General features: G+C 59.5%; 53 protein-coding genes and 7 pseudogenes (1 of these 60 only partly in view). 33 read left to right on the forward strand and 27 right to left on the reverse strand.

Features of this window, described 5'->3' with window-relative positions; genetic code table 11:
• Positions 1–388: 388 nt before the first annotated feature.
• A complete protein-coding gene (locus tag BLV07_RS36400) occupies positions 389–781 on the reverse strand; it encodes a response regulator transcription factor (protein WP_091895731.1) in 393 nt (130 codons plus the stop codon).
• A 39-nt stretch (positions 782–820) separates the two neighbouring features.
• The gene (locus tag BLV07_RS36405) at positions 821–2,518 is read right to left on the reverse strand and encodes a sensor histidine kinase (protein WP_244551319.1); all 1,698 of its coding nucleotides are present in this window, start codon (positions 2,516–2,518) and stop codon (positions 821–823) included.
• 625 nt (positions 2,519–3,143) lie between these two features.
• Between BLV07_RS36405 and BLV07_RS36410 the strand changes: the two are divergent.
• The 4 genes and pseudogenes from BLV07_RS36410 to BLV07_RS36435 form a co-directional block, all read left to right on the forward strand.
• Positions 3,144–3,867 (forward strand): annotated as a pseudogene (locus BLV07_RS36410) (transposase); the annotation flags it as partial.
• A gap of 141 nt (positions 3,868–4,008) precedes the next feature.
• A complete protein-coding gene (locus BLV07_RS36415) occupies positions 4,009–4,263 on the forward strand; it encodes a hypothetical protein (RefSeq protein WP_143035598.1) in 255 nt (84 codons plus the stop codon).
• Between the two features lie 943 nt (positions 4,264–5,206).
• The gene (locus BLV07_RS36430) at positions 5,207–5,431 is read left to right on the forward strand and encodes a hypothetical protein (RefSeq protein ID WP_143035599.1); all 225 of its coding nucleotides are present in this window, start codon (positions 5,207–5,209) and stop codon (positions 5,429–5,431) included.
• Complete coding sequence (locus BLV07_RS36435; protein WP_091895593.1) at positions 5,428–5,637, forward strand: hypothetical protein; 210 nt, start codon at positions 5,428–5,430, stop codon at positions 5,635–5,637. Before BLV07_RS36430 ends, BLV07_RS36435 begins: the two co-directional genes overlap by 4 nt.
• Positions 5,638–5,672: 35 nt before the next feature.
• Here BLV07_RS36435 and BLV07_RS50160 read toward each other — a convergent pair whose 3' ends face one another.
• The 3 genes and pseudogenes from BLV07_RS50160 to BLV07_RS50165 all read right to left on the reverse strand — a co-directional run bounded on the left by BLV07_RS50160 (position 5,673) and on the right by BLV07_RS50165 (position 9,221).
• The gene (locus BLV07_RS50160; protein ID WP_349525508.1) at positions 5,673–6,251 is read right to left on the reverse strand and encodes a group II intron maturase-specific domain-containing protein; all 579 of its coding nucleotides are present in this window, start codon (positions 6,249–6,251) and stop codon (positions 5,673–5,675) included.
• A gap of 124 nt (positions 6,252–6,375) precedes the next feature.
• Positions 6,376–7,269 (reverse strand): annotated as a pseudogene (gene ltrA, locus BLV07_RS36440) (group II intron reverse transcriptase/maturase); the annotation flags it as partial.
• Positions 7,270–7,748: 479 nt separating this feature from the next.
• On the reverse strand, positions 7,749–9,221 hold the full coding sequence (locus BLV07_RS50165; protein ID WP_091895595.1) for an MEDS domain-containing protein: 1,473 nt from the start codon (positions 9,219–9,221) through the stop codon (positions 7,749–7,751).
• Positions 9,222–10,077: 856 nt separating this feature from the next.
• Between BLV07_RS50165 and BLV07_RS36450 the strand changes: the two genes are divergently transcribed.
• The gene (locus tag BLV07_RS36450; RefSeq protein ID WP_091895597.1) at positions 10,078–10,479 is read left to right on the forward strand and encodes a hypothetical protein; all 402 of its coding nucleotides are present in this window, start codon (positions 10,078–10,080) and stop codon (positions 10,477–10,479) included.
• Positions 10,480–10,972: 493 nt separating this feature from the next.
• Here BLV07_RS36450 and BLV07_RS36455 read toward each other — a convergent pair whose 3' ends face one another.
• Together BLV07_RS36455 and BLV07_RS36460 are read right to left on the reverse strand one after the other, a co-directional pair.
• Positions 10,973–11,254, reverse strand: coding sequence for a DUF427 domain-containing protein (locus BLV07_RS36455; protein WP_091895599.1), 282 nt, complete (start codon positions 11,252–11,254; stop codon positions 10,973–10,975).
• Between the two features lie 163 nt (positions 11,255–11,417).
• The gene (locus tag BLV07_RS36460; protein WP_091895601.1) at positions 11,418–12,335 is read right to left on the reverse strand and encodes an NADP-dependent oxidoreductase; all 918 of its coding nucleotides are present in this window, start codon (positions 12,333–12,335) and stop codon (positions 11,418–11,420) included.
• 574 nt (positions 12,336–12,909) lie between these two features.
• On the opposite strand from BLV07_RS36460, the gene BLV07_RS36465 reads away from it, so the two are divergent.
• Positions 12,910–13,590, forward strand: coding sequence for an antibiotic biosynthesis monooxygenase family protein (locus BLV07_RS36465; protein WP_091895603.1), 681 nt, complete (start codon positions 12,910–12,912; stop codon positions 13,588–13,590).
• A gap of 268 nt (positions 13,591–13,858) precedes the next feature.
• Here BLV07_RS36465 and BLV07_RS49180 read toward each other — a convergent pair whose 3' ends face one another.
• The 13 genes and pseudogenes from BLV07_RS49180 to BLV07_RS50460 form a co-directional block, all read right to left on the reverse strand.
• Positions 13,859–14,086: an OsmC family protein gene (locus tag BLV07_RS49180; RefSeq protein WP_349525516.1), complete on the reverse strand. Its 228-nt coding sequence runs from the start codon at positions 14,084–14,086 to the stop codon at positions 13,859–13,861.
• A 1,182-nt stretch (positions 14,087–15,268) separates the two neighbouring features.
• Positions 15,269–15,814 (reverse strand): carboxymuconolactone decarboxylase family protein, encoded by a 546-nt coding sequence (locus tag BLV07_RS36475; protein WP_091895606.1) that lies wholly within the window; start codon positions 15,812–15,814, stop codon positions 15,269–15,271.
• A gap of 21 nt (positions 15,815–15,835) precedes the next feature.
• Positions 15,836–16,489 (reverse strand): nitroreductase family protein, encoded by a 654-nt coding sequence (locus BLV07_RS36480; RefSeq protein WP_502690278.1) that lies wholly within the window; start codon positions 16,487–16,489, stop codon positions 15,836–15,838.
• 718 nt (positions 16,490–17,207) lie between these two features.
• Positions 17,208–17,903, reverse strand: a complete 696-nt coding sequence (locus BLV07_RS36485; RefSeq protein WP_244551328.1) for a peroxiredoxin-like family protein — start codon at positions 17,901–17,903, stop codon at positions 17,208–17,210.
• A gap of 16 nt (positions 17,904–17,919) precedes the next feature.
• Positions 17,920–18,894 (reverse strand): LysR family transcriptional regulator, encoded by a 975-nt coding sequence (locus BLV07_RS36490; protein WP_244551320.1) that lies wholly within the window; start codon positions 18,892–18,894, stop codon positions 17,920–17,922.
• A 151-nt stretch (positions 18,895–19,045) separates the two neighbouring features.
• A complete protein-coding gene (locus BLV07_RS36495; protein WP_091895739.1) occupies positions 19,046–19,708 on the reverse strand; it encodes a peroxiredoxin-like family protein in 663 nt (220 codons plus the stop codon).
• 230 nt (positions 19,709–19,938) lie between these two features.
• Complete coding sequence (locus BLV07_RS36500; protein WP_176945996.1) at positions 19,939–20,448, reverse strand: OsmC family protein; 510 nt, start codon at positions 20,446–20,448, stop codon at positions 19,939–19,941.
• Between the two features lie 46 nt (positions 20,449–20,494).
• Complete coding sequence (locus BLV07_RS36505) at positions 20,495–21,274, reverse strand: ferredoxin reductase (protein WP_502690274.1); 780 nt, start codon at positions 21,272–21,274, stop codon at positions 20,495–20,497.
• Positions 21,234–21,839, reverse strand: a complete 606-nt coding sequence (locus BLV07_RS36510; RefSeq protein WP_091895617.1) for a sulfite oxidase-like oxidoreductase — start codon at positions 21,837–21,839, stop codon at positions 21,234–21,236. Before BLV07_RS36510 ends, BLV07_RS36505 begins: the two co-directional genes overlap by 41 nt.
• Positions 21,840–22,344: 505 nt before the next feature.
• Positions 22,345–23,226: a LysR family transcriptional regulator gene (locus BLV07_RS36515; protein ID WP_091895619.1), complete on the reverse strand. Its 882-nt coding sequence runs from the start codon at positions 23,224–23,226 to the stop codon at positions 22,345–22,347.
• Positions 23,226–23,555 (reverse strand): annotated as a pseudogene (locus tag BLV07_RS36520) (carboxymuconolactone decarboxylase family protein); the annotation flags it as partial. The gene BLV07_RS36515 and the pseudogene BLV07_RS36520, both read right to left, overlap by 1 nt.
• A 24-nt stretch (positions 23,556–23,579) precedes the next feature.
• A complete protein-coding gene (locus BLV07_RS50455) occupies positions 23,580–23,729 on the reverse strand; it encodes a cupin domain-containing protein (protein WP_502690276.1) in 150 nt (49 codons plus the stop codon).
• A 33-nt stretch (positions 23,730–23,762) separates the two neighbouring features.
• A complete protein-coding gene (locus tag BLV07_RS50460; RefSeq protein WP_502690277.1) occupies positions 23,763–23,975 on the reverse strand; it encodes a hypothetical protein in 213 nt (70 codons plus the stop codon).
• Between the two features lie 88 nt (positions 23,976–24,063).
• Between BLV07_RS50460 and pdxR the strand changes: the two genes are divergently transcribed.
• From pdxR to BLV07_RS36590, 13 genes are all read left to right on the forward strand, one after another.
• On the forward strand, positions 24,064–25,476 hold the full coding sequence (pdxR, locus tag BLV07_RS36530) for a MocR-like pyridoxine biosynthesis transcription factor PdxR (protein ID WP_091895623.1): 1,413 nt from the start codon (positions 24,064–24,066) through the stop codon (positions 25,474–25,476).
• 561 nt (positions 25,477–26,037) lie between these two features.
• Positions 26,038–27,633 (forward strand): GMC family oxidoreductase, encoded by a 1,596-nt coding sequence (locus BLV07_RS36535; protein WP_091895625.1) that lies wholly within the window; start codon positions 26,038–26,040, stop codon positions 27,631–27,633.
• Between the two features lie 171 nt (positions 27,634–27,804).
• Positions 27,805–28,320, forward strand: a complete 516-nt coding sequence (locus BLV07_RS36540; protein ID WP_091895627.1) for a Dps family protein — start codon at positions 27,805–27,807, stop codon at positions 28,318–28,320.
• Positions 28,321–28,653: 333 nt separating this feature from the next.
• Complete coding sequence (locus tag BLV07_RS36545; protein ID WP_176945997.1) at positions 28,654–29,265, forward strand: peroxiredoxin-like family protein; 612 nt, start codon at positions 28,654–28,656, stop codon at positions 29,263–29,265.
• A gap of 347 nt (positions 29,266–29,612) precedes the next feature.
• Complete coding sequence (gene gorA, locus BLV07_RS36550; RefSeq protein ID WP_244551329.1) at positions 29,613–31,085, forward strand: glutathione-disulfide reductase; 1,473 nt, start codon at positions 29,613–29,615, stop codon at positions 31,083–31,085.
• Between the two features lie 229 nt (positions 31,086–31,314).
• Positions 31,315–32,022, forward strand: a complete 708-nt coding sequence (locus BLV07_RS36555) for a glutathione S-transferase family protein (protein WP_091895631.1) — start codon at positions 31,315–31,317, stop codon at positions 32,020–32,022.
• Positions 32,023–32,095: 73 nt separating this feature from the next.
• Positions 32,096–32,602: a LysR family transcriptional regulator substrate-binding protein gene (locus tag BLV07_RS36560; RefSeq protein WP_244551321.1), complete on the forward strand. Its 507-nt coding sequence runs from the start codon at positions 32,096–32,098 to the stop codon at positions 32,600–32,602.
• Positions 32,599–33,072, forward strand: coding sequence for a hypothetical protein (locus BLV07_RS36565; protein WP_143035602.1), 474 nt, complete (start codon positions 32,599–32,601; stop codon positions 33,070–33,072). Before BLV07_RS36560 ends, BLV07_RS36565 begins: the two co-directional genes overlap by 4 nt.
• A gap of 209 nt (positions 33,073–33,281) precedes the next feature.
• Positions 33,282–33,665: a hypothetical protein gene (locus BLV07_RS36570; protein ID WP_244551322.1), complete on the forward strand. Its 384-nt coding sequence runs from the start codon at positions 33,282–33,284 to the stop codon at positions 33,663–33,665.
• A 532-nt stretch (positions 33,666–34,197) separates the two neighbouring features.
• Positions 34,198–34,599, forward strand: a complete 402-nt coding sequence (locus BLV07_RS36575; RefSeq protein ID WP_091895635.1) for an SPW repeat domain-containing protein — start codon at positions 34,198–34,200, stop codon at positions 34,597–34,599.
• A 382-nt stretch (positions 34,600–34,981) separates the two neighbouring features.
• Entirely contained in the window at positions 34,982–35,191 is a 210-nt protein-coding gene (locus tag BLV07_RS50465; RefSeq protein ID WP_143035603.1) for a BrnA antitoxin family protein, read from the forward strand.
• 692 nt (positions 35,192–35,883) lie between these two features.
• Positions 35,884–36,255 (forward strand): hypothetical protein, encoded by a 372-nt coding sequence (locus tag BLV07_RS46845; protein ID WP_143035604.1) that lies wholly within the window; start codon positions 35,884–35,886, stop codon positions 36,253–36,255.
• A gap of 916 nt (positions 36,256–37,171) precedes the next feature.
• Positions 37,172–37,978: a YiiX/YebB-like N1pC/P60 family cysteine hydrolase gene (locus BLV07_RS36590; protein ID WP_091895642.1), complete on the forward strand. Its 807-nt coding sequence runs from the start codon at positions 37,172–37,174 to the stop codon at positions 37,976–37,978.
• A 237-nt stretch (positions 37,979–38,215) separates the two neighbouring features.
• Here the strand turns inward: BLV07_RS36590 and BLV07_RS50170 are convergent.
• The 3 genes and pseudogenes from BLV07_RS50170 to BLV07_RS36605 all read right to left on the reverse strand — a co-directional run.
• Positions 38,216–39,328: pseudogene (locus BLV07_RS50170) on the reverse strand (transposase); the annotation flags it as partial.
• 484 nt (positions 39,329–39,812) lie between these two features.
• Positions 39,813–40,106: pseudogene (locus tag BLV07_RS36600) on the reverse strand (helix-turn-helix domain-containing protein); the annotation flags it as partial.
• A gap of 617 nt (positions 40,107–40,723) precedes the next feature.
• Positions 40,724–41,197 carry a Rid family hydrolase gene (locus BLV07_RS36605; RefSeq protein WP_091895648.1) on the reverse strand — a complete coding sequence of 158 codons (474 nt, stop codon included), beginning with the start codon at positions 41,195–41,197 and terminating at the stop codon, positions 40,724–40,726.
• Positions 41,198–42,359: 1,162 nt separating this feature from the next.
• Here BLV07_RS36605 and BLV07_RS36610 point away from each other — a divergent pair.
• Positions 42,360–42,737: a c-type cytochrome gene (locus tag BLV07_RS36610; protein ID WP_091895651.1), complete on the forward strand. Its 378-nt coding sequence runs from the start codon at positions 42,360–42,362 to the stop codon at positions 42,735–42,737.
• Positions 42,738–42,899: 162 nt separating this feature from the next.
• Here the strand turns inward: BLV07_RS36610 and BLV07_RS47990 are convergent, their stop codons facing one another.
• Positions 42,900–43,073 (reverse strand): hypothetical protein, encoded by a 174-nt coding sequence (locus tag BLV07_RS47990; RefSeq protein WP_176945998.1) that lies wholly within the window; start codon positions 43,071–43,073, stop codon positions 42,900–42,902.
• Positions 43,074–43,404: 331 nt separating this feature from the next.
• Positions 43,405–43,668, reverse strand: a complete 264-nt coding sequence (locus BLV07_RS36620; RefSeq protein WP_091895657.1) for a hypothetical protein — start codon at positions 43,666–43,668, stop codon at positions 43,405–43,407.
• Between the two features lie 333 nt (positions 43,669–44,001).
• Between BLV07_RS36620 and ccoN the strand changes: the two genes are divergently transcribed.
• The 9 genes from ccoN to BLV07_RS36665 all read left to right on the forward strand — a co-directional run bounded on the left by ccoN (position 44,002) and on the right by BLV07_RS36665 (position 51,981).
• Positions 44,002–45,660, forward strand: a complete 1,659-nt coding sequence (gene ccoN, locus BLV07_RS36625) for a cytochrome-c oxidase, cbb3-type subunit I (protein WP_091895748.1) — start codon at positions 44,002–44,004, stop codon at positions 45,658–45,660.
• 5 nt (positions 45,661–45,665) lie between these two features.
• Positions 45,666–46,397, forward strand: a complete 732-nt coding sequence (gene ccoO, locus BLV07_RS36630) for a cytochrome-c oxidase, cbb3-type subunit II (RefSeq protein WP_091895660.1) — start codon at positions 45,666–45,668, stop codon at positions 46,395–46,397.
• Between the two features lie 2 nt (positions 46,398–46,399).
• Positions 46,400–46,570: a cbb3-type cytochrome oxidase subunit 3 gene (locus BLV07_RS36635; protein ID WP_091895663.1), complete on the forward strand. Its 171-nt coding sequence runs from the start codon at positions 46,400–46,402 to the stop codon at positions 46,568–46,570.
• Positions 46,561–47,442, forward strand: coding sequence for a cytochrome-c oxidase, cbb3-type subunit III (ccoP, locus tag BLV07_RS36640; RefSeq protein WP_091895666.1), 882 nt, complete (start codon positions 46,561–46,563; stop codon positions 47,440–47,442). Before BLV07_RS36635 ends, ccoP begins: the two co-directional genes overlap by 10 nt.
• The gene (locus BLV07_RS36645; RefSeq protein WP_091895669.1) at positions 47,439–47,684 is read left to right on the forward strand and encodes a hypothetical protein; all 246 of its coding nucleotides are present in this window, start codon (positions 47,439–47,441) and stop codon (positions 47,682–47,684) included. The genes ccoP and BLV07_RS36645 overlap by 4 nt, the downstream gene beginning before the upstream one ends.
• A 5-nt stretch (positions 47,685–47,689) precedes the next feature.
• A complete protein-coding gene (locus tag BLV07_RS36650; RefSeq protein WP_091895751.1) occupies positions 47,690–48,487 on the forward strand; it encodes a DUF2189 domain-containing protein in 798 nt (265 codons plus the stop codon).
• A gap of 48 nt (positions 48,488–48,535) precedes the next feature.
• Positions 48,536–50,809, forward strand: a complete 2,274-nt coding sequence (locus BLV07_RS36655) for a cation-translocating P-type ATPase (RefSeq protein ID WP_091895754.1) — start codon at positions 48,536–48,538, stop codon at positions 50,807–50,809.
• On the forward strand, positions 50,806–50,988 hold the full coding sequence (ccoS, locus tag BLV07_RS36660; protein ID WP_091895672.1) for a cbb3-type cytochrome oxidase assembly protein CcoS: 183 nt from the start codon (positions 50,806–50,808) through the stop codon (positions 50,986–50,988). Before BLV07_RS36655 ends, ccoS begins: the two co-directional genes overlap by 4 nt.
• A gap of 621 nt (positions 50,989–51,609) precedes the next feature.
• Complete coding sequence (locus BLV07_RS36665) at positions 51,610–51,981, forward strand: molybdopterin-dependent oxidoreductase (RefSeq protein ID WP_244551326.1); 372 nt, start codon at positions 51,610–51,612, stop codon at positions 51,979–51,981.
• 136 nt (positions 51,982–52,117) lie between these two features.
• On the opposite strand, the pseudogene BLV07_RS36670 reads toward BLV07_RS36665, so the two are convergent.
• Positions 52,118–52,369: pseudogene (locus BLV07_RS36670) on the reverse strand (glutathione S-transferase family protein); the annotation flags it as partial.
• 461 nt (positions 52,370–52,830) lie between these two features.
• Here BLV07_RS36670 and BLV07_RS49200 point away from each other — a divergent pair.
• The 3 genes from BLV07_RS49200 (at position 52,831) to BLV07_RS47995 (ending at position 53,993) form a co-directional block, all read left to right on the forward strand.
• Positions 52,831–52,971, forward strand: coding sequence for a DUF1003 domain-containing protein (locus tag BLV07_RS49200; protein WP_244551330.1), 141 nt, complete (start codon positions 52,831–52,833; stop codon positions 52,969–52,971).
• Positions 52,972–53,170: 199 nt separating this feature from the next.
• Positions 53,171–53,584: a cupin domain-containing protein gene (locus BLV07_RS36680; RefSeq protein ID WP_091895678.1), complete on the forward strand. Its 414-nt coding sequence runs from the start codon at positions 53,171–53,173 to the stop codon at positions 53,582–53,584.
• A 253-nt stretch (positions 53,585–53,837) separates the two neighbouring features.
• Positions 53,838–53,993: a hypothetical protein gene (locus BLV07_RS47995; RefSeq protein ID WP_176945999.1), complete on the forward strand. Its 156-nt coding sequence runs from the start codon at positions 53,838–53,840 to the stop codon at positions 53,991–53,993.
• 1,259 nt (positions 53,994–55,252) lie between these two features.
• On the opposite strand, the pseudogene BLV07_RS36685 reads toward BLV07_RS47995, so the two are convergent.
• Positions 55,253–55,429: pseudogene (locus BLV07_RS36685) on the reverse strand (4-hydroxylaminobenzoate lyase); the annotation flags it as partial.
• Positions 55,430–55,861: 432 nt separating this feature from the next.
• On the opposite strand from BLV07_RS36685, the gene BLV07_RS36690 reads away from it, so the two are divergent.
• Positions 55,862–56,280, forward strand: the 5' portion of a protein-coding gene (locus BLV07_RS36690; RefSeq protein WP_091895680.1) for a DUF3788 domain-containing protein. It continues 37 nt past the right edge of the window; the window shows 419 of its 456 coding nt (coding positions 1–419); the start codon lies at positions 55,862–55,864; its stop codon lies off the right edge, out of view.

A 56,280-nucleotide genomic window follows, 5' to 3' on the forward strand; every position in this document is an offset into this window, starting at 1 on the left:
ATTGGACGATTCGATACGCAAATACCGGCCGCGCGCAATACTTGGCGACCACGCCGCGTCAGGCCTATGCGTTTGCACACAACCAAGACCCATAGGCGACCTCGGTCAAGCTCATGAGCCAAGGTTGGATGCCTTGCCCACTGGAGAGTGCGACGACAATGTTCCTGCTTGGAGCGAGCGGCAGAACAGGAAATATGGCATTGAGCGGACTCTCGCGCGGTCACGAAATCACGGCAGTGGTCCGCTCCGCGCTAGTAAAGGAACCGCGCGATCACTTACGCATCGTCGTTCGGAATCCGTCGCGCGCCGATGATTTGGCACCGAACCCTCGCAGGCCATGACGTCGTGATTTCCTCCCTCGGTCAACGCTCCCACCTGACTGCGATCATCATGAACGATATTCATCTGGCTTGGCCCGCTCCAAAGCCGACGAGACGCATCCAAACAAAGCATCCTCATCACACGGCTTGGTCAGGTAGCAAATGATGCCATCAGCCAACGCACGAGCCCGAACGCTGTCGTCGAGGTAACCGCTGATCAGGATCGTTGGAATGGCATAGCCCGATTCCACCAACCGACGATGCAGCTCAATCCCGGTCATTCGCGGCATATGGGCGTCCACGATCAGGCAGGAGGTATTGCGAACATTCGGGCAGGACAAAAAAGCCAGCGCGGATGGGAAGGCCTCGACCGTGAACCCCCGCGATTTCATCAGACCCGCTATAGACTCGCGAAAGTCCTCATTATCATCGATGATCGAAATCAGGGTCTCCGCAGGCAATTCGGCCTCCTGCATCTTTCAAGAGTAGCAATGCACATGCTAGTACTCCCGGTGGGCGGGCAGCGTGAAGTGAAAAATGGCACCTCGGGGCAGATTGGCGGTCACCCACAACCGCCCCCCATGGGCCTCGATGATCGACCGGCAAATCGACAGCCCCATGCCCATCCCGTGCACTTTGGTCGTAAACTGCGGTTTGAATATCAGATCGATAGCGCTCGGCTCGACACCCTTCCCCACGTCTTCCACCGACACCATCAGACTGCCGGAGTCGTAGACTTTAGACCTCAAAGAAAGTACCCGGTCCCCATCTTCAGTGGCCATCGAATCGATGGCGTTCGTGATCAAGTTCACTAGCACCTGCTGCAGCTGAACCTCATTGCCCTCTATCGGTGGGAGCGATTGGTTGTAGTCGGTTTGAACCGCTACCCGATGCGTCTGCAGGTCGTCGCGCACGAGCGCCAGAGCTTCGCGGATCAGATTGTTGACGTCGAGCGAGGTCCGGGTTCGCGCATCGCTCTTGAAGAGCGTCCGAATATTCTCGATGACCTCGCCCGCACGGTGCCCGTTGTTCACGATTCGCTGTAATGCGGCTTTGGCCTCATCAATGTTGGGCGTCGCGCGATCAAGCCAGTGCAGGCTCGTACTGGCGTTCATAGTCATCGCCGACAATGGCTGCTTGATCTCGTGCGCAACGGTGGCTGCGACCGCGTCCCCCGTCAGCAGACGCACCTCGCGCTCGCGGCGTTGGGCAAGGACTGCGCGCAGCAGTTCACCGTATAGCATCGTCACTTCTTTCATCAGGATGAGCAGCACAAGGCTGCCGGAAAGCACGCCGTAAACTCGCCCGGCATACCAGCCGACGCTAAAGCGGTACGGGATAGGAAAGGCGGTGAGGGCGATCTCGATGATGTATGCGAACAAGACCAACATCAGCCAGAGATCGAGCACCGAGCGGTGCCGCAGCCATAGTAAGACAAGCGCGACGACGAACAATGCCGCCATCGGTCCGATCGCATAGTACCAGAGATAGGAAACCTCCGCCGTGTTGAGCATGATGCGCGGGAGGAGCGCATGGCCTGCTGTAACGAAAACTGTCGCGCAACAGACGAGCGCAGTCACTAATCCGACAGCCGTAAGGACCCTCGCGCGAATGGAGCGTGGCGACAGCCACTCCATCGGATCAGCATCCTTCAGCAGGGTATAGACGATCGCGAACACGGCGAAGCCCACGTGCGACAGGACATAGAGCCAAACCGTACTCTGGAGGCCGCCGCCAAGGCCGCCCTCCGGCGCCAATACGCCTGGAAAAGTAAGCGTCCAAGGAATTGCGATGAGCGCCGTCAGGGAATAGCCATTCGCCAATGCGAGGAGCGCATGCGAGCGTAGGACGGAAAACTGCGCGAAGAGCAGGGCTGCGGTGATAGAGTCGATGACGAAAATCGCAGTGCCGTAGGCGGGTATAAAGGCGTCAACCCGCCTCAGTGGCAGGTCCGAGAGCGGGCCTGCCACGATGACAAAGACACCGAGCAGCACTAGCACAACGCCAAGCGCGAATCGCCTTTGAGCGACGCTGGGCGAAAGATTCGAGAGTACAAACTCATGCGCCTGTAATCCGGCCGCTGACCTTTCCATGAACATCGCCTCACGTCGAAAGCCCGCGATGGGCGGCAATTTCGAGTTCGCCGCCTCTAATTCGAAATCAGACTTCCAGAATGTGGTGCCTTTCCTACCCGCCATCTGCCGGACGCGATCATCCGATCTCACTAGCCCGAAGTCGCAGGGCGCCTCGACCACAGTCTAATGCCAGCGATCACCTTCGCCAATCCCGGCACGACGCGAGGGCAATTGAGCGATATGGATGTCTCTCTGACCTGACCACGCCGAAAGATGCGCAGCCCGCTAATGAAGTTGACTGGAAGAGGCCCCGGGGAATGTGCACGGGGGAAAGGACACGAGAGCTTCACTCGGGGCCCGGTCGGAGGTGGGCTGACCAGGCGCGGTCGTTAGCTAGCTCAACCTCAGGACAGCGGTGCCGAGGTCGAAATCGTCGCGATGATCAGAGCCGCGGTAAGCGCGCTGCGAACGCAGCCTGCGTTGTAGGCCCCGGAGCGGCGACTTCCCTCGCTACCCTGGCCGACTGGTGAAAACATCACTCTGCGGCGGCGGACCGTAAGCCGTGTCCGGTCGAATTAGCACCGGGAGTCGACCCCGCGGACAAGCCGACAATAAGAGCCGCCTATGGGCGGCGCTACACGGGACTATTGGCCAATGTCCGGAATTGGCCGATTCCGTTGAAAAAGGCTGCAGTTGCGACGCAGAGGGATCAGTGATTCAGTCTGTCTAAGTGGCAGGACTGAAGATCATGATCGGCCATCGGCAAGTGGAACAGGCTGCGTTGTTCTACGAGTTTTCGCTCGAAAAGCATATTCCCGCCGACCATCTGCTGAGGTCGGTCGATAGGTTCTTCGATCTGCAAGAGATCAGGCGGAACCTGATGCCTTTCTACAGTAGCATCGGTCGGCCTTCGATCGATCCCGAGCTGATGATCCGGATGCTCCTAATCGGTTACTGCTTCGGCATCCGATCGGAGCGGCGCCTATGCGATGAGGTTCACCTCAATTTAGCCTACCCGCTGGTTTTGCCAGTTCGGCCTGGACGGTGCCGGATCACTCGACGTTCTCGAAGAACAGACATGACCGCTTCCGGGAGAGAGTGATCTGTTCCATCGTGTGTGAGAGCGTCTTGCGCCGCTGCTTCAGGGAGCGGCTGGTCGGAGGGAACGGATTTGCAGTTGATGCGAGCCTGATCAAAGCCGATGCCAATCGACCGAAGGGGATCGAAGGCGACAAGGGACGTCCCCGGAAGCCGCCGGCCGAGCCATCGATGAGTATCTGGCCATCCTCGACGATGCCGCTTTCGGAGCCGTGACCGAGCTCACGCCGATGTTCGTATCGCCCTCCGATCCGGCGGCGCGCTGGACAGGGGCGCATGGCGGCCAAGCCTTCTTCGCTTACTCGACGAACCGCCTGGTCGACATCGAGAACGCGATCATCGTCGACGTCGGAACTCTTTTCGCCTATCAGCAGTGCTGATCCCGGCGCATAGAAAAAGCAAGGGCCTCCGTTGAGATCAAACCTCTCCAAGAGGGGCAGAGCATTCGGGATGCCCACCTTCAGACAGGCCTTCGCGGTCCTGTGCTCCGCTCCGAGCATGCAATGGAGAGCACTATGTTCGACATTGGACATTTAGTTGCCGTATCAGATAGTATTGCTGAAGCGCCGCAGCGCATTGCGACGATGGCCACTAACGCTCAGGCCGCTCGGCACTTTCTGGATCATCGACCGCCGGACCTGGACGAGGTGCGACAAGCGTTCGATTGCATCGTGAGGCACGCGCATTTGGCCAGTGACGTGATTTGCCGGATCCGCGGGCTGCGGGCTCTTCAAGGAGGCGCCGCCGAGCCTCAATTCCGTGTTGTTTAAGCGCACCCATGCGACCGATGCGCGTCGCCGCGACAGTCGGGTCGGGTTGTCACCAGAGCGAATGGTGAGGCCATTACGCGAGTTGCAGTGGCGCGCTGGCCTGTTGAGCTCTTTGTCTTTGCGGACCCGGATGAGAACTGCTGCCGATCGGAACGGCACTCGCCCGTACGGCTACTTTTGGTCCGTAGCTGCCCCGCACTTAGACCGCCGCAACGTCTGCTTCCGGGAGATGAACCGACTAAGGTCAGGCCAGGCAGCATTGGGGTCAGCTTATGCCCTTGTGGAAGTGGCCGGCCTTAAGGGGAAGCGCCCTAAACCTTCGTATCGTTCGGTGACACCATTTAGATGACGGGACGACTAGACGTTCAATTGAGTTTCTGATCGAGATCGTCCTAGGCTGCATGTGTTGGAAAAGCGCACGGGCTCATGAAGTGCGATCGTGAAAAAGGATGATCGACGAACAGCTGCGATAAAGCCAAGAGGAGACTACAATGCCCAACTGCTCCGAACGTCTTAGATCTGGCAGTGCCGCGCGATGCGCAGTCTGTGATGGCAAGTTTGGTCTCGTCCGGCACTACTCGTGGCGAACGCCTCTTTGTTCCAAGAAGTGCGTCGACCGCCTCAGAGCTCGCAGGGAGAGTGACCGCAATTGGGTCGGCTGGCTCCAGATCACCTTCAACCAGCTGCCAGAGAACCGCGCGAGGGCTTTGTGATGGTCCAGATCTCACAACGAGGCAAGGCATATTTGGAGACAGCACGGACTTTGCTCCGCGCAGCCCAAACCATGGCCGACTCAGCGATTGCGGGTCAGCTTAAGGCCCTTGCCGACGACTACGAGCGGCGAGCTGAAAAAGCTTCGCATGTTGACGCGGCCAAAGCATTCGCCCGATCGGCTGAGAGCTGAAGGCAAATGGCGTGCATGACCGGGTGGGACGCTTCAAACATGTTCGTCGAATTCTGTACCATTGAAACGCTGAACCTGCGCTCCGGCTCCAAGGCGCTGGAGGCATTCAACGTCGAGCGTGTGCGCGGCTACCTCAAGCGCAATCTCGGCTGCAAGAAGAAGGAAGTGATTCACGCGCTAGGCCTAAATCCGCGCACGGTGGCCAAGGCTATCAAGATCATCCGGGCAAATTCCCATCGCAGCGATGGGGCTCTCCAGTCGTGATCAAGATCATCGCCGTGCTCTGCAATCTCTTCTCTCCGGCAAATTGCCGCGAGCAGACCGTCACCACCTCCGACTTCGCCGACGTCTCGATGCAGTCCTGCCTGATGGGCGCGCCGCAGCTCGCCGAGTGGATGAACCTGCATCCGGCAGAACGCCTGGCGGGCTCGCGCTGCGTGGTCGGCGAACAGGATAGCAGGGGAGCTTAGGATGGAAAGCCGCTTCCCCGGAAGCGTTGAACCGCTTAATCCAAAAGGCTGCGATTACTAACTGGGACCGTTCGATAGCCACCGGGCCTGCCGATCGAGTAAGTCCTTGTTTGCGGTGCATGAGTCCGGAAGTGGCGCGCTGAGCCGAACAACGCAAGAGCCGCCGCCATGTCGGCTGTTTGCTGGAAACCGGACGCCGCAGGATCGTTGGGCTGACCGCTGCTTTTTGTCGAGTCGCCCGGAGGAATTTCACCTCCGGGCGCTCCCAGAACCGTGCATGACCCTCTCGAGTCACACGGCTCCCGATGTTCGCCGTTGCCATGACATAGTGGCCAATGTGCGAAGAGCGTGGGGTTGGCACGGCGTAGCCGGTCAAACCAACCTCTTGCACCTTTGGTCTGGTGGCGCAGTCGCTTGAACTTTCGACGCGCCCACCGGATGACATAGGCATCGATCCGCTTCAGGGTCGGACGCAATTGCGTCTTGTAGAAGTGGCTGTAGTAGGTGATCCAGCCGCGAATGCACGGATTGTACATCTGGACCAGTTCGGTCGGAGATTTGTCGCTGCGGTGATGCAGCGCCCAGCTGCGTATCTCGCGACTGATGCGCGTCAAACGCCTTCGGACTAGCAGCGGGCTGGAAACTGTGCGAGAAAATGCGCCCGTCCGGCTTCACCCACATGATCTTTCGGGCTCGAAACTGGAAGCCAAGAAAGTCAAAGTGGATGTCGGGGAAGTCGCCACGCCGGTTCACATCGTTGCAGAAGACGATTGTCGTTTTCTGCGGATGTAGCACCAAGCAGGCCGCGAAGCGGTCCGCAATCGCACCCCAGAGTGCCCGCGCCTCCTCGGCGCTCTTGCAGTGACAAATGGCATCGTCCGCGTACCGTTCGAACGGGATATGAGGAAAGGTTCTCACCATCCACATGTCGAACGCATAGTGCAGGAACACGTTCGCCAGGAGCGGACTGATGACCCCTCCCTGCGGCGTCCCTGCCGTGCGCGGCATGATGCTGCCGTCCTCCATCTGCACAGGCGCCTTCAGCCAACGCTCGATGTAGAGGAGCACCCACGGACAGTCCGTATGATGGCGGATTGCCTTGAGCAAAAGCTCCCAATCGATGCTGTCGAAGAAGCCCTTGATGTCGAGATCGAGTACCCAGTCGTAGCGCCAACAGCGCTGACGCGCTTGGTGCACGGCATCGACCGCCGATTTGCCGGGCCTGTAGCCGTAAGAGTCGGCATGGAATACCGGCTCCAGAACGGGCTCCAGGTAGCGTCGGGCGACCTCCTGAGCGGTGCGGTCAGCGACCGTCGGAATCGGAATCCCCAACGGCCGCGTCCCGCCATTCGCTTTTGGAATCTCGACCCTCCGCACCGGCGGAGGAAAGTAGCTCCCTGACGACAGCCGATTCCAGAGCTTGTAGAGGTTGCCCGAAAGGTTGGCCTCGAACTCCGCAATCGGCTGTCCATCTACGCCAGCCGCTCCCTGGTTGGCCTTCACACGTTTGAAGGCTTCCCACACTTCCCGCTTCGGGATCTTGAACGGCTTTGCCTTGTCCACCAGCTCCTCCCGTTTCCAGTTGGCCGATGGCCAAGGCCGAACAACGCAGCCCCTTCGCTCCGGCCCCATTACAGGGCCTTCCACACCACTACGGGCTGCTCCGCCCCTGCGCTCCGCATCGGTACTCTCGCCCTCGCGGTTGGAGCCGCTTGCGGCTTCTCCCTTCGCGCCGTCAGCGCGACAGAGCGCAGGTTCTCACGTTCCATACGAAAGCCTGGTCGAGCTTCGCGCCGCCTACATGCCGGATGTCGCTCGGGCAGTCTCAGGCATCCCCCGAACTGATCCCAGAGGAAGGGTCACCCCCCGGTTCTGACATCGCCTAATCCGCTTTCGACACTTCTGCAGCGGTTCGCTTGCGCTCGCCTCTCTCGACCGTGCCTGCCGGAATCGTGTTCCGGCGTTTCCGCAACGCTCACCACCACGGCTTTTGACCGCAGCAGCTTGCGGTGGCTTGAGATCAGCACGTGATTGCCGAACCCGAAGGGCCCTCCTTCTACCGTTCACGACGTCGGGGTTGCGAGGACGAGTGTAATTTTGCGTTTACACTCTCACCCTACGGGCAGGGTACATTGAAGGGCTGTACCCGGGCCGGCCGTACGAGAGGCCGATATTCGCCCCCCATGAGCTTCGACGATCGATCGGCAGATCGATAGTCCCATGCCCATGCCACCGGGCTTGGTGGTGTAGAATGCGTCGAACAGACGGTCAAAACTCTCCGAGTTCAAGCCCGGGCCTGAATCCCGCACGGTGACGAGCACCCCGCCCGATGCATCTCTCCCGGTGCTGATTAGCAACTCTCGCGACGCTTTGCTGACGACGCTCATCGCTTCGACGGCGTTGATGATCAAGTTGAGGATCACTTGTTGCAGTTGGACTCGATCTCCTTGAATGAGCGGTAAGCCCTCCGCGAGCTGTGTCTGCACCGAGACGCCGTTCTTCACAAGTTCGCCACGGGTCAGGGCAATGACCTCAAGGATTGCTCCGTTGATCTCCAAGGCATCCTTCCGTGGGGGCGCCTTCTTGATTAGGGCACGGATCCGCTCGATGACGTCGATGGTTCGGTTGCCGTCCTTGACGGCGGCACCGAGCGCCTCCCGGGCCTCCTCCAGATTTGGCGGCTGGGCGTTTAGAAAGTACAAGGCAGCTCGGGCATCGTTAACTGTCGCCGCGATCGGCTGCATGATTTCATGGGCAATCGAGGCCGACAGCTCTCCCATCGTTGTGACACGATTGACATGCGCCAGCTGCGTCTGCACCTCAATCAGCTGGTTGGTCCGTTCTACGACACGTTGTTCGAGTTCCTCATTGAGCCCCGTGATTTCGGCCTTGGCTCGCTTGAGCGCGGCGGTTTCGACAATGTCCCAATTCCCGTGTCGCCTTGCGAGGACAAACTGGTGTGTACGCACCACATCCAGGATTTCAGGAGCTCCGCACGTCGCAAGCGGGTACGTGCACAGCACGGCAAGACTCTGATTGCCGATGACCTCGTTGAGACCATCTTCATAGTCGCACCAGTGTCCCCAGTCCTTCTTTGATAACCAGGTGGTATCCCCGGTCACTCTCATGCCGGCGTAACCTCTGGCCGATACGCGAGCGAGCTTCTCATACCAAGCGTCTGTCAGTCTCTTGCCGTCAAACGTGCCGCCCGGGAGAAACCAATCGCGGGCCGACACAATTTCCATCCTGGAGTCCGCCAGGTGTCGATCAAGGTCAGGCACCGCGGCTTTCAACGCAGCTGTGGCTTCTTCGATCGTCAAAGGCTCGGCAACAATCCACAGGCAGTACTCCTCCCTTCCCAAACCCGACTTGCAGTATGCGATCAACGAGTCGAGGAGATCTTCTCTCGTCTCATAGAAGAGGCAAAAGTGGGCACCCCAGGCCACCATGTCGCCAACGACGTCGATTCCGGTCTTCCGCATCTCTGTTGTCATTGGGGTCACCTCCAATTTCCAACGTTCCGGTTGCGCAAACCAAAGTTCTACTGCGGCCGCAGCAGCAGTAGCGATTGGCGTTTTGATCATAATGGTGCTCTAGGTCAGTATCGAATTTCGACCCGAGCGGTCAGGAAGGTTAAGCCGACTTCTTGTGGTCCGCCATGAATTTCCTCCTCGGGATCGAAAGCGCCACGAACTTTTTGTTGCTGAGGCACGTCAGTGATGCTGCCAGTTGATCCATGATCTGAGACGCATCGGGCTTTACCACAGGGCGCATTCTCGTCGGCTAAAGTCGTGGGTTGCTCATCGCCGTATCCACCAATGACGATTAGGCGACGACATCCCCTTGTGGCCCATTGCAGTCATTCTGACGCACGAGATAACAAGGCATAACGAGGATATGGCACGCGCCACAGGCAAAGAAGACTCGATCCGGTAGCGACCGACGATCTTCACTCCGTCAGCGACGACATACATGGAGGCCAACTCGCAATCCGATCACGTCAGAATGTCTAATTCGTCGCCTGTTGGCTCTTCGCGACATGTTTCGCCGTAACGCGAGCTTGATTGCTAACGGGGCACGCGGACGTTGCATCACGTGGCCAAGTTTATGGGCACGCGGCTTAGATTAGGTTAGCATCAGTAAGGATGGACAAACCGAGAGCGTTCGAAATGAAAGAGATTTCAACTCGAGCGCTTGTCTGATCCCCTGCGCGGGGGGCGTTGGCGGCTGAAAGCACTAGACCCTGGCGCTGGAGAGAATGAAAACGATAGCGATCCGGCATTTCTAATAATGCGCAGACGGGAATACCCTCCTCAAACACCTCATCGATACTTGGTGGCAGCACGGTAGCTCATCGATCGATCCGACGTTCGTATGCGCAGCCCCTACTTTCGATGTCCAAGAACTCGATCGAGCAGCCCAGCATGCAGGAGTTGCGCCATGCCCTTTCGCTTCATCACAAAGACAATCCACACCTACCTAATCGACTATCCTGTTGCCATCGTCTTGATGGTCGCGCAATTCCGGCTGAAGCTAGGCAAGAGCAGCCCTGTCGCGCTGTGGTTTTCGCTGGTGGCCCGCATCACGGCGCTGCTGCTGCCGACTTTCACGAACCACGCGACGGGGCTCGTCCGGGTCATCCGTTACTGGCTGCATATCTGGGTGGACGGCGCATTGGGTGTGATCTCCATCACCGCCCCCTCCGCTTTCCATTTTACTCGGCTTGACGCCTGGTACTACTGGGTTCTCGCCGCTGCGGTCTTGCTAACGACCTCAGTTCTCGGCGCGCCCGAGGTGAGCGCCGCGCAGCGAGCGAACCTCGACACGCGGACTACCATGTGAGGATCGGTTCGATTCTAGCGCGGGCGTCCCGCTGCAGATTTGATCGCAAGAAATGTGTGTCGCGCCGACCCGGGTTGAATAGATCGTAGCCAGCGACACTACGATCGAGGCGACGTAGGGCCACCTACCGTTTCGATCAGAGCAAGAGCCGCGGCGCGAGTCAGTGTAGATGGGCGGCGCCTACATCCTGCGCGGCGGCGCCTTGCCCCAAGAGGCCGAGCCTTTGGCTTCCGTCGAGACGTCGCTTGCGCCGCTCAGGCGACTGGGTGGCTAGTGGTCACACCATATCGGTGTTGATGGCTAATTCCCGGACCACCGAATTGACGAAGGTTGGTGAACTCCGTCCAGTCCGGCCGGTGCGCCGCCATTCGACTGGACGTGGCCGACGCTAATGGTTCGTCCAAAGAGCGTCAATCTGAGCACTGTTCTTGCCGTGACCCCGATTAGCCGCCGTCGGCCTTTAAGGTGGGGGGTGAGGACGGTGGTTAGTCCATTACCTTACATCCACACCTTTCCAGAATGCGATGTAGCCTTTAATGGTGGCAGCTTCATCGGAGGGCGCGGCGTAATACCATGCTGCATCTTCATTAGTTTTGCCATCGACGACAAGCGAATAGTAATTCGCAAGGCCCTTCCATGGACACCGGCTGGTCGTCGTGCTCTGCCTAAGATATTGCGTATTAACGGAATCGGGCGGGAAGTAGTGGTTGCCTTCGACGACAACGGTCTTGTCCGATTCCGCGATCATTGTCCCGTTCCACGTCGCGACTGCCATTTCTCATTCCTTTCCATGCTATAATCTCGAGCTGATACAATCTGGGCTCGAGCCGTTCGGGCGGCGCCAGATAGCTTGGTCCGCGAACGCGCCGGTCAAACCGGCTTACGTGCTTCCTTTTCCTCGAAGGTGATCCGCCGCGCGCATCGACAGGCACGCGTCCCTACGGACGAACGCGGATGATTGTCTTCCCCTTGCGTCGCTTGGTCCGGTTGAAGGCGGCGACGGCGTCATCGAGAGTCGAGACGGTACCGATGTTCGTCCGCAGTCGTCCGTCCCGCACCCGCTGGACGATTTCACCCAGTTGGACACGATCGGACTCGACAACGAAGTCGACCGCCAGACCATCGGCGGGCCGTGCCTCACTCGGCCCGACGATGGACACCAACGTTCCTCCGGCTCGCACCAGGCGCGCGGACCGCTTCCCGATGTCGCCGCCGATGAGATCGAACACCAAATCGACGCCGCCGACATCTTCCAGGGCGTCGTTCTCGAGGTCGACGAACTCTTGTGCGCCGAAGTCGAGCACCGCCTGACGGTCGGCGGCGCGTCCGGTGCCGATGACGTAGGCGCCCGCCTCGCGCGCGAGCTGGGTCACGATCGACCCGACTGCGCCGGCCGCGCCGTGCGCAATGACGCTCTGCCCCGCTCGAAGGCGGCCGTGCTCGAACAGTCCCTGCCATGCGGTCAGGCCCGAGATCGGCAGGCTCGCGCCCACCGTGAAGTCGACGTCGCCCGGCAACGGCGCTAGGTTGCGTGCCTCGACTGCTACGAACTCCGCCAGGGTGCCGTCGCGATACCAGTCGGTGAGGCCGAATACTATCTGTCCCACCGACAGCCCTGTCGTGCCATAGCCGAGGGCGGTGACTACTCCGGCTAGCTCGTGCCCGGGGATGGACGGTGTTCGGTCGCGATCGAGGCGATCTGTCCAGGTCGAGGGCCACGTCAACTCAGTCCCGACGAATCCGGACGCATGAACCTGAACGACGACGTCGTTTATCGCCGCCTGCGGCTCGGGCCGCTCGACCAGCTTCATTCCGGCCGTTCCCTCGGCCTGGTCCGTCACCACTATCGCTTTCATCGTCCACCTCTTCGAGTGTGGTATGTGGTCATTTTCTGAATTGCTTCAGACCACCGAAATTACGACGCAAAACTCGATCGTCCAATGACCTGTAGTCATGGAATCGATGCCATCGACGCAGCGCGAGAAAGTCAAAGGCGCGGTACAAACATCTGCTTCTTACGCCGAAAGGAGTCGTCAGTGGTGGAAAGTGATGATTTCGAGATGGCGCCGGTGTAGCTCGGCAGGTGATTGAAGTCGGTCATAGATCGGTTCGAGCCCGTGCGGCGCTGATGTCGAGAGCCGTGCGGGAGCACCTCGCCACGGCAAGAGTGCGCACTTTCTTCCGCGAGGACACGCCCGAGCGGAAGTCTCGGCGACCGCGCGCGCCTATCCTCTATTACACGCGGTTATCGAAATCATAGCTTTACGAGTCGATTCCCTGCCAATAACGCTGTCGCGGTGAGCGCGTGTGTGAGGCTGCGGCCGACGGCGTACAGCTCGCGGCAACTAGAATTGCGAGTACAGTCATGGTCGGGGCACTTCGACATCGAGATCGATCACGTCGCAGCAGTCTAGGAGGGAAGATACGACTATGTTTTCAGTGATTTTCGAGGCGCTCCCAAATAAAGGGAAGTTCGATGACTACCTTGACTACGCCAAGATACTGCATCCCGAGCTGCAGCAGGTCGAGGGCTTTGTCGACAACATCCGCTACAAGAGTCTAACCCGCGAGGGCTGGATCCTTTCGCATTCGACCTGGCGAGACGAGAAGTCGCTCGTGCGCTGGCGCACCCACATGCGCCATCACGAGGTCGAGCAGAAGGGTCGCAACGAAATCCTCGCCGACTACCACCTGCGCGTCGGACAGATCACTGCTGACAATCAAGTGCCACCGGGGTTCGCCCTCGCGGAGCAGAGGCTTGAGGAGACCGAAGTCGGAGAGGGAACGACGGTCACGCTGATTAACGCGACTCGCCCCTTGGAGTGGAAGCAGACCAACAACCCGTACGATTGCGCCGAGTGGCTCGGCCTCAATCCGTGGGCCGCCGACACCATGTCCTGGGACATCTTCGAGGCCTTGCTCACGCCCCGCGACCTGATGCTGCTCATATCCTGGAAGGACGCAGCTGCGGCGCAGGTCTACGAGGACACTTCAGCGCTGAATGACAAGACGAGGGTCCGGAAAGTGAGGATCGTGCGCGACTACGGGAAATACGATCGTCGCGAGGCGCCTCAGTATTTCGCAGACGCTAAAGAGACCCTCCACGCCTGACACCGCTCCGTCCGGAAACCCGAGCGGACTGAACCGTGGCTTCACCGTCGACATGCTTGTCGACGCTTATACCCCCTCCCTGGGTCTTTGAAAGAGTGCTTGTTGCCAGCCAGTTCCTGAACAGGGCTCTGGCTGCGCGCGAGCATCGGTTGCTTGAGCGTGCCCACCAACGTGGGCGCGAAGACGAGGACTCAAGCAGTACGATGCACCGGGCACTTGTTGGCGATCTCGATGGTCTTCGACCGCAACTCCTAGCTCACCTCGGTGTCTACGGCGATGGTGCGCGTGAAGCGGTCGATCTTCGTTTCCGGCGAGGCGTCCATCGTGCACCGGCGCAGTCGACCGCTTGGACCTTCTCATGTGCGACGTCGACGCTGACGCGGTCCAGAGAAATGTTCTTGCGATCCGCGTAGATGCGAAGCGTCATCGAAGTGCACGCCCCAAGAGCGATGGAAAGGAAGTCGTAGGGCGTCGGCCCGGAGTCCAAGCCACCCATTTTTTCGAGCTCGTACAGCCGATGCCGGCCCGCCCGGTTCTGAAACCGGCCCTCCCCGGTTTCCACGCACGTGCCATGGATGTCGTCCTCCTAGGGCGTGTCCGCAGCACGTAGCGAGACAGCCGACCCGCCATCGCTAGACCCGCGAACGCGGCGTCCCCCAAATCGGAAAAGCTAGCGGTCTGCCGCGTCCAGGGAGTTGAAGCGCTTGGGGTGCTTCGCCGCCAAGTCTTATTTCGGTGGCGTTCTCGATGCCGACGGTCTCGTCGCGCGGGGCGTACGTGATGAGAAGATGTTTTCGCAGCGATGCGATGTCGTGCGACAGCGGCTCGCAACACACGTCCTAAAGCCAGAATTGCCTGTTGATCTTGAACATGCGTTGTCCGATGCGCACGTCTGCAGCAACGTCGCCCTCAATTTTCGAAAGGTCGGAGGACGACACGAGCTTCAACACGTGGCTGGCGTCTGCGGGTGCACCGATCGTCACGACGGCACGGGTCTCTATAATTTGCTTTGACGCCGACAGCCCTGCGGCCCCGCCGAGTGAGTGTCCGATGAGTACGAAGGCGCCTCGAAGCGAGGCGCATGTAGTAGGTTGCAGAAGCGAGGTCCACCACGTTCGACGAGCAGTTGGTCGACGAGAACTCGCCCTCGCTGAACCGAGGCCAGTGTAGTCGAAACGCAATACTGCGATGCTGACACGGCGAGCTCGGCGGCAATCCGCCGAACGGGGGCCAAGTCCTTCGAGCACGTGAAGCAATGAGCAAAGAGGGCGTAGGCGCGGACCGGTCCATTGGGCAGGTCGAGCCGCGCGGAGAGGCTCGCGCCTGAATGGCCGGGGAAGTTCAGTCGTAAGGGTTGTGAGGTCATTGCGCCATCCGCGCCGATTCTGTTTCTTTACCATCAAGGCAAAGCGGGGCACTGGCTTCTCTCGCTGTGTCCCGTCATTCCCCGGGCATTTTCTAGTAAGGCGGCTCCCGGTATGTTCTCCGCGCACTTGCGGCTTCCGCCCACCAGGCTAAGTCTCCAAGGAATAGCAGCAGCGCGGCCTCCAGCGAGCTGCCCGTCGCACATCGAAAAGCCCAGACGCCCAAGACTTTTTCCTTGTGCATCTAGGCTTTGGCGTTAGGCCGGCATCACATGAACGCCCCCTCGGAGATGGTCGATGCGACCGGATAGAGTTCAGAGCGAGCCGGCCGGAGTAACGACGGGAAAGTCCTTCTCGGGATCGAACACGTTGTTGAAAAAGTTCGTCAGAGAGTACATGGCCACCAGCGCGACGATCTCCATGACGTTCGCGTCCGTGTAGCCGGCATCGCGGACTGCTTTCAGATCGACGTCACTGACATTGCCTCGAGCCTCGATGACCTTGCGCGCAAACTGGACGGCGGCGTCCCGCTTCGGGTCGGTGGCATGACCCTTCCGAGCGAGAACGATTTCATCAGCCGGCAGCTTTGCCATATGCTCGGCCGTAAAGCTGTGAACCGTTAGGCAATAGTTGCAGCCGTTCACTTCGGAGACAGCGAGGCCGATGCTGTCACGGGTCTTCACGTCGAGCGCCTTGCTCAAGGAGCCGAGCAGGTTGGCCCAGGCGTTGAACGCGATCGGGCTCTGCGCGAACGTCGCCAGCATATTCGGGGTGAACCCAATGTTCTTGGTGAACGCATCGAGAGTCGGCCTGGAATCGGCCGGCACCTGTTCCGAGCTTAGAGCTGCGGTTCTTGGCATCGTAGTCTCCGTAACTAATAATCACACGAAATCCAACACATCGGCCACCGGACGGCGCGGCTTCTGCGGCCAATTTCCCCGACGCTCCGCCCCTACGGACAACAACATGACCGGTACTTCGTCCTTGGTTAGTCCGAACTCGCGGTGCACCGCTTCGGCATCAAAACCGATCATCGGTGTCGAACCAAGACCCAGCGAACGGGCCGCATAGATCATCGCCGCCGCACCGAAGGTCCCGGTGCGTACTGCCTCGTCGCGCTGGCGCTGCGGGTATTCCATGTACAGATCGCGAGCCGGGATTTCCCATTCCGGCACCATCTCTGGCGGCATGATGCCCGCTTCGACCAGCGGCGCCAGACGCTCTGGTACTACGCTAGAATCGGCCAATTGGCCGCAGACGATGAAGGTGACGGCCGCTTCGGTGATCGCGGGCTGACTCCAAGCGATCGGACTCAGCCGAGCCTTGGCTTCCGGCGTGCGCACGGCGATGAAGCGCCAGTTCTGCAAGTGGAAGGACGTCGGCGCGGTGGTGCCGATTCGCACCAGCTCGCGGATTTCGTCGTCGCTCAAGGTGGCAGCCGGGTCGTAATACTTAACGGCGCTTCGGCTCAGGATACATTCGATGACGGCGTTGGTCATGGTGATCCCGTTAGTTATAGCGATTCCGTTAGTCATGGTGGTACCGTTAGTCATGGTGCTTCCTATGCGGGCTGGAAATGTTGTGGGAAAGGGCCGCTCGACACCTCGTGCCAGAGGCATGGGTAGTTTCCCAGGTTACCCCCGACGGGTCTGATAGGACGTGGTCGGACGATCCGTATGGCGTCGGTCACCCGCGCTCGCTGCCTGGTTCGTCACAACGATTGCCTTCATCGTCCATCTGTTTTTGTGCGATGGGCCGTCATCTTCCGAATTCCTTTGCACACGAACGAAAATATTGCGGCGAAACTCGATAGACCAATGACCTTTGGTTATGGAATCGATGCCATCGGGCGGCGCGCGAAATCAACGTGGATGTACCAACAGCGCTAGCAGCCTTCCCTTGTGGCAACCGCGAAGTTAGGTAAGAGGGACGAGGACGTGGTGTGAGCTTTCGCCGATCCGACGATGGACGACACAACAACCAGTGTGCGCGGGAAACTGGCAGGAACAGACATGGTCGGTTCCAACCTAAGCCGCTTGATTAGCTTCAACCTATGCCGCTCGAGATCGGGCAACGCATCTCTCAAACCAAGAGAGATGTCTGCGGGGAAAGTGGGTGGCATCGTCCTGGGGTCTCGATGGAGCGCATCAAGCGGAGCAGTAGCATGACTTACGCAAATTCTGAGCTCTATCTCGGCAGCGCACCTATCAGAAACACGCGAGTCCAGTTCGCGGAGATGTCCTCTGGCCGACATCATTCGTCGAATGCAGACGCATCCTCAACCTGAGATCTCGCAAGTTGGCGAACCTTGTTGAGGATGTCGGATGGTTCTTGGCGGATCGTAAAATCGGGCTCGACGAAGGCGCCCCTAACGACGCCGGCTTGATCGACCACGAAAGTCGCCGGGATTGGCAGCATCCAATCGGTCGACCCATGACGCCGCCCGAGGTCGTAACCTTGCCTTGCGTAGTGCGCCTTGGTTTCGTCAGGTATACGAAATAGGACGCCGTAAGATATAGCCACAGCATGGTCGACGTCCGCGAGAACCGTCAGGTCAAGGTTCAACTGCCTTTTCAGCTGCCTCGGCAAATCACCGGTCTCGGGCGACAGCACAACAAGGTTCGCCTTTAGACTGTCAAACTCAGCCTTGACCGCCTGCAGAGCGCGAAGCTCTGCATTACAGAATGGGCACCATCCACCACGATAGAAGCTCACTACAAGCGGTCCTTCACCGCGAAGCTGTTCGGACGAATGAAGCCGTCCATGCACATCAGGCAGGAGAAAATCTGGCGCCGTATCGCCAACCTGCAATGCGCCTGACGCGACATCAGTCTTGCGAAGCCAATCGACGAGATGCTTGTACGCCTCCCGGTCCGTGTCACTGAACCCGGCCAAAAGCTTGCTACGGACCTGATTGAGGGCCTTGGTTAAATTAAATTCGATGTTCATCTGCACGCCGGACATCTCAAGAAATGGGCCATGCGAGTCGCGCGGACATACCGCTCGCTTCGAGGTGGCCGCGATGCTCGGTTTGGAGAGGCGATCCCGCGCGAAGAGACCGGTCGCGCAGCCGCGCAACCTTTACGAAGGCGTCAAGCGCGGGTGAGTAGCGGCGGCCCTGCACGGCGAGAAGCCGGACCTCTCGCCATACCGGATCGCCCTCGATCGGAAGAGCCTTTAGGGAGGGTAACCGGGGCATATGCTCCGGGGCGAGGACGATTCCGAACCCCGCGGCCGCCAAATGTTGCAGGTGCAGGTCCCGGCTGCTGCGATGATGGAAATGCGGCAGCGCGTCGGGAAAGCAGAGACGGTGAAATTTCGGAGCTACGTCACAGTTGAAGCGATCCAGAATAGTGGCTTCGCGAAGCGCCTCCATTCCGATCACCGGAAGCCCTGCGAGTTCATGCGACGGGGCGAGCACTGCGATATAACGCTCTTCGAACAGCGCCCAATCGTCGATTCGGTCTGGCTTATCGTCGAGATCACCGACGAAGGCGAAATTTACTTCGCCCTCTAACAGAAGCTCAACTAGGCGGCTTGGTGGCTCTTCTCGAAGCTCGACATGGAGGCCAGGGACGACTTTGCGAATCTCAGCGATAGGCTCAAGAACGAGTGAAGCGGAAATGGACGGGGCGAGACCGATAGTTAATGGAGCTACTTCCTTTTGCCGAAACTCACGCGCTCGGCGTCGAACCGCCTCCGTCGATGCAAGTGCGCGCTCGAGCATAGGAAGGATCGTCTTCCCCAAATCAGTGAGATGAGTGAGCTGATGCTCTCGGTAGATAAGCTGACCCCCGAGCTCCTGCTCGAGCTTCTGCACGCCTTTGGTTAACGCCGGTTGCCTGACGTTGCACATCTCGGCAGCACGCGTGAAGTTCAGCGCGCTTGATGGAGCTCCATTGGATGTTCGCCGCAAACTATTCTTGCCACTCTTGAGCACGTGTCATGGCAATGCAACAACACGCGGCGCGCAAAGGCGCTATATCCTAAAGCCACGTTGCCACTACTGCCGGCGCGATGAAACCCCGTGTCGGACGTCGCTGGACTATCGGACACGCTTTTTGGAATCCAGAGCTGACCACCGCTGAGGATCAGTGTGCAAGCCGTGCGCGAATCTTGCTAAGGACAGGAAAGAGCTCGGTTGGGTCGCAGCGTCGGGTGTAGTCGGCGCTGATATCGGCGTACTCAACGATCCCTTCGGGGCCTATTACGTACCGACCTGGCATGGTCAGTGTCCAGCTCGACTCGCCATTCACGGCGGCGAGGTCGAGACCACATTCTATTTCGGCTGCGCGCAACTGCCGGGATAGCTTCCAACGCAGGCCGAACGCCCGAGCGACCTTTCCGCCGCAGTCGACGAGGCTGGGGAACGATAAGCCGTTCACTCGCTCAGTAGAGCGGCTCTCGTTCGCGGACTGCTGAGAAACCGCGATGATCGACGCACCCGATGAGCGAAGTTCCCGTGCGACAGCCTGGATCGCGTGCAAATCGAGCTTGCAATAGGGGCACCATCCTCCCCTATAAAAGATAATGAGAACTGGGCCACCGTTTAAAACGGCGTAAGATGAAATCGTTTTGCCATCTGGATCGCGCAGCCGGAATTCGGGAGCATAGTCTCCCGCATGAATGGCTCTTTCGGCGATGCCCGAGGAGACCAAGTCGTCGATGGCTTCCTGGCGGACGCGCCTGCTACGCGGGGGAGTGTTTTCATAACACTTGTCCCTAAGCGCATCGAGCTCATCTTGGAGTAACATTGCGGTCATCCTCACCGTATTCGGCAGGTTCCCTATCGACATTGGGGTGGTGGCAGTCTGGCGGTAGTGCCTAAATGCAAATTTGACATATTCTCGCACGACATGAGCAGGCTCCATCGGACAGCGCCGATCTTAGTCTCGTGCCAGCCACGGATTGTACGGAACCTCAGACCCTGCGAGTATGATAGGCTGCCGCGCCCCAAGTGCAATTATCGATTTCCGAGAGACGCTCAATCCGGATCGATATAAGGGATCTGGAGTTCAGCCAAATCATCCTCATAGCTGGCCTGAGTGTTTGCGTTGCGGCCGGAGGTAGTGGCGTCCTCGCGTGTACGAATATCCGCACTAATGCCGAGAATTTCACCAACGGGGCAGAGGTTTGCAGCCTTCAGCAAGAATGCGCGCTGTTGCGCATCGAGTTCTCCCTCTAGCACGAGAGTGCGCTCAAACGAACTTCTTTCGCCCTGGGCGCTATGATGGAAGCTGACGCCCACTTCCACCCTCTCCAGCGGAAATTTCTGGCGCCGATCTTGAAAACGAACGGTCATAGCGGTGCATGCAGCAAGAGATGCGCTGAGAAGGTCGTAAGGATTGGGACCAGGTGATATATGGCCGACGCCATCCGGACCGCCGATAGGAAACTGAGATGCGTCGACATGACCAACCAGCGCGCCATGTTTGGTGGGGTCATTTGCGACGACAACTTCGCGGATCTTGGGCGCCTTGTCCTGTGGTGTCATAGAGTGTCCTTCCATTGTGGCGAGCGCGTCAAGCAAAGCGGCGCCGTCAGCCGCCGTATCGTTCTGTCTTGATCACCGCGGCTTCCAACCCTGCCATTAGTGCGCCATCGGCCGCGATATTGACGAAGTGGTTTGATCCGCAGACAAATACATGCGCAGGCATGCGAGGGAGTCGGGCAACCAATTTGGCGACCATTGCGCCGTCGATGCGTCGCGCAAAGTCACAGGCGCGCTCTGGGGGCTCTCGAGTAATCGCCAGCGCCAACGTGAACTTCGGGTCAGCCATTTCCAATGAGAGCAGCTCATCGGCGAACAACACGTCGCGCCGTGTCCGAGATGACAAGAGCAGCGCTGTCGGCGCAGTCTGTGCCAGGGCGCGGCGTTGTCGGACCATCGCCATCAGCGGCACGACGCCAGCTCCCGCCCCAATCAACAGTACCGGTGCGGTTACACGTTCAGGCCACAGGAAGTGGCCGCCGAGTGGGCCTCGCAGTTCGATTTCGTCGCCGACAGCCGCAATGTCATGGAAAAACAGAGAGACTTCGCCGTCCGGGAGGCGTTCGATGGCAAGCTCAATGACATTCGATGCACTCGGTGAGGAGGCGATTGAATAACTACGCATCGCAACGTAGCCGTCTGGAGCGGTCAGTCGCACATCCACGTGTTGACCCGCAATATGTGCAAATGGTTCGCTGAGGCGCAGGAAGTAGCTCTTGATGCTTGGCGTCTGCTGAATGATCTCGACGATGGCGCACGTCTGCCAAGGCGCCGATCGCGCGCCACCCTCAGTCATTGGTGTACCGCTGCTCGCGCCACGGATCACCATATTTGTGATATCCGCGCAACTCCCAGAAGCCCGCCTCGTCGCGTTCGGTAAATTGGAGCCCGTTTACCCACTTGGCAGACTTCCAAAAATACAGGTGTGGGACGAGGAGTCGTGCTGGGCCACCATGGTCGCGCGGAATCGGTTGACCCTCGTAGTTCAGAGCGATCATGGCCTTTCCGGTGGCAAGGTCTGCAAAGGGGACATTCGTAGAGTAGCCATCGTAGCAGTGTGCGAGCACGAAATCAGTGGGACCCTCCACGCCGGCATCGGCAAGGATGTCATCCACGATCACGCCCTCCCAGGCGGTGTTAAGTTTTGACCACGATGTGACGCAATGAATGTCTCTCGTCATCTTGGTCTTGGGAAGCGCGTTGAACTCGCTCCAGTTCCAAACCTTAACAGGCCTCGGCCCGATCTTGAGGGTGAACTTCCAATCCGCTGTTTGGACACGCGGAGTCGGCCCCGCTGTCAGGACAGGGAAGTGCTCGACAAGGTGTTGGCCTGGCGGAATTCGATCGGACTGGTCTCCTTCCGAATTTCGGCCGGTAAAGCCTCTCGTGACCATGGCGGCCTCCTTTGCAGTGTTGTTGGTCGCTCAGCCGATACGGCTCGCTTTTTGAGTCTACGGTTCGACACGAAGTGCGCCTGATAGTCCGCGTCAAAAACGCAGCTCGTTGAGAGCGACTCCATCGGATCGCACGTGTCAGTCGGACGAAAGCGCAATGAGCGGCGCAGCCGCCGCAATTCGGCGAGCAATTCACGCTCAGTGGGCTCCATGCTGTCGATTTCCGGTTCTACGGATTTGATGGCGCTGCTCCTCATGTACGGCTGACGCGTCGCGCGGTCTATTACTTTCCAATCAACCGCGGCGAGGCGACGCCACATCGTCCGAGTTATTGATCCAACCAGCATGTACGCGCGCGTAGGTCGATAGCAGCGCAAGGTAAGTCTTGGAATTCATGGGAGATCTCAGCGCCGCATCTACCCCAGTCAGTGCGTTTGGTAATTAAGTTCGGCGACCACTCGGGTAAAGCTATCATTTCCATAACCGGTAGGAATGCTCCGTGAAGTCAGCGTCGAAGCTCCCCGATGAGGAAATCCGTGAACGCACGCGCAGCGGGCTTAATGGTCTTTCCACTCACGAACAATGCATTGACTTCCATCGAGCCGAAGTCCCAGTCGGACAGAATACGAACGAGCGCACCGCTTTCCAACTCAGCCTTTGCACTGATGAGGCTTGAGGCGACGATCCCCAACCCAGCCTTCGCGCCGGCGATGGCGCCTTCAGTGATTGTCACCGCCAACTGACTTTGCACACGGACCGACGCGACACGCCCGTCCTTGCGGAACGAGAATGTCGGTGAGAGATGGGCAGGGCCGATGATCATCGCATGGTGTGCAAGATCCGACGGCATCAGCGGCGTGCCATGCTCTTCGAGGTAGAGGGGGGCGGCTGCAAGAATGCGCGGAACGTCGATCACCTTCCTCGCGGTGGCGCTTGAGTCAGGCAGGCTTCCGAAGCGGAAGGCGACGTCAATGCCCTCAGCGACCAAATCCTGATACCGATCGTTAGACAGCAATTCGACACGAAGCGCGGGATAGGCTGACAAAAATTTCGACAGCCTGGGAGTGATCTCTCGGAGCACGAAACTCGATGAGGTTCCGACGCGAAGCACCCCTCGCAATTCTCCGGTGCCGCGAGCTTCGTGATCGGCCTCCTCAAGCGAGGCCAGGATCGCCTCTACACGCATCAAGTAGGTTGCTCCAGCGTCCGTCAGCGTGACCGCTCGGGTTGTTCGGCTGAAGAGTGCCGCGCCGACGTCGGCTTCCAACGCGGCGATAAGGCGAGAGGCCGAGGGCTGAGAGAGACCGAGTTCGCGACCGGCGCTCGAAAAACTCCCCAGGCGGCCTGCGCGGGCAAACAGTTTCAGCGCTGTAAGTCGGTCGTTCATCTGTGGGCGCTGTCCGGCACCCCAGTTTCGGCGACGCGCGTCACGCTCTCGGCGCCGGCAAGGGCAGCGCGCTCGGCCACGCTGAAAAGACTGCCGCCCTCCTCCCTGGCCTGCATCAGAGCAAGCTTCTCGACCTTCACCCCCTTCTTGATGAGGTCGTGGGTGCGCATGTCGAGACAATAGGCACAGTTCTTGATCTGCGAGACCTGCAAATAGATTAGCTCCACCAGTTCACTCGGCAGACCGCTCCGCATGTCATAGCCATAGACGCCGCCGAGCGCCTTGGCCCCGTGGAGAACGATCTGGTTGCGATCGAGCCTCTTGGTCATAATTCTGATCCGTTCGATCTTACTTCACAGGGGGCGGTGAGCGCCTTCGTAGGAGTCGACGACGAAGACTGCGAGCGACTTCGGCGGCTTGGTCTTGCTCGCGTTTCGGCTGATCGAATGGGTTGAGTTCGGCGGTTCGCCGGCCTTGTAGATGCGGGTCTCGCCGTCATTCACCTTCGATTTTGATCTCGCCCGAGATCAATAGGACTAGATGAAAGCGGACTTTGCATGTGTGTGCAGCACGGAGGCCGCGCGCGGTGCACTCGGCTTCCAGGGTGACGAGCGATTTGCCGGGAATGTTCGGAATTGCTCGAATTTGGGCGCGACTGTTTCGGCCTTGCCGTTATGCGCCAGGGCAAACCCGGCAATAGCAAAGGCGAAGGCAGCGCTGGCAGCAATGATTATGGTGCCGACGCTCATTGGCTTTCTCCTTCCGTCCGGCCATAGATGCGCCATGTTGGGCCAGAAAAAAGTACCAAGAACGCGAATAAATCCTGTACTATGGGCCATGAACAAGCGGCTTCAGCTGAAGGTCGACCGTGCGGCAAGGCTACCTCTGGCGGAGCAGATCCGAAGAGGGCTGACCGCGGCCATCGAGGGCGGAGTGCTGGAGGCCGGCGCGCGCTTGCCGTCATGGCAGGATCTCGCCGCCCAACTCGGTGTCGCGCGAGGTACGGTGCGGACCGCATACGAGAAGTTGGCCGCCGCCCAGTTGATCGAGGCCTCGCGAGCCGCTGGCACCCGCGTCGCCCAACGGCCTCGGGCTCTCGTCAGAAGTGAGCAGCCGCCGGACGCAGGCTCGTTCATGGAGATCTATCGGGAGATGACGCGGGGACCTGCGCACTTCCAGATGGGCGTCCCGGCGACCGAGAGCTTTCCGGCGACGCTGTTCGCGCGAATTCGGGCGCACGCAGTTCGTGCCGAGGCGAGTGTTCCCCTTCTCTATCCCGATCCGCGCGGCGAGCTCGAACTGAGGCAGGAAATCGCAGGCTATCTTGCTGTCGCCCGGGGCATCATCTGCTTGCCATCGCAGGTCATTATCACCGGGGGCTTTGGTGCAGGGCTCGGCCTGGCGCTCAGCGTTCTGGGCCTGGCCGGGCAAACGGCCTGGATCGAAAACCCGGGCTTCCCCTGGACCAGAAAGGGACTTGAGCTCGCCCGCCTGTCCCTTGCTCCGATCCCGGTTGATGCCGACGGTATCGATATCAATCATGGCTTGCGCTACCATCCTGACGCCAAGCTCATACTCGTGACACCGGGTCAGCAGGCGCCTCTCGGTTCCACCTTGTCACTTGAACGGCGCCTTCGCTTGCTCGAATGGGCAGCCGCACACCAGGTTTGGGTGATCGAGGACGATTATTTGAGCGAGCTACAGCTGTCGGGCAGGGCCGCGCCTGCGCTCGCGTCGCTCGACCGGGATGGACGCGTCATCCACATTGGCTCCTTCAGCAAGACGATCAGCCCGACCATTCGGCTGGGCTTTCTGATCGCGCCGCTCGAACTCGCCTCCCGGTTCGCTGACGTAGCGGCGTGTCTCGCGCCGGCGCCATGCCCTGCGGTGCAACTCGCCACCGCCGAGTTCATGCGCGAGGGCCACTACATACGCCATCTCCGCCGCACGAAACGCGCCTATGCCACAAAGCGGAAGGCGTTGTTGGACTGCCTTCAGACAGCCATGGGCGCCGATCAGGTTGCTGCGTCCGGCCTGGCCGTACTGCTGAAACTTCCCAAGGGAACTTCGGACATAGCCGTGGTTCGCGAAGTCTCGGCGTGCGGCATGGCTCCGTCGCCGCTTTCAGCCTGGTATGTATCGGCCGACAACGCCGAGTCCGGGCTTCTGCTTGGCGTCGCGACCGCGCCGACGAAACACTTGGCTCGCTCCTGCGATCGGCTGTTCGAGGTAATCCGTCGGTTCAGCTGAGAGGTTCGAGGCCAAAGCGGCTCCTGCTAGGCCAGCAAGCTTTAAACGCTCGCTCCTGAGCGTTCTTCGAACGCCTTGGCGCGCGAATGACCAATCCGCCCACGGAGGCGCTAGATCGTGAAAAATGCGTTTGAGTTATTCATGCGGATCATGAATGCCCACAGTGCCCGGGGCGCTTCTTGCCGTTCTCGTGCGCGATGTACGAACATCTCTCGAGGCTCACCGCGCAAATTTCGCGGCACCGGCTGTGCAAGCCGCGACGGCGTTCATTGCCGATTCAGCGACTGAACGCGGCTTAGAAGTCTCTGCAGAAAAGAAACGTCGGTCTCGAGGTGTGATGTGGCTCGTGGCATTCCTCGCTACGGCATCATGCCGGGCCGTGAGCGGCAATAACGATTGTCTATCGACTCTATGGCGAGAGGTGATTTCCCTCGCCGGCATTGCAAGGTCACTCTCCAAGAGCATGGTCCAATCAATCTCGGGATCAGGCACCGCGATGGCGCTCCGCCAGCTACGAGTGTTGATTGAACGATACAAATGGCCTGAAAGAGAAAGACGCTGATGTCCCAAGAAGCGTACGACATTGTCATTGTTGGCGCGGGCGCGGCCGGCTGCGTTGTTGCAAGTTATCTCGCCGTACACACCGATGCTTCGATCGCGCTGATCGAAGCGGGCGAAACGGATCGCGATCCATTCATCCACATTCCTGCCGGCTTCGCCAAAATACTGGCCCAAGATCGGCATGTCTGGAAATACGAGACGATTCCCCAGCACGGCACCAAGCGAGCATATCGCTCAGGCAAGGTGCTCGGCGGCGGCTCGTCCATCAACGCGATGGCCTACGTCCGTGGTCAGATACGCGACTACGTCGCGTGGCAGGACGCGGTCGGCGACACCGGCAAATGGTCGTATGAAGATCTGCTTCCCGTCTTCATGGCGCAGGAACACAACGACACCTTCCACGACGAATATCACGGTATCAATGGTGGTCTGGCGGTTCAGTTGCCCAAAGGCATCAACGAGCTGAACCAATATTGCCTCAAGGCCTTCCAGGAATATGGGATTCCCTACAATCCCGACTACAACGGCAAGACACAGATCGGCGTCTCACCGGTGCAATCTACGGTCGGAAATCAGCGGCGGTGCAGCGCGGTCGATGCGTATCTGCGTCCGCACCTCGCCTCGCGCCGCGTCACCCTTCTCACCGGCAAGACCGTTGTTCGCATCCTCATCGAGAACAAGCGGGCCGTTGGCGTCGAGTTCATGGACAAGGGCCTGAAGAGGATCGCAGCCGGCGAGGTTGTGCTGTCGGCCGGCAGCGTCCATAGCCCGAAGATCCTCATGCACTCGGGCGTCGGGCCCGCCGAGCAGCTTCGCGAGCATGGCATCGCGGTGATCGTCGACTCTCCCGAGGTGGGCGAAAATCTCCAGGACCACCCGATGGCACCGGTCCGTGCCTATGTGAAGGGCGATCTTGGCTATCAGGCCGCCGCGCACGGCCTCGGTAGCGTGAAGGCGGGCCTGCGCTATTTTGTGACGAAGGATGGTCCGGCGGCAGGCAACGGCATCGAGACGGTTTCCCACTGGAATCCGTCTGACTTTACCGCCGAACCCACGATCCAATGCTATCACGCTCCGATTATCGCGAACCAGGAACTCAGCCCGACGGGTGACCGCTCCGGCATCACCTTCGAGCTCGTAGTGCTTCAGCCCAAGAGCCGTGGCTGGGTGCGGTTGGCCGACAGCGACCCGACGTCGATGCCCCTCATCAACCCGAATTTCATCGGCGAGGAGGAAGACTTGAGGGCCGTGGTGGAATCGGTGCGCGCGATTCGCAAGGTTATGGCGCAGGAATCGTTGGCGCCGGTAATCGAGGAAGAGATGGAGCCCGGGCCGGGCATCCAGTCGGACACCGAGATCGGCGCATGGGTGAAGCGCGCCGTGACGACGATGTGGCACCCCGTAGGCACATGCCGGATGGGCCAGGATCCGCGAGCGGTCGTTGACGCGAGGCTTAGGGTCCGCGGAGTCGACGGCCTTCGGGTGATTGACGCCTCGATCATGCCGAACATCACCAGCGGCAACACCAACGCCCCGACCCAGGCGCTCGCGCGTCACGCCACGGCGATGGTGGTCGAGGATCTGAAGCGGACCTAGGGAGCTCTGGCGCAAGTCGACTCGCCCGACGTAGATAGTCATCGAATGCCGAACTGACCATGTCGCATCAACGTCAAAGGCCAGAGTTCTTGCGAACGTGCAGAAACTACTTGTTCAGAGCCATCCCCCGCGAACATCAAAACTGTATCAACTCTGAAGGAGGGGATCAAAATGAGTATAGAGGCCGCGAGAAAACGCCGCCAGGCACCACTCGACACACCGAGCAATCTCGGCTCCAATGCCACCAAGGATATTTCGGCCGCCCTCACCGTGCTTCTGGCAGACGTGTTCGCGCTTTACGTCAAGACCAAAAACTTCCATTGGCACATTTCAGGTCCGCATTTCCGGGATTATCACCTCCTTCTTGATGAGCAGGCCGCGCAGATTTTCACGATGACCGACGACATCGCGGAAAGAGCCCGCAAGGTCGGCGGCAGCACGATCCGCTCGATCGGCCACATCGCCAGAGTGAAGCATATCGAGGACAATGATGCCGATTTCGTCACGCCGGAGGACATGCTGGCCGAGCTGAAAGAAGACAACTTGGCGCTCACCCAGCGCATGCGGCAGACACGCAATGTCTGCGACGAGCATGGCGATGTTGCCACAGCGAGCCTGATTGAAAATTGGATCGACGAGGCGGAACGTCGCACATGGTTCCTGTTCGAGGTGACCAGGAGAGCTTAATCCAGAGCGCACGGCCCCCGCGAGGTTCCGGGTGACAGCATGCGCTCAGCAAAGTCCCCCTCTTGGGCTTTGACGTCCGCCTCGTTCGCTTGGATTGGTATTTTGTTGGCGGCTGCGGAACGTTCTCTCTATCGACGCGGCCGTCCAGCACGATGCACAGCTCGAACGATTTGGGCCTACCACCTTTGCCGACTCCTTGTCCCGCTAGTTGGCCCGTTAATCTGCGATTGGCTCATGACGGGTCAAAGTGGCCAATGACCGCCACCGGAAGAAGCCCCTATCGTTCAGCTTGGGTATTGAAATGCAAGATGTTCGGAATACTGGATGCCGGAAATGACCATTGATCTGGCGATTGCCATGGCGCAGGCTGCAGAATACCTGAAGGCCTCCGGCCAAACTGAGAAGGCATTAGCCGCCGGACGACACTCGCCGGGCTTCTGTCTGCCCGACCAAGACGGCGTAAAGACGTCATCGGCATCGATACTGCGCCGCGGTCCGCTTCTTTTGATCTTTTACAGTGGCAATTGGAGCCCGGGTTGCAATCCCAGCTTAAGGGCGCTCGAAGAAGTCCGCCCGTTAATCGAGGCACGTGGAGCTTCGCTGGTCGCCATCTCGCCGCAGACAGTTGAGGAAAATGCAAGAACCCGAAGGACCGCGCAGGTAACGCTACCAATCTTGTGCGACAAAGGTAGCAAGATCGCGCTGCAGTTCGGCGTTCGTTGGCGCATTCCCGAGCTTCTCAAGAAATCGCATCTGAAGAGCGGAATCGATCTGCCAAGCCTTCACGGGGAGGATAGTTGGACGCTTCCGATGCCGGCACGGTTCGTTATCGATCAAAGCGGGGTCATTGCCTACTCGGAAGTCGATCCGGATCAAACTCACCGGTCGAACCCATCGGATATTCTTCCGGTCCTGGATCGCCTCTGGAACGCACGCGGTGCGTAGTCGACGCGACCAAGCTCCGTGACGAGCAACTTGCGAGGCACTCGAAGAGTACAGAGGCCCGGCCGAGAAGCGCGCGTGGTTTCTGAGCGAGGCGGCTCCGCCGCGCTGACAATCGACGGATACGCTAAGCCGAAAGTCCAAAACACGATGCCGCGAGTCCGAAGTTGCAGCGTGTGCGCTAGGACTCACGGCCGTTCGGATCCAGAGTGAGCGCTGGTCTAGGCGGACGTTTGCCGACGCGCGGGCACGGACAATGCGATCAGCGCACGCATTTCGACCGCCCTCAGAGAATGGAGTGGATGCCTGACTTGAGCGATACAAATGCATTGCAGGGACTCCCAGGCGCGTTGAGGCCGGCGGCCGAGGCGTCAGCGACCTCCCGCGAAACGGAATTCGATGTCGACCTATTCGTGATCGGGGGCGGTTCAGGAGGCGTCCGCGCTGCGCGCGTGGCGTCCGGACATGGCGCGAAAGTGATGCTCGCCGAGGAGTACCGGCTCGGAGGGACGTGTGTCATCCGCGGCTGCGTGCCGAAGAAGCTGTTTGTCTACGCGAGCCGTTTCCGCGACACGTTCGACGAGGCTGCGGAATTCGGCTGGCGCTTGTCGATCCCGCATTTCGACTGGCCGTCATTGGTCGCCGCGAAGGACCGCGAGATCACACGCCTGGAAGAGCTCTACGCCGCCGGTCAAGAAAGTGCAGGCGTCGAGGTCTTGAGGTCTCGCGCTGTGCTCGAAGATGCGCATACGGTGCGGCTCCTCAAAAACGGCCGACGCGTGCGGGCGCGCACGATCCTGATTGCAACAGGCGCACGGCCCGAACTGCCTCCCTTCGACGGCATCGAGCTCGGCATCACCTCGGATGACATCTTTGACTTGAAGACATTCCCGAAAAAGCTTGTCATAGGCGGCGCCGGATACATCGCGATGGAGTTCGCTGGCCTGTTTGCCGCACTCGGAAGCGACGTTACAGTCGTCTGCCGCGGAAGCAATGTGCTCCGCGGCTTTGACGAGGACGTGCGCCAGGCGGTCGCCGGATCCTACACGAACCGTGGCATTAAGCTGATGGTTGGCGACAGCATCCGCCGCCTTGAACGACGGGACGGGCACGTCGGCGGTGGCGACCATGCAGGAAGGATCCACGTTACGACCGAACAGGGCGGGAGGCTCGTGGCCGACCAAGTGCTGCTCGCCTTTGGCCGCACCCCGAACACGACCTCGCTCGGGCTCGACTGCGCCGGGGTCAAGACTGGGGTAGACGGCGCAATCGTTTCCGACGCGAACTCCCGCACGAATATCCCAAGCATCTACGCCGTGGGTGACGTGTCGAACCAGTTCAACCTAACGCCTGTCGCGATTCGCGAAGCCCACGCGTTCGCCGACAGCGTGTTCGGCAAGAAAGCTTGGCACGTCGACTATTCCAATGTACCGACCGCGGTCTTCTCCAGCCCGGAGATCGGCACCGTTGGCCTGACGGAGCTGGAAGCCAGAGCGCAATACCCCGCCGTCGACGTCTATAAGGCCCGCTTCCGCCCGCTGAAGGCGGCCGTGACGGGCGATTGCGAGGCCTCACTTCTGAAGGTTATTGTGGATTGCGAGTCTGACCGAATCCTCGGGATCCATATCTTCGCTCAAGAGGCCAGCGAGATGATCCAGGTGCTCGCCATAGCCGTCGGCAGCGGAGCCACCATGAAAGACTTGACGTCGGTAATGGCCGTACACCCGACAATCGGCGAGGAGATCGTCGCGATGCAGACGCCGACGGTGCGTTACGACCGGCGCGACGCCTCGACACAACTCCTCCCAAGTGCCGCCGTTTGACGCGAACGGCGCTGCTCAGAAGGGCCCGTTCGGAAGGCCGCGGGCCGTCGACCCGTTCACTAGATGCTGTAGGCTTCAAGCTGCCGGGAATGAAATCGATAACGTCACGCCACTTCCGAAGCGGCGAGAGCGCCGCCAGCGTTGCGCCGGCCGCCTGAACCAACCGCTCGTCAACCCGGCGCGTGCTGCCCTTGCGTGCGAGCAGTCCGAAATCCTGAAGGTGAGCGCGATGATCCGCTTCTATTTCCACCCGACGCCCAATCCAGCCAAGGTCGCCCTGTTCTTGGAGGAGTCCGGGCTAACGTATGAGCTGGTGCCGGTCGACACGAGCAAGGACGAGCAACACCAGCCCTCATTTCGCGCCGTCAATCCCAACGGCAAGGTGCCCGCCATCGTCGACACCGATGGTCCGAGCGGCAAAGAAGTGCGGGTTTTCGACTCCAGCGCCATTCTGCTGTATCTCGCCGAGAAAACAGGCCGATTCCTCGGGCAGCCTTCCTACCGGGGTGAGCTCTTGTCGTGGCTTTTCTTCCTCGGAACAGGCCTCGGGCCCTTCTCCGGACAGGCCGTGCATTTCCAGTTTGCGGCCCCCGACGGCCTCGACTACGCCGTCAACAGATATCGCCGCGAAGCGGAGCGCCACTATGCCGTACTCGACAGTCAACTCGCCGGCCGCGACTACATCGTCGGGTCTGACTATACGATCGTGGACATGTCCGCCTGGGGTTGTATCGATCGCGCGTCCCGTGTGATGAAGGGCACACTCGATCCCCTGGCGCCGTTCCCAAACGTCAAGCGGTGGTTCACCGCGATCGACGGGCGCCCCGCGGTAGCGAGGGCGCGCACGGTCGGAAAGGATCACGGGTTCAAGAAGGTGAACGACGAGGAAGCAAAGCGTGCGCTCTTCCCGTCGAACTACCCCGCGAGGCGGCGATGACCCGGGGGCTCGTTATCGCTCACCTAGAGCTGCGGAGAAACTCGTCGACCTCTTGCTTGAGGGGGAGGCCGCAATGGTCGGGGACGTGCAGGACTTGCCTGCCCGCATTGACGACTGGTTGCTATCCGAGGAGCGCTATGTCGCGGTTCTCGCGCCGACACACCGGCTCGTCAACCGTCCCTCGATCGGCATCGACGACCTCCGCGATACGGTCTTGCTGAAACGTGCCGGATGCGACGTCGCGCCGAAGATCCAACGGTCTTATTTCCCCGACGAACCGCCCCGCCTGGGCCACTGTAGCGGTCACCACTTGCACCTGCAGCAGATGGCCACGGCTGGCTTCGACGTAGTGCTCGCCCCCGAGCACATGCCGCACCTTCCGACGCTCAAGACCATTCCGCTCGAAGGCGACCCGGTTTCGCGAGAGGTGCGGCTGCTGGCTGTGCAGGGGCGCCGCTATTCGCCGGCGCTGGACGCTTTCGTCAAAGTCGCGCGGCTTCGCGACTGGTCGGTCGACGTCCCCCGCCGGGACATGCCGCACGCAACGCTCCAGCAGATGATGGCGAGCGTGCCCGCATGATCACGACACGCAGGCCGCAGGCCAACCGCTTCCAACGCTCTACTCCGATCGATTCTCGAATGAACGATTTAACTCTAACGCCTCAGTTGAGGAGACTTGTCATGCTAACGGATGAACACTCCTTCCGGCTGGAGAATAGTAAAGGCTGCGCGAGTGACCAACTGCCGTTGCAGGCGTCGGCGGAATTCCTGCGCAGCTTCAACCAAGCCCACGAGGCCATCGATGCTATGGCGGCAGTGGTCGCGGACGCGCAGGCCGGCCTAAACTGGATGCGCGTGGAACCGCTAGCTCTGGAAGAAGTCCGGGAGGTGCTCGACAGCATCGTTTATAGCGGTAAGCGAGCAGCTGAAATCGTGCTTCGACTAGGGCTGCGAAAGAAGTACCTAAACCGGATGGAGTTACTGATCATTGAGCTGATAGCCGCGAGTGACCGAAGTAGCCGTTGGGTTTCAATCAGCTTCCAAATCTGACTCTCATCGGCTCTGACGCAAACCTTGTGCAGCTCCACTCTATTCTGCGCCTGCTGTCTGACGAGCTTGATGCGGGTGATCTGAGCTTCAGTTTGTCCGTTGGACCAGAGCAAGGTGATCGCCGCCCGAACCGCTGCTTCATCATTCGTAATTTAGCGAGCGAATAAGGCAACTAGATTGGCGCGATGCCTCCTAACAAAAGACTTGAAATGAAGAAGCAGATCGCGAAGCAACTAATGCTGTCGCTCGAGACGCGCGACGTCGGGAGCGCGCGCGCGCGCGAGAGAGAGAGAGAGAGAGAGAGAGAGAAGTATCTTGAGTATGTCGGGAGTACCCGTCTCGATAGAAGCGGGCCAATAGAAGATGACGACGAGCACGCGCAAGCGGAGCTCGCAAGCGACCTGTCCGAACCCTTCGAGGAAACGGTTCTTCACTCGCACTCCGACAGGATCGAGAAGCTCTTGACGACGGACTTCGGACCAAAGAGCAAGATCGAATCGAGCGCAGTGCTGAAGGTAGGTGGACGGTTCTTCGTTATTGCCGTGTCGACAGCAACTTTGTCTGCGACGGCAACGAGATCATGGGCGTCTTAACCCAGGAAAGATCTATGCTGAGTTGCATGGCAAGCGCGCCGGTGACGCGATCACGTTCAACGGACGGGAGCACGTGTCCGAGGAGGTCGCCTGACGGCTGCGACACCAACTGTTGAAAGCTAGCCCTCGGCATAACGCGTGGCGACCGCCGCGACTCTGTGTGGTTCCGCCCAGGAATGAAGCGGATGACGTATGTGCCGTCCGGGCGCTGTTTCCGAGCCTTTCCGACGTCGATGCCGGACACTGAAGCATCCTCGCCTCCTGCGGCTAAAGTTCACTCCGCTCTTGAACTGGCGGTCAACGCTCGATACCGCGCTAGCCTCTCTATGGCGCTGAGCGAGTGGAATGGAAACAATAGCGACCGGGCATTTCTAATGGTCGGCATGTCAGCATAGCCTTTGCGTCTAACCGGGCCAACCCGTGGCGGTTGTAAGGGTGCTTGGCAGCATAGAGCGGCGTGATCGCCGTCTTGGGTGGCTGCGCTCGCCGTCGCGAGGACCCGTTTGAGCAACGAAGCACGTAGGAGTTATTGATGTCGTTCCGCTTTATCACTAAGCCTATCCACGCCTACCTGATCGATTATCCTGTCGCGATCGTCTTGATGGCAGCGCCGTTCGCGCTGAAGCTCGGTCAGAGCGACCCGGTCGCAATGTGGCTTTCGGTTGTTGTCGGCATCGCTGCGCTACTTTTGGCCGCTCTGACCGACCATCCCACCGGGCTCGTCCGCATCATTCCGTACTGGCTGCACCTTTGGGTCGATCGCGCTGTCGGGGTGGTGTTTGCCATCGCACCGTTTGCCTTCAAATTCGCTGAGCTCGACGCCCGCTACTACTGGGTCCTCGCCGCCGCTGTCCTGCTCACGACGTCGGTCTTTAACGCGCCCGAGGAGCCAGTCGCGACTCGTTCGGGATTGGAGAGGCGCACAGCGGGCTGAAGGCGGCGCCAGCGTCGTCGAGGGTGGAGACGCTGGCAATTTCGTCGCGACTCGGGGAGAGCCAGCGATTCTGCCCTCCTCGCGAATTATCGTTGTCTTGTGGATCGTGGCGATCGTCTCGGCTCCTCTAGGCGGAAGACCATATCCCGGCGCAGCTCGGGCATTCCTCCGGGAAAAGAATGACACGCAATCATCGGGTCTTTTCGCGCTTGTCCGCGCAGTACCCCGAACGGACGATGAACTGAACCACTTTGCGCTCGGCTTGGTGCCGGCGGACTGGCTGATGACCAGTGAATGGCACCAACGCCACGGGCGTGTCCTCCCTTGACCACCCGGGGCTCAAAGCGAGCTGCGGGCTTTTTTCGGGAACGATCGGATAAAGGTGGAAAGCAACCCTCGCCAAGAAGAGCTATACGGCGAGCTTGAAAAGGCAAACGCCTTCGACGAGGGTCTTCAAACAATGCGCAAAGGCCGCGAGCAATATAGGGCGCCGACGACAGGGCTTGTTTCGCCGCGACTCAGCCCGGTTGTGTTGGATCATTTCGAGGCCGGTGGCCCCAATTGGCAAAGCAGAATCGACGAAGCGCTTTGAAGATCGTTGAGCGAAAGCCTGGATAGCCAACCAGTAGCCCTAATAGCAGCCTTTGACGCTTACCGATCAAGCATGGCGTTCACGTAAGGCGCCACGTACCTGTCGATGTGCTCACTCTGCCAGGTGAGCTGCTCCTCGAGTGTCGGAAATGAGGGGCTAAAGGAGACGATTAACGACCTTGAACGGGCGCCCCTCTTCGACGTCAACCAGCTCCCACGCATCATTTCGATGAGCCGATCGCTCCTGAGTCGAAAAAGGTAGTTGGTGACGCCTACACGATGCGCTCCGAGAAGCTGAGCAAGCACCTGGTGCGTCAGGAGGGATCTCGTCTCCGGCCTTATTCTTCTGTACATCCTGCGCATCCGCAAATTGGCGATGTCCTTACCTCTCTTACCTCAGTCCGGCATCCGGTCGGCGACGCGGCGCAAGACAAATCGATTGTAGGAGCGGCGCCATGATCAAGATGGTCAAGGTCGGCACCTTGGCACGCGCAACTTCGATTGCTCCAAGGGAGGCAACGGGAAGCCCTGCAGGTTTCGGCCGGAGGCATTCCTCGCTACGGCACTCACGGGGCGCGGCGGCAATAACGATCGTCTATCGACTCTATGGCGGGACGTGATTTCCCTCGCCAGCGTTGGAAGGTCATTCTCGTCGGTGGTGGATAGTCATTTTCAACACGAACAGGAGCTACCATGAAGGTTCAAATCCGCAGCCTCGCGATTGCGCTCGCAATTGCTGTTCCTCTCGCGCTGGCCGCCACGGCTAAGTCGTCTGCTGCGCAGATCAATGGCACGTCGATCAAGGCGGCGACACCAGCCGTGACGACGGACGTGCGCTATCAGGTGCGGCGGGGTCATCCCCACCCTTCGTACTGGGGCTATCCCGCCTATAGTTCGTACTGGGGCTATTCCGCCGATAATTCGTATTGGGACTATCCAACCTATGATTCATATTATGGAGCAGACGGCTACGGATATTACACGTCAGGTTGCTTGCCCGCACCGCGCGTCGGCGCTTATGCGACAGCGCCCTGGACCGACACGCCGACTTGTTCGCCGTACTGATAAAATCCTCTGCGCTCCCGAAGGTTGGCGCGTGCGTGTAATAAGTCGGCGCCGACCTCCGGGGGATCCGCGATCAGATCACCGCCTTCGACGACATCCAACGGATTGACGATCATAATAGAGCGATCCGACTATTGCTATTCCGGCTTCTCTTGCGGCCGGTGGTGACCACGGCTGGCGGCGATTGCGGCTAGTCGTTACGCCAAGGCTTGGCGGCGTGCGGCTTCCTTGAGCCGCCGCTTGCGTGATGGAAGTGGCCATGGAGCAAATGAGGATACATGCTCAAATGAACAAGCCTGCAGAGCGCCAGCCGGTCGATTCATGGAATGTCGCATGGGCAATCTAGCGAACTGGCTTTACCTTATCGGGTCGCTCTGCTTTGTTCTCGGTACAGTGATCAACATGCTTCCGATTTGAGGGAAGACCAACGTGTATTTGAGAGATTTTAGCGTTCGTCGGTCATGCGCACGTTGCTCTTGGGTCATTCTCGCCTGCCAATTGATGTCCGCTTTTACCCTGAAGCAGCCTGATTGTTGCGCGCACGCGAAATGACGCGAAGGGACAAAAACCCAAAACTCAAATCAGCCCCAATGTACGGCCGGTAGACGCGCTAAGTGTCCTGATTGGTGACTTCGGTCCGCCCCCGCGACCTCGCAGGGGTGCCCGGTGAAGAGTAGCGTCACCTTGCTGATGGACCGATAGCAGCTGCCGCGCGAGGTGCGGCATCCCCATCACTGGTGGGAAAGGCCCGGGTGGTCAATTGTAAACTTTGGTATGGTCGTCTCAGACAAATGCAGCGCACAAATCGACCTTCGTGCAATGGCCTGGCCGATCTTTCCTGACTACGCTTGGATAACGACGGTACAGTCGTCTGAAACTGCCATACGGGAAGCGCCAAAAAAGCAAGGAACGAGTGATGGGCTGGATGTTCGACAACGTCGAACGTTTGATTGTCCGGCTTCAGAAGCCGGCCAACCACTGTGAGCCGCTGATCTCGGACGATGCGGCGAAGGCCTTGCGCGACACGCTTCGACCCGGTGACGTCCTGCTGGTCGAAGGCAAAGGTCGCATTTCCGGCGGCATCAAATATCTCACTCAATCGACATGGTCGCATTCGGCGTTGTACATCGGGCCGATAGCGGCCGCCACAACCGGCGGCGATCCGCACGTCCTGATTGAAGCCAATGTCGACGAAGGTGTCGTGTCGGCGCCTCTGTCGAAATATTTGCATTGTCAAACCCGCATCTGCCGGCCAGTTGGCCTGAGCGACGCGGACTGCGAACAGGTCTGCCGCTACGCATTCGATCGCATCGGTCTCGGATACGATTTCAAGAACATCATCGACCTCATGCGCCATCTATTCCCGTGTCCGCTGACGCAGCGTTGGCGTCGCCGAGCCATCGCGCTCGGCTCCGGCGATGCGAACCGCATCATCTGTTCCTCGCTGATTGCGCAGGCATTCGAGGCCGTGCGCTACCCGGTCCTGCCCAAGATTACGTACATCGAGAATCAGTCCACGCGGGGCGAAGTCGCCGCGATCCGACACTCATCACTCTATGCGCCGCGCGACTTCGATTTATCGCCATACTTCATGGTGGTGAAGCCTACGCTCTCGCGCAATTTCAACTATAAGGACATGCAGTGGGCCGATCTTCTCCAGGTTCACGCCGAGCAAGCCATACCTGCGCCGGAGATAGAACGCGCGATCGCGGCAGTGGCATAGCCCGAATTTCCGGTGAGGTGAGGCCAGACATTGAATGAGAAACCAGTTGTGCTGACGTCCGTTTAGGGGTCCACAAACGGAGGTCGAGGCAAGCGCGGCCCGGCATCCGGTTTACCGCTGACAGCCGACATGACAATGGCTTGAGCGCTGTTCGGCCTAGGGTCGATTCCGTTGAAAAAACCGACAGTATTTCGTTGTAATGGCTTCGTCGCGACGTGGCCGAACTGCTCTCGGTCCCTATGCGAGCCTCGGGGTGGGCATCGGGATCAGCTTGGCCATCTTTCGAAGGTTCTGGGCGGTGGGTGCGAGGATGAACTCGTCGCGCGCGCCGTTTGGGCCTAGTAAACGTAAATGGTCGAGCTTGAGAATGCGCTTGAGATGTGCGAACAGCATCTCGATCCTCTTGCGGAGCCGGCGCAAGGTGCGTTCTTCCACGACCTTGCGATCTGGCGGGCCATGTCGCGAGCGTCCTCATGGATTGAGCGCAGTACTCTCCGTGAAGGCTGCTTGGGGCAACAGCGGGACTTCAATGCGCTTCGATCGCAATCGCGCTTGCTAGCGACAGAAAGTATCGTGGTGCCGTCGTTCACCCCCGCTTCGGTCGTGGTAAGAACCTTGCCAGCGGGACAGCGGTAGATGTCATCTGCATGGTCATAGGTTCTCGCGCGAGAAGATCCCGTCTGTGTGGACCGACTTGTCGAACACTGTGACGTGTGGCTCGATGCCGCGCGCGTAAACCAACCAGCCGAGCATTTCGGCCGAGCCATAGCCGCTGTCGTCGAGGAGCCAGCTTGGATAGAGATCGAAAAGTTCGAGCGAGCGCTCAATCATGCACTCGGCGGCCAACACCTTCGCCTGCCGAATTGCCGTAGTCGCCTTGACATCGACGATGATCGCGTTCTCGATGTCGACCAGATAGTTCGTCGAGCAGGGGAAAGGCTTGGCCGCCGTGCGCCCCCGTCCAGCGCGTTGTCGCATCGGAGGGTGACACGAACTTCGGGGTGATCTCGGTCGCGGCTCCAAAAGCGGCGTCATCAAGCACAGCCAGATACTCATCAATTGCGCTGCCGGAGGCGTCCGGTCGAAGTTCCTTGGCGCCTTTGATTCCCTTCTGCCGAATGGCATCGGCCTTGATCAGGCTCGCGTCAACTGCGAACCCTTCACCACCGACCTGTCGTTCCTCGATGCAGCGGCACAAGACGCTCTCGAACACGCGACGGAACAGGTCGCTCTCCGGAAACGGCCATGCCTGTTCTTGGAGAATGTCGAGTGATCCGGCACCGCCCCATCCAGACCGAGCCGGCAAAACCACCGGTAAGCCAAATTGAGGTGGACCTCATTCCACGTTCTGAAGCTACGGTTTGCGGGGTGATTAGGGAAAACATCACGGGCCGAACTGCAACAACTATTGTCGGACTGTTCATTGTTTTGCTGTCGCTTCGAACAGCCGGATACGGTGGTGAAGCGGTGCGGCGGACAGAGTGTGAGTCAACTCCCTTTGAACGATAAGGCATTTTCGACCTTCTTACCCACGATTTGAGCGACGGCCGGAAATGGGTTCGTCCAAGGGGCCCATTTTTTCGAAATCGGCAGTCGTTCAACACAACGAAGCCCGTTTGAAAGACGTGCGAGGCGGCGTGGTCCTAGCCCGAGAAGGTAGTTGCAGCATCCTGGGTAAGGGCAATTTGCGCGAGCGCATAGAAACGTCTCTTGGTTGCGCGATCATCGATGACGAACTTTCCCGGAGTGCTCAAAGCGCGAACTGATCGAGCTGATCCATCTGGACGCTTGTGCTCTGCTGCTGCATCCCAGCGAAGACCGCGCTTTCGCAGCTTCCCGCGAACAACGAGGCGGCGAGGGCAAGGGCATTAGGACCTACGGCATATTTCTGATCTTGCGGCAGGTAGGCGAGTTGGCCGATCCGCGTGAGAGTCAGCGTCAAACGAGAGACCGTCGATCGAGGAAGACCGCAGCGGTTGGCGATTGCCCGGTTGCCGAGGCGCCTACTTCGACCTTCGAAGCAGCGCAAGATGTCGAATGCGCGCGATACGACTTGTATCACCTCTTTGCTTTGCGTAATGGCCGAAAGCCCCTCTTGTAACTTCAGTGTCTCAGATCGACGTCCCATCGGGATCGCATCCTGTACATGGTCGCCAGTTCGCACGGCAGCTCAAAACGGGCAGGCGTGAGGAAAAGATCGCTGCCGGCGACGATTCGATGCGCAAGTCCTCAGTGTAACCGAATCGGACCTCAACGATATTGGGATGCGCCTTCGCCGCGTGAGCAAAGTGTTCTTCGAACGCGCGGTCGCGGGCCCACATGCGTGCGTGTACCAAGCCTGCGCAACGTTGCGGCGACGGCGCCCTTTTTCATGACGGAAGCGCCTCTACGCTTGAGGGATGATTTGACGATGCGGTACTTGGTGACGAATCGATGTTGTCAGGTTCGTCGTGGAAGGTGTCGTTGCGTTCCTCCGCCATGCAGACGGGAAGCAGGATCTTCTTGCTGACGCGCTCGGGCTGCCTGGGCCGACCGTGATGCATCTACTGCAGGGTCTTCGATCCGCTGGACTGATCGCGTCGGGCGGACGTGGCGTAAGTGCGACTGCGATGAGCAAGAACGACGCTATTGCATAGGGTTGGCTCGGGGCACGCCAGCCGCCCAGAAGGCGACGTGATCTGATCGGACGTGATCTGATCGAGGGGCTTCGCGGAACGACGCCGGGTCCGGACGATGTGACCGAGATCACCGCGGCTTCGCTTCTGCTCGCGACAGCATGGCCTTGAAGGTGATTTCAATGAGCTGTTCAGGAAAGGCCAGTCGTGTCACACCGATCAGGTTGCTGGCACACTGAGGTCGTTCCGTGCCGTAGGCCTCTTTGCGTACCGTGCCCGCGGCGGCGAACGCGGCGTCGACATCGAGGACATAGAGCGTCTCCTCGACGACGTTGTCCAGCGTTGCCCCGAAGCGCGCCAAAAGCTTGACGGCATTGGCGTACGTTGCCCGCATCTGCTGTTCTATCATCGAGAAGTCCGCCGGCTTGCCGGATTCATCGAGAGAAGCGGGCGCGATCAGGTTCCCCTTCTCGTCATGGCTGAGCTGGCCGGAGACATGTATCGTGTCACCAACCTTAATCGCCTGTGGGTATCCGTAGGCATCTTCCCACGGCACACCGAAATAGGCGGCCTCTTTACCATTCACTGCGGCTGCGTTCGGCATGTCTTCTCCTGTTCCGACAACGTCGGCGATGCGATATTCATGATCGTAGCCGTTGTTAACGAGCCGCGAAACTTCCTCACGAGATTAACTACTTCGAATTTCATCTGAAATTCCTAGCGTCTCCTAGGGGACGCTACGCCGGCGACATCTCACTGGGAAGTATCCGACTGTTATCGTTTCCATTCCCACGCGTCCACAGCGGCGACGAGGTGTCGACGGTGTACGTACAGACGCCTGCTGCTCTGGTCTCTAGCCAGCGAAGACCGTGGCCGCCTCTCCGCGACGCACCTAGAAAATCGGCCACTCGGAATTTCGTGTGGAATGCCGATGCGGCTGAACCGCTCCTTCATGCGGTATCTGACGGCTACATGCGAGGCACTTCCCGGTTCAAGGCCCCTGGCCCGCTACTTCCTTCGATAGACAAGCGCCCTCCCCGCCGGCCAAAGTTGCAGCGGGATATCGAAGTCAACGACGTTGGCGGTCAGCACGGCAAGGCCCGGTTTCTGGGCCTGTACAAACAGCACACGGTCTTGCAAAGTACTGAGTCCGCGGTCGCCAGCATAGCCGTTGTAGACGGCAGATCATGCCCGACAAACGATCCGCCCATAGCGCGCGTTCGCCGAAATGGCACGTCCGGCGGCGGACTTCAGCGTTCAAACCCTGTGCAGATCGGTAGGGTTGAGCCCTCGATGTTCATGGCGAAATTCACCGCCACGTTTGGCGAATCGCCGATGTCCGTACGTAGAAGTTACGCCATGCGCTTCCACTTCATCACAAAATCGATCCACGCCTATCGCGAAGAGCCCCTTCATGCGCGGCCCAGTCTCCCGAGTACGGCGCGCTCCTCGAACTGCAGACTGACGGGACCCTGCCGCGCACCACGGTTTTAGGCGACGATACCCATGACTATGGAATGCATGTCCAAAGGGAATTTTCAATTTCGTCGGCCACGTCCGATGCTGAGGTGCGCTGGGCGGGCCGAGGACATGCTTTCTATCCGAGCCGTCGAGGCGTTCTCGGCGTTGTCGCCGGACGAGCGCTGGCTCCTGGTGTCTTGACGGGCCCGCTCGGGGTACTCGCGCTTTGACCCGGCGACGACATCAACGATTATATTACGCGGCCACGCCACCTCTGATCCCGATCTCAAAAAAGGAGTTCAACAATGAAGGACGCGGAAACTATCGGCGCGTTTATCGCAGTACTCATGCTTGCATGCGCAGCCGCTGGCCCGGGCCATGCTCAGGACGCCGAGCACGGCAAGGCTGTTTTCAAGGGTTGTGCGACATGCCATACGACGGACCATGCCAATCGTGTCGGGCCAGGTCTGAAGGAGGTTGTCGGCAGGAAAGCGGGTACGGTTCCAGGCTTCCGCTATAGTAACGCCATGAGGAATTCCGGAATCGTCTGGGACACGAAGACCCTCGAAGCGTATCTGGAATCACCGCAGACGGTCGTCCCGGGAAACAGTATGCCTTACGCGGGGCTGAAGGATGCGACGGATCGGACGGACCTCGTTGCTTATCTTGCTACGTTGAAGTAGCGGCTCATTGAGCGAAGCATCAGCAAGACGCCATCCGCCAGCAATTATAGGAAATGGCGGATAGGTGTGCTGATCAGTTCAACAGCCCGGCGTTTGAGATGGGACCTTCACAACCATTTGCCATCGGTGCCATGCAGCGAGGTCGCGGTGATACCCCACTTATCATGTGCGAGAGGCTTGTCCTGAGCAAACCTTTCGCGTGTTAAAGCCATAAATAATCATCCACACAGAGCCGTCCTGGACCGCGTTTTTGTTCGAGGCGGTGCGCCCGCGATAGCTCATCTCGACGCTAGTTAGCGTGGTGAACGAGGCGATCGACGGCGCGGCGAGCGTCATGACGGGGTCCGGGCCCGTTCTAGCCCTCTCAACGAACAGCACCTCGCCTACTACAGCGAGGTTCATCGCCTGGCATTCAGCGACAGCACAGGTGAAACCATCCCTGCCCTTCAGGCAAGCGACGATTCCGATATCGTGTTCGGCGAGTATCGATGGACTGTTGAAGTGTGGATTTGGAACGGCACTCGACCGTAACTGTTGACGGTCGAATGAAATGCCATGATGATCACAGCATTACCGCTCGTGACCGAAGCGGACCAACACCGCAGGACACGGCAGCTCCTCAAATTTTGGATATTCGCTGAGTTTAAGAGACAATGCCTTTAGACGCTCACGGCAGCTTTCCGTCAGCAATCCACTGTTTGAGAAGTTGAACGTTCTTGTCGGGCCAAGCTGCGTCGCAAGGCATCAGGCCGTTCTCGACCTTGTCCAGGATCGTGTCCGCCCATTTCTTTACGTCGTCATACCTCCAGAGATCAAACTTTCCGAACATCGACTTTCTATCAAAATCGCGAAACAGAGAATAGATGTGATCCTTGTAAGAGACTGGCATTTTCATCACCATTGGCTCTGAATCAAGCGGGTTGCCCTGCATGGAATTCGGTAGCGGGAGTCAGTCTGGAAGTCCATTTCCTTGCTGCTATGGAAACTATACATGCCAGTTATTGGAAAACTTCCTGACGTGCTGCGACAACTCAGTACCTTTGTTGCAGATCTCATCGAGTAACGCCGAGGAAGCGACAAACTTCTACCCCGTTGGCGCAATTCTTAGCATTACGGCGGATATTCGCACACATCGGGATGCTATCGCTTGCGGGCAAACGCAAGCAGTCGGGCAGCCGGCGTGATCCATCGCGCGATTTGATCTGACCTTTGATCTTTCAATGCAGGCCGGATCGCGATTCCGGGTTTGGAGAGCGGCAAGACAATGATCCGACAGCTGACCAAAGCGGAACGTCAGTATGCGCTGTTGATCCTGCTCGCGATCGCGCTGTGCGGACTGATACTGGGCATCGCAGGCAAAGACGATCCGCTCGGCGTTCACGGAGCGCTCATCGGGGTTGCGTCGCTTACCGGAATCTTCAAAGTCATATCGATCTATTACAATCCCGAACCCGGCGACGAACGCCTCGCCCATTATTACGACGATCCGACAAAACTCGGCATCATTCTCGCGATGATCTGGGTGGTGTTCGGCCTCTTTATCGGTGACTGGGTAGCGTGGCTGTTGGTGAAGCCCGACTTCACCTTTGATGCCGCCTGGGCAAGCTTCGGACGGCTGCGTCCTGTCCACACCACCAGCGTGATCTTCGGCTTCGGCGGCAACGCACTGATCGCCACATCTTTTTATGTGCTGCAGCGGACCTCGCGCGCGCGCCTGCCCGATCAGCTCAGCCCGTGGTTCGTGCTTCTTGGCTACAATCTGTTCTGCGTGCTCGCCGTCACCGGCTACATGATGGGTATCACCCAATCCAAGGAATACGCGGAGCCCGAGTGGTACGCGGACATCTGGCTGGTGGTGGTGTGGGTCGTATACTTCACCATCTACCTGCGCACGCTCGCGCGGCGTAAGGAACCGCACATCTATGTAGCCAACTGGTACTACATGGCCTTCATTCTGGTAGTGGCGATCCTGCACATCGTGAACAATCTCGCCGTCCCCGTCACCTTCGGCAGCGCCAAGAGCTACTCCCTGTTTTCCGGTGTGCAGGACGCGATGACCCAGTGGTGGTACGGCCACAACGCTGTCGCTTTCTTCCTGACCGCCGGCTTCCTCGGCATGATGTATTACTTTCTGCCGGTACGGGCCGGACGGCCGATCTATTCCTACCGGATGTCGATCATCAGCTTCTGGGGCATCACCTTTTTCTACATGTGGGCGGGCTCGCATCACTTGCACTACACGGCGTTGCCGCAATGGGTGCAGACTCTCGGCATGACGTTCTCGCTGATGCTGCTGATCCCCTCGTGGGCGTCCGCCGCCAACGCGCTGCTAACGCTGAACGGCGCATGGGACAAGGTGCGTGACGATGCGACGCTCCGCTTCATGATGGTGGCCGCGGTGTTCTACGGCATCACCACCTTCGAAGGATCGTTCCTCGCCATCCGCTCTGTTAACTCGCTCTCCCATTACACCGACTGGACCATCGGCCACGTCCATGCCGGCGCGCTCGGCTGGGTGGCGATGATCTCGTTCGGATCGATCTACGCTATCGTGCCGTGGCTCTGGAAATGCGAGCGCATGTATTCCCCGCGACTTGTCGAGGTGCATTTCTGGCTCGCGCTGGCTGGCGCTGTCGTTTACGTCTTCGCCATGTGGAATTCCGGCATCATCCAGGGGTTGATGTGGCGGACCTACAACGAAAGCGGCACACTCGCCTATTCCTTCGTCGACTCGCTGATTGCGATGCATCCCTACTACATCGCGCGCGCCATTGGAGGTCTGCTGTTCCTGATCGGCGGGATTGTCGGCGCCTACAACATCTGGATGACGATCAGAACCGGTGTCCGCGAGGCGCATGAATCCGCGACCGACCTGCCATCGCCGGTGCTCGGCGGCACGACCGTCCTTCAATCGGGAAAGTAAGCCGCATGTTCGGATTGCACTATCGGCTGGAACGCAAAGCCATCGGCCTCACGCTCGGCATCATTCTTGTGTCGAGCATCGGCGGTTTGGTGGAAATCGCGCCACTCTTCACCATCCACCAGACGGTAGAAGACGCGCCCGACATGCGTGTCTACACCCCGCTCGAACTGGCGGGCCGCAACATCTACATCCGCGAGGGCTGCTACGCCTGTCATTCGCAGATGATCCGCACCCTCCGCGATGAAGTCGAACGCTACGGGCCCTACTCGCTCGCCGTTGAATCGAAATACGACCATCCGATGTTGTGGGGCTCGAAGCGCACGGGACCGGACCTCGCGCGCATCGGCGGCAAGTATTCTGACGAATGGCACGTCGCTCACCTCAACAACCCGCGCGATGTGCTTTCCGTTTCCGTCATGCCTGCGTATTCGTGGCTGCTAAAAACGACGCTGCGCACCGATGACCTCGATGCACACTTGAAGGCCCAGCGCGTCGTCGGCGTGCCCTACACCGACGACATGATCGCGAATGCGAGCAAGGACGCCTACGGCCAGGCGGCGCCGGACACGCCATACGCCGAAGGCGTCACCCGACGCTACGGCAAGGCTACCAACGTCCGCGTGTTCGACGGCAAGCCCGGCGAGCTCACCGAGATGGACGCACTGGTCGCCTATCTCCAGGTGCTCGGCCACCTGACCGACGCGGCTCACAAATCCGTCGCAAACGTTGCGAGGTGATCATGGATCTCGAACACGATATGTTGGTATGGCTCTCGAAGTCGTTCGGATTGTTCTATCTGATCGCACTCTCGATTATCATCGTCATCTACGCCTATTGGCCATCGAACAAGAAGGCGTTCGATCACGCCGCGAAGTCGGTCCTGCATAATGAGGATGGGCCATGGCGGTAGAAGAACGCGACAACTACACCGGTTATCTTACCACCGGGCACGAATGGAACGGTATCAAGGAACTGAACACGCCCGTCCCGCGCGCGGTGTACGCTTTCCTATTGATCGCTTTTCTTTTTTCGGTGGGCTACTGGGTGTTGTTGCCCGCATGGCCACTCGGCGTCAGCTACACCAAAGGCCTGCTGGACCTCGACCAGCGTAATATCGTGCAGGATTCGCTGAAGCGCGCCGCTCTCGACCGCAGCGCATGGGTCAAGCAGATCGAGGCCAAAAGCTATCAGGAGATTCAGGCGGACCCGGCTCTGATGACGACCGTGCGCAAGACGGGCCGCACCCTGTTCGGCGACAATTGCTCGGTGTGCCACGGGATCAAAGCAAAGGGCGGCCATGGCTTCCCGAACCTGACCACCACCTCATGGCTGTGGGGCGGCGGTCCGGAAGCCATCGCGGAGACCATCCGCGTCGGCATCAACTCGCCGCATCTCGACAGCCGCACCTCGCAGATGCCGGCCTTCGGTCATGACCAGATCCTCCAGCGAGCCGATGTCGACAAGGTGGTGGCCTTCGTGCGCTCGCTCTCCGAGCCATCCACTGCGAAGACGGCAAAGCCCGGCGATGTGGACGCCGGCAAAGAGATCTTCGCTGCCAATTGCGCCGCATGTCATGGCGAGGACGCCAAGGGCAACAGCGACGTGGGCGCACCGAACTTGACCGATAAGTTCTGGATCTATGGTGGCGACGCGCAGACGATCACGACCACACTGTGGAACGGGCGGCAGGGCCACATGCCGTCATGGGAAGGGCGGCTGACGCCGCTCGATCGAAAGATCCTGACACTGTATCTGGTCGATCAGAGGATGCCAAACCAATGAGCGGCGTGGTCAAATCGCATGGCGGGTGGAAGACGAAGTCCATCGTCTGGCTGTCGGTCGGCTTCGGGCTGATGGTGCTCGCCGCCGCCAATGCGCAACTGCTTTACGTGGCCGTGTCCTCCCAGCCGGATTGCGTCGCTCACTTCCGGCACGGCGAAGGCAGCCGCACGACAAGCTTCAGCGCGGCGACCTCGTCGTGTTCATCGAAGCCGTCCTTGATAACCAAAAGGCAGGTGGAGTGATCGACATGACCATGATCCCGACAGTAATGCCTCCGCTTTCCACGAAAAACCGTTGGCATCGCGCGCTTGCTCCCGCCGATGCCTTCACATGGCTCGCGAACGGCTGGCGTGACCTGACCGCGCAGCCGATGACGAGCCTCTGCTACGGCCTGCTGATCTTTCTCGCGTCCATTGCGATTGTCGGTGGTCTCTTTCGCTTAGAATTGGATTACATCCTGTTTCCGGCGTTTGCCGGCTTCATGGTGGTAGCGCCCATCCTCGCACTTGGCCTGTATGAAAAAAGCCGCCGCCTCGCCGCCGGCCTGCGCGTCACCCTGGCGAACATGATTTTCGTCAAACCGCAGTGCGGCGGACAGATACTGTTCGCAGGAGTCCTGCTGTGCCTTTTGATGATCACATGGATGCGCGCGTCGGTGCTCATCTACGCCTTGTTCTTTGGCCTCGTGCCGTTTCCCGGTCTCGAGTACATCACGCTGATGATGTTCACTACGCCAGTCGGCTGGGCGATGCTCGTTGTCGGCAGTGCGATCGGTGGACTGTTCGCGGCGTTTTCGTTTGCCATCAGCGCCTTTTCGATTCCCATGATGTTCGACAGGCGCGTTGACGCCCTCACTGCCATGGGCTCGAGCATGGCGCTGGTCTGGAACAACCTGCCCGTGACGCTGACGTGGGGCGTCATTTTGCTTGGACTGTTCCTGGTCTCTCTCGTCACCGGAATGCTTGGCTTGATCATCGTGTTTCCGGTGCTCGGGCACGGCACGTGGCATGCCTATCGCGCGGTGGCGGACGAAACCGCAAGATAAAGAAACGCCGCCGGCAGGTTACCGGCGACGTGCAGAAACGGAGTGCTGATGAGCTGTTGCGCGCCCGGCGCCGAACTAGCTCTCGCTGTGTGCGATCCTCACACCGCGAATGAGGAAGTGCTGCTTGCGAGCCGCATCGTCGGCGACGGCGTCCGCCAGACCGACCTCTCGGTGCCGGGCATTCACTGCGGCGGCTGCATCCAGAAAGTCGAAGCCGCGCTCGGCGCCCTTCACGGCGTCGAGAATGCGCGCGTCAATCTCTCCACTAAGCGCGTCGCGGTCCGCTGGCAGGCCGACAAGCCGCCCGCACCGTTCATCGAAACGCTCAACAAGATCGGTTATGACGCACACCTTCACGATGCGGGCGCGGACGAGACCGACGAAACGCTGAAAGAGCTGATCCGCGCACTCGCGGTGGCGGGTTTCGCCGCGAGCAACATCATGCTGCTGTCGGTGTCGATATGGTCTGGCGCCGAACCTTCTATCCGCAACATGTTTCACTGGATCTCCGCGCTGATCGCCTGCCCTGCGCTGATCTATTCGGGACGCGTTTTCTTTTCCTCGGCGTGGCGCGCCGTGCGCCATGGTCAAACCAACATGGACGTTCCGATTTCCATCGGCGTGCTGCTCGCGTTTGGCATGAGCCTTTACGAGACGTTACATCACGAAGCGCACGCCTATTTCGACGCGGCCATCTCGCTGCTGTTCGTCCTGCTGATCGGCCGCACGCTCGATCACATGATGCGCGAGCGCGCACGAACCGCTGTCCGGGGATTGGCCCGCCTGTCCGCGCGCGGCGCGCTCGTGGTCCAGGACGACGGTACACGTGCCTATCTGCCGGTGAACGAGATCCAGCCGGACATGCGCATCCTGCTGACGGCCGGCGAGCGCGTGCCGGTCGATGCCCGCGTCGAAACAGGACAATCGGAGATCGACTGCGCACTGTTGTCCGGCGAGAGCCTGCCGCAACCGGTTTCGCCGGGCGTCATGCTGTCTGCGGGCACGCTGAACCTGACGGGCCCCCTCACCGTCGTCGCGACGGCCGCGGCGAACGACTCCATCCTCGCCGAAATGGTGCGGATGATGGAAGCAGCCGAATCCGGACGTTCGGTGTACCGGCGCATCGCGGATCGCGCCTCCCGTCTCTATGCACCAGCGGTGCATCTCACGGCGCTCCTGACATTCATCGGTTGGATGATCGTGGAAGGCAACCTGCATAGCGCGGCAACCAGCGCCATCTCGGTGCTGATCATCACCTGCCCCTGCGCGCTCGGCCTTGCTGTGCCGATCGTGCAAGTAGTCGCCGCGCGACGCTTGTTCGAGAGCGGCGTGATGGTCAAGGACGGCGGCGCGCTGGAGCGCCTTGCGGAAGTCGACACCGTGATTTTCGACAAGACCGGTACGCTGACCATGGATCGGCTACGGCTCATCAACCGCAAAGCCGTCGATCCCGCGGCGCTGGCGATCGCCGCATCCATCGCAGCCCATTCACGCCATCCCTACTCGCGCGCGCTGGCCGCAGCTGGACGCGACGATGCCATCACGCCGGTGACTTTGAACGATGTTTCAGAGCGGCCGGGCGCTGGGCTGCAAGCCACCGTCGGCACCACGACCTACAGGCTCGGCCGGGCTAACTGGGCGCTGGCGGATGCAGCCGAACAGTCGAGCGCAGGCGGCGTTGTCCTCTCCGAGAACGGGCAACGGCGCGCGGCCTTCTGTTTCGACAGCGATCTTCGCCCGGATGTTCGCAACGCCGTGCACGCCATTTTCAATCAAGGATGCCGCGTCGAGATCATGTCCGGCGATCGCGACGAACCGGTGCGCTATCTCGCATCGGATCTCGGACTTCCCTATCGCGCAGGCGTTTCACCCGCTGACAAAACGAAACACATCGTTGACCTGACGGAAGCGGGACAGCGCGTGCTGATGGTCGGCGACGGCCTCAACGACACGCCGGCCCTTGTCGCCGCCCATGCATCCATGGCTCCGGCCACCGCCGCCGATGTTGGACGCAATGCCGCCGATCTCGTCTTCCTGCACGACAGCCTGCTGGCCGTGCCGCAGGCCATTGCGGTTGCGCGCAATGCGCGACAGCTCGTGCGCCAAAATATCATCCTCTCTATCGGCTACAATGCCATCGCGGTGCCTATCGCGATCCTCGGCCATGTGGTACCGTTGGTGGCGGCGGTGGCGATGTCGGCCTCGTCACTGTTGGTGATCGCCAATGCCCTGCGGCTGCATGGCTTGAGTTCTCGCAAGGAACCACGGGCCGGTGCGCCGGCGTTCTCCAGCGAGGTGCTCGCGGTGGAGAAAGTCCGATGACGGATTACTTCTTCCTGATTCCCGTTGCGCTCGCGCTCGGCGCCATCGCGCTCGGCGCGTTCATGTGGTCGCTGCGAAGCGGCCAATATGACGATCTTACAGGCGCGGCTGAACGAATCCTATTCGAAAACCGCGATGGCCCCGGCGATAGCCCGAGCCCCCGGGGACAAGCCGAGTAATCGCAACTAGTTGTTCAGTCCCAATGTGAGGTGGGTTGGATCGTATCTGAATCGCTTGGTGTTGTTCGCCCAAGCGCTGCGGTTCGCGCCATACTGTATGAGAATCGTCGGGCCCATTACAGAAGGGCATGTACTCATTAAGGGGCTGGCCGGCTGATGTCCGGTTAACCCCAACAGGGGCCCAAGAGCCGACATTCTCCGACGCCGCAGATGACCCAAAAGCTGCCATCATGATCCTCAACCACCTTTGCCCAACTGAGGGGCGTCTAAGGTGGACTGGGCGGTTTAGTCGATGACTTTGCGCTTCGTCCCCGCGCTTCTGCGGAAACGGTTTGCGATTTTTTTGAGGCCTTCGACCACTATCGCGAGGAACATCATCAACCAAGTCGCTAGCGCGGCGCACCACAACAAGACTTCTGCCGTCTCGGGCATTGCAATCCCCCCGCATAGGCTTCCGGAAGTGAACTAGAGACTTACTCCTTGAACGGCTGATTACGAGGAAGATCTAATCTGAGAAAGGCTGAAAACTGAAAGATGTTTCCGTAGCTCCCGCGGATATGCCCTGGCGAAGTTACGCAGGAGCCCCCCGCGGAGCACGAATTGCACTGACGTGAATTTGCCGTGGTACTCGCCAACAGTGCCCTTCACCCTGCGAAACCGCGGATACGGCGAGAACGCGCCACATCGCTAGGCTTCCTGAGTGAAAACTTTGAGCTATTCGCCATATCTGCCGCTCTCAACTACACGGCAAACCTGCCAATCTCGGATTTTCTGCGCCCGACGACGATTTTCGCCCTGCGGCATGACGGCGAACCCCTCACGGCTGAGCATGGCTACCCGCTGCGCCTCGTGGTGCCAAACCTCTATGCGTATAAGAGCGTGAAGTGGGTGCGCGGCATCGAGTTGTTGGATCGCGAATTGCCAGGCTTATGGGAGTTTAACGGATATCACATTTACGGTGACCCGTTCAAAGAGCAACGATCTTCGAGCTGAGGGACGCTGGACGGTCGCCCGGTTGTCGAGGATATTGGCGGATTTGATGTCCTTCTGGACGAGATCGCGGCGGTGGACCTGGGTAAGTGCCGCCGCGAAGCAAGCGGATGAGGCGCCCGCAATGGCCGCGATACTTCTATTCTCGTAATTTGCGAGCTGCCTGCGCCGCCGGTCTATTGAGGCTCGCAGCCAGCCAAGCATCAAGTCTTGGGTAGGACGTGAGGTCCAACTTTAGACGGGCGAGAACGCACAGCACGCACGCAACCATAAAATCGGCTTTGTCCCATGCGCCACCGCCGAAAAACTGAGTTTTGACGAGTTGATCCTCAAGTATCGCGAGTTTCGCGCGCAGGGCTTCTTCTGCCTGAACGGCCAAGGTCTCGTTCCGCTGCTCCGGCGGAAATTAGATCCGATTTCTGAACAGCGTTATCAGCGCCGGTTCTGCCTCGGTGGTCGCAAAGAATGCCCGCTGAAGCATCCGTCCGCGACCTCGCGGCTTCGACGGATATAGGGAGTTCTTGTAGGTCTCGGCGAGATAGAGGTTAATCGCCGCGGTCTCTCACATGACAAAGCCGCCTTCATCAATAGCGGGCACAAGTCCGTTCGGGTTCAGCGCGAGATACCAGGGTTCTTTGCATTGCGCGTTTGGCACGCTGAACTTCAGGAATGAGTTCGTAGGGAATGTTTGCGAGCCAGATGACGCAAATACGCATCGGCAGATCGTCCAGAGCGCGATCCTGTTCGTCTGGATAGCCGCCAACCTGGCGATGAGGGGCTGGGAACCCCTACCCGTTCATTCTTCTCAATCTCGCAGTTTCGTTCTAGGCGGCCTACGCGCCGATCATCATGATGAGCCAGAACCGGCAGCACGATATCGATCGCAGGGCCCGCGGAGAAACGAGGTACCGGATCAATGTGAAGGCGGACCTCGAGATAGAGTTGCTGCTGAGAAGATCGACAAAGTGCGTGAGAAGGCCGTCAGGATGCTGACCGAGCTGCTGGAACAGGCGGCGTCGGGTGCACGCGAGTCCGATGCGGACGGCGAACGGCCATCATAACGCGCGGCTATCGACTTCATGGCGTGACGTCATTTCCCATTCTCCGCGCGTAATCCCATGCTGATGGGCGTGAGCGGGAACTTTCGCCGCCACCGCGACACTCGAAAGAGTTCACAATCAGGAGGCTACAAATGTCAGTCCAGAAGCCGGTTCTAACGCCGCCCCACGGTGGCGAGAAGGTGACCAGGAGCGGAGGCTCGAGCATCGAGATTAAAGTGGAGAGCAGCCAGTCCGGAGGCGAATATGGCGCCGTCCTGTGGACGGTGCGAGCTGGGGAGGAGCCTCCGATGCACACCCACTCGCGCGAGGACGAACTAGTCTACGTGGTTGAGGGGCAGCTAATCGCGCGGGTCGGCGATTCCCGCGTCGCGGTGGGGCCGGGCGCATACGCGGCTCTTCCCCGTGGTGTGCCGCATACGATCGAGGTGGTCGGCGATCAGGCGACCCTGCTGGCCACCTACGTGCCTGGTGGGCTGGAGCGCTTGTTGGTGCCCCGGAAAGGCGAGAAGCCCGATCCGACCGCTTTCGGCCTGACGTTCCCCTAGGAGCGGGGACCACGGCGCGCGGCGTTCGTAACCGCGCGCCCGTACTAGCCCGGCCGCCGGCCGCTCGCGCACGCGCCAGATGATTGATTGCGCGCGCCGGCCAGGTGCGCCTAACGGCCTCCCCGCTTCGGACCAGGCGCGCTTCGGTGCGGTAGTGGTGAGGTACGCCAACGCTTCTCGTCGTCTGCCAGAATCCCGCTCTCGCCAAAGAGCGTACGCGGGGACCGACAAGATCGGGCGCGCCGTCGGCGCCTTGCTCGATCGCCGCAAGGTCGCCACAACCATCACCGACAACGCGATGAGCTTCATGCACGATCATGCCGCCATCGCCGCAGGAACGAAAGCGACGACCTTCTCATCCGGCATGTCACAGGGACGCAAAGAGTCCTCGCCCGACCTCAGCCGGTAAAGGTTGAAGCTGACGACGTCGCCCCCTGCGAGCGCTCGCGCGAACAGGCTGTGCTCGTCGGGGTTCGAGATTCGGGCCCCTTGCCATGGGTATAGAGAGCACCTGTCGCACCCTGCGTTGTACGAGGGTTGTATGGATCTTAGGAAGATTCAGCCAAATCCGTCCTGCGACCAGGACAATAGCTTGAATCTGAAGGGGAAACTTGGCTGGAGCGGGTGAAGGGAATCGAAGCCTCGTATTCAGCTTTTGGGCGCGCCTGGCTCCGGTCAGGTCACTAGTCCGCTTACCCATTACTGCGCGAAGCCATTTTTAAGTCGATCTACGGGCTTGGTGCCGTTCAAATTCCTTATGCCGCTCGTCAAACCAGAGGCGAAATATGGTGTCCTGCATTGACCCGGCCTTGATCGCGAACGCATCGCTTGCAGCCCGATATCGTTCGTGGCGTGTCGAATACTTCTCAAAGATGCCTTTCAATGTATGTTCGGCATCGGGATTCTTTTGCATTGCCCATTATAGACCGAGCATCAGACGACTAGGTAGCTCCTATTGCGCAGAGCGCTTCCATTTGGGAGCGCGGCTAAAATGAAGATCAGCCACGGCTGATTGCGGCTTCGAGGAATATGGCTGGGCGTGAGAGGCACAATCATGGCGAGACTCCGTAGAATAGGGTTCGAAGCCACATTGATTGCCCGCCTCTCGCGAGAGCATTCCGGTCTTGAAATCGAAAATGAGAAAATTCGATCATAGCGCAAGATGACAACGCCGCCTTTTTCAAACAGCCTGAGTCAGCAGCCGACATCTGCCCTGACTCGGTAATGCTGCTAAGGGGCTGACAGGACCCAACAACGCTTTTCGCGGCTGCCAGTATCATGCACAAATTTGGAATACACTGCGTCCGGACTCGGAATATGAGCCTGAACGTCCCGATCGAACATCGGGGCGGCCTTCAGATCGCATCGGCAAGGCCCGTAGGTGCATTTGCGGCGGCGCCATTCTCCGCCGGTTCCGTGTTTTTCCGGCCAGCCGACTTTGGATGTCTCGCGCCTCCTAGCCTCCGCCGGCGAGCAGCGGACCACGGTCGCGCGACAGAGAGTCATAAAAGTGCTTCCCAGTTTAAGGTGCTTCCCAATGTTTCACCGAGCTCTGTCGGCAAACAAGGGCCCAAGTTCGATACTCTTAGAATTGACCGGAAAGATCCGCGTCACCACTCCACGCCAAGGCCGATGGCGCCATTAGTTGACGCGGCCCGCGATGCGAAGTCAGCGATCAGGCGGAGCTTCGAAATCATAGGAGATACGCCCGGCCGGCAGATAAAACAGGGCGATCACTGCGCCACCTCTTACCTCGGGATAGTGGCGGCTGCCAGGATCCGGCGCCGTCCAGCCAGGTCCTTGCCACCCCTGCAGGCCTTTCAACTCCGCGCCCTTGTTGTCTGGAGGCGCAGGTGGGTAAGCTTCGCGGCGGATCGTGGAAGTGAAGATAAGCGCCAAACGAGTCAAGTCCTCTTGCGTAAGTTTCGCCAGCGCTAGCTCGGTACGCTGCCACTTTAAGAGATCGTCGGCGTTAGCCCGGCCGCGCAAGCCAGACGATACGGGTCGCGCCGAACAGACCCGGCTCTAAGGCAAGTCGGCTACGCCTTCTCCAAGACCGTGCCGAACGTCCAAATTGCGTATCCACGAATCCGCGACCTGTATTTCTTCTTTGACGGACGATTCGCCTGGGCCTCAATACCGGGCTGAGGACGGACGAAATATCGCGCGTAACATCGATTAAAAACGCAAGAATTTGCGCCAAATCCTTGCGCGAGATTGATGTGCAGCCCGCCAAGTCCTCCGAAGCTCGCGAGATGTGATGTAAAGGAAAGCGGCATGCAGCAGTCTCCCCAGATCGGCGACAGGATCACGGAAAAATCAGCGCCGCCCGATGACAACACTGTCCGCGACTGGGTCGGGCCTAAGGCGTTCGTGCATTGGGCCGAGCTGCGGAACTGGATCGGAGCATACTACCCCGGTGTTTTCGCGCCGGATTGGCTCTATGGCGGCAAGAAGCGCGGTTGGTCCCTGCGCTATAAGAAGTCCAAGGCATTCTGCACCTTCGTACCTGAATACAGGCGGTTTACCGTCCTGGTGGTCTTAGGGAGAGCAGAGCGAGAGAAGTTTGAGGAGCGGCGTTATGGCTGGCGCTCGCATCTGGTTAAGCTCTACGATCAAGCCAAAACATACCCTGATGGGAAATGGCTGGCAGCTACTATCTCATCCGCAGCTGACCGACATGATGTGACAGAGCT

The organism is Bradyrhizobium sp. Rc2d (assembly GCF_900099855.1).
Classification (GTDB): Bacteria; Pseudomonadota; Alphaproteobacteria; order Rhizobiales; family Xanthobacteraceae; genus Bradyrhizobium.

What these genes read in the sequence shown, in the direction of transcription:
- BLV07_RS36405 (WP_244551319.1), bottom strand. Translation starts at nt 2,518, where the DNA reads ATGGCGGGTAGGAAAGGCACCACATTCTGGAAGTCTGATTTCGAATTA.
- BLV07_RS36415 (WP_143035598.1), top strand. Translation starts at nt 4,009, where the DNA reads ATGTTCGACATTGGACATTTAGTTGCCGTATCAGATAGTATTGCTGAA.
- BLV07_RS36430 (WP_143035599.1), top strand. Translation starts at nt 5,207, where the DNA reads ATGTTCGTCGAATTCTGTACCATTGAAACGCTGAACCTGCGCTCCGGC.
- BLV07_RS50165 (WP_091895595.1), bottom strand. Translation starts at nt 9,221, where the DNA reads ATGATCAAAACGCCAATCGCTACTGCTGCTGCGGCCGCAGTAGAACTT.
- BLV07_RS36450 (WP_091895597.1), top strand. Translation starts at nt 10,078, where the DNA reads ATGCCCTTTCGCTTCATCACAAAGACAATCCACACCTACCTAATCGAC.
- BLV07_RS36455 (WP_091895599.1), bottom strand. Translation starts at nt 11,254, where the DNA reads ATGGCAGTCGCGACGTGGAACGGGACAATGATCGCGGAATCGGACAAG.
- BLV07_RS36460 (WP_091895601.1), bottom strand. Translation starts at nt 12,335, where the DNA reads ATGAAAGCGATAGTGGTGACGGACCAGGCCGAGGGAACGGCCGGAATG.
- BLV07_RS36465 (WP_091895603.1), top strand. Translation starts at nt 12,910, where the DNA reads ATGTTTTCAGTGATTTTCGAGGCGCTCCCAAATAAAGGGAAGTTCGAT.
- BLV07_RS49180 (WP_349525516.1), bottom strand. Translation starts at nt 14,086, where the DNA reads ATGGGTGGCTTGGACTCCGGGCCGACGCCCTACGACTTCCTTTCCATC.
- BLV07_RS36475 (WP_091895606.1), bottom strand. Translation starts at nt 15,814, where the DNA reads ATGCCAAGAACCGCAGCTCTAAGCTCGGAACAGGTGCCGGCCGATTCC.
- BLV07_RS36480 (WP_502690278.1), bottom strand. Translation starts at nt 16,489, where the DNA reads ATGACTAACGGAATCGCTATAACTAACGGGATCACCATGACCAACGCC.
- BLV07_RS36485 (WP_244551328.1), bottom strand. Translation starts at nt 17,903, where the DNA reads ATGAACATCGAATTTAATTTAACCAAGGCCCTCAATCAGGTCCGTAGC.
- BLV07_RS36495 (WP_091895739.1), bottom strand. Translation starts at nt 19,708, where the DNA reads ATGTTACTCCAAGATGAGCTCGATGCGCTTAGGGACAAGTGTTATGAA.
- BLV07_RS36500 (WP_176945996.1), bottom strand. Translation starts at nt 20,448, where the DNA reads ATGACACCACAGGACAAGGCGCCCAAGATCCGCGAAGTTGTCGTCGCA.
- BLV07_RS36505 (WP_502690274.1), bottom strand. Translation starts at nt 21,274, where the DNA reads ATGGTGATCCGTGGCGCGAGCAGCGGTACACCAATGACTGAGGGTGGC.
- BLV07_RS36510 (WP_091895617.1), bottom strand. Translation starts at nt 21,839, where the DNA reads ATGGTCACGAGAGGCTTTACCGGCCGAAATTCGGAAGGAGACCAGTCC.
- BLV07_RS36515 (WP_091895619.1), bottom strand. Translation starts at nt 23,226, where the DNA reads ATGAACGACCGACTTACAGCGCTGAAACTGTTTGCCCGCGCAGGCCGC.
- BLV07_RS50460 (WP_502690277.1), bottom strand. Translation starts at nt 23,975, where the DNA reads ATGAGCGTCGGCACCATAATCATTGCTGCCAGCGCTGCCTTCGCCTTT.
- pdxR (WP_091895623.1), top strand. Translation starts at nt 24,064, where the DNA reads ATGAACAAGCGGCTTCAGCTGAAGGTCGACCGTGCGGCAAGGCTACCT.
- BLV07_RS36535 (WP_091895625.1), top strand. Translation starts at nt 26,038, where the DNA reads ATGTCCCAAGAAGCGTACGACATTGTCATTGTTGGCGCGGGCGCGGCC.
- BLV07_RS36540 (WP_091895627.1), top strand. Translation starts at nt 27,805, where the DNA reads ATGAGTATAGAGGCCGCGAGAAAACGCCGCCAGGCACCACTCGACACA.
- BLV07_RS36545 (WP_176945997.1), top strand. Translation starts at nt 28,654, where the DNA reads ATGACCATTGATCTGGCGATTGCCATGGCGCAGGCTGCAGAATACCTG.
- BLV07_RS36555 (WP_091895631.1), top strand. Translation starts at nt 31,315, where the DNA reads ATGATCCGCTTCTATTTCCACCCGACGCCCAATCCAGCCAAGGTCGCC.
- BLV07_RS36560 (WP_244551321.1), top strand. Translation starts at nt 32,096, where the DNA reads ATGGTCGGGGACGTGCAGGACTTGCCTGCCCGCATTGACGACTGGTTG.
- BLV07_RS36565 (WP_143035602.1), top strand. Translation starts at nt 32,599, where the DNA reads ATGATCACGACACGCAGGCCGCAGGCCAACCGCTTCCAACGCTCTACT.
- BLV07_RS36570 (WP_244551322.1), top strand. Translation starts at nt 33,282, where the DNA reads ATGAAGAAGCAGATCGCGAAGCAACTAATGCTGTCGCTCGAGACGCGC.
- BLV07_RS36575 (WP_091895635.1), top strand. Translation starts at nt 34,198, where the DNA reads ATGTCGTTCCGCTTTATCACTAAGCCTATCCACGCCTACCTGATCGAT.
- BLV07_RS46845 (WP_143035604.1), top strand. Translation starts at nt 35,884, where the DNA reads ATGAAGGTTCAAATCCGCAGCCTCGCGATTGCGCTCGCAATTGCTGTT.
- BLV07_RS36590 (WP_091895642.1), top strand. Translation starts at nt 37,172, where the DNA reads ATGGGCTGGATGTTCGACAACGTCGAACGTTTGATTGTCCGGCTTCAG.
- BLV07_RS36605 (WP_091895648.1), bottom strand. Translation starts at nt 41,197, where the DNA reads ATGCCGAACGCAGCCGCAGTGAATGGTAAAGAGGCCGCCTATTTCGGT.
- BLV07_RS36610 (WP_091895651.1), top strand. Translation starts at nt 42,360, where the DNA reads ATGAAGGACGCGGAAACTATCGGCGCGTTTATCGCAGTACTCATGCTT.
- BLV07_RS47990 (WP_176945998.1), bottom strand. Translation starts at nt 43,073, where the DNA reads ATGACGCTCGCCGCGCCGTCGATCGCCTCGTTCACCACGCTAACTAGC.
- BLV07_RS36620 (WP_091895657.1), bottom strand. Translation starts at nt 43,668, where the DNA reads ATGCAGGGCAACCCGCTTGATTCAGAGCCAATGGTGATGAAAATGCCA.
- ccoN (WP_091895748.1), top strand. Translation starts at nt 44,002, where the DNA reads ATGATCCGACAGCTGACCAAAGCGGAACGTCAGTATGCGCTGTTGATC.
- ccoO (WP_091895660.1), top strand. Translation starts at nt 45,666, where the DNA reads ATGTTCGGATTGCACTATCGGCTGGAACGCAAAGCCATCGGCCTCACG.
- BLV07_RS36635 (WP_091895663.1), top strand. Translation starts at nt 46,400, where the DNA reads ATGGATCTCGAACACGATATGTTGGTATGGCTCTCGAAGTCGTTCGGA.
- ccoP (WP_091895666.1), top strand. Translation starts at nt 46,561, where the DNA reads ATGGCGGTAGAAGAACGCGACAACTACACCGGTTATCTTACCACCGGG.
- BLV07_RS36645 (WP_091895669.1), top strand. Translation starts at nt 47,439, where the DNA reads ATGAGCGGCGTGGTCAAATCGCATGGCGGGTGGAAGACGAAGTCCATC.
- BLV07_RS36650 (WP_091895751.1), top strand. Translation starts at nt 47,690, where the DNA reads ATGACCATGATCCCGACAGTAATGCCTCCGCTTTCCACGAAAAACCGT.
- BLV07_RS36655 (WP_091895754.1), top strand. Translation starts at nt 48,536, where the DNA reads ATGAGCTGTTGCGCGCCCGGCGCCGAACTAGCTCTCGCTGTGTGCGAT.
- ccoS (WP_091895672.1), top strand. Translation starts at nt 50,806, where the DNA reads ATGACGGATTACTTCTTCCTGATTCCCGTTGCGCTCGCGCTCGGCGCC.
- BLV07_RS49200 (WP_244551330.1), top strand. Translation starts at nt 52,831, where the DNA reads ATGAGCCAGAACCGGCAGCACGATATCGATCGCAGGGCCCGCGGAGAA.
- BLV07_RS36680 (WP_091895678.1), top strand. Translation starts at nt 53,171, where the DNA reads ATGTCAGTCCAGAAGCCGGTTCTAACGCCGCCCCACGGTGGCGAGAAG.